Source organism: Undibacterium sp. FW305-107, assembly GCF_058788535.1.
Genome location: NZ_JBYTAV010000001.1, coordinates 173,015 through 229,895 on the forward strand (window position 1 = coordinate 173,015; position 56,881 = coordinate 229,895).

Consider the following 56,881-nt stretch of genomic DNA (forward strand, 5'->3'; position numbering starts at 1 on the left):
CGCTCGCAACAGCATCCATCGCAGTGTCACTGATACTGCTGTTCATGCTATGGCTGAAAAACGAGCGAACCTACCGCTTCGCGTACGTTCTGGCACTAGCTGGCTGTATTTATGGAGCCTTGCTGGTAATAACGAACGGCATACTATTTGGCTTCATGCTTGCTTACGGTGCGGTTTGCATTATTCACCTGTATGCGCCTTACGGTTGGCCTGGCGTGAACAAGATGTTTGCCCATCCTGGCCGTCGTACTGATGGAGATGAAAAATAAGCGTGCCTCACATCGGAATGAAAGAGGCAGATACCTTCACATTGCTGTTATTGAACACAGACAAAAAACTACATGGCCGAGATATTCCACTTTATTAATGCGACTCCCGTAAAACTGGTTTCCAGCAGTATTGCTTATGAACCGAGGCCTGTCATCCATATTGATATCTGCGAAGGTGAGCAGGTCGTAGCTGCTGCCCGTATCATGTATCCTTACCATGGTAGCATGCTCAACAGCAGCACCAGTAAAGCAGAAGAAGAGCTTGAGCTGGCGGTGCTGACGCTGTTCAGCAAAGGTTTGCTGCCATTAACACTGGGGCGCGTGATGGAACTCAGGCAACTGATGCAATCGATAGGGCATCACGAGATCGCACCCATGTACCAGCACCCTGCAGACGTGGATGGCTGAATGGTGCTCCGCCTTTTTACTCCACACCATTCTCAAAATCAGTCACCACCTGATTAAAAAAAGCACGCATGCAAACAGTGGAGCAAAAGTAGGATTCATTGATGCCATCAAATAGCGTGAGCCCTCTACCAGATTTCGTTGCATGATGGCTTAGGAGATGGACAGAGATTTTCACATTTGCAGGTCCAGACGAATCCGTGTCACCAATTTTTTCTGACGCGCTTATTGAAAGACAAACGAAGTTTCCGTTAGTCGGATTGCCGCAAGTGCCACACTTGCCATGTGCAGGGAAGAATCCACCGGCCCTGTGTGTTTTTAATGGATATTTCATACTTTTATAAAGTTCCATGTGTCAGCGAGTACGGAGGTATACCGCTCCGCTCTGAATATTCAAATGCACTGCAAGTTTTATGCAAGACGCGATGGTTTTTATGCAAATGGTTTCGATAAAAGGTACACGATTATTTGTCATCTTGCGAACGGTACGCTGCAACGCAGCCCTGCATACTATCAATTTACCGCACACCACTCTCAAAATCAGTCACCACCTGATTTAAAAAAGCACGCAGGCAAGTAGTGGAACAAAAGAAGGCATCATTGGTGTCATCAAATAGCGTGAATCCCTCATCAACACCGATCTCGCCATGAGGTGCCAGGCTTACAGAGGTAGTCACCTCTGCAAATACAGGCGAAGCCATGTCGTTCATTTTTTCTGAAATGTTTATTGAGAGACAAACAAAGTCTTCATTGGTCGGATTACCGCAAGTGCCGCAGTTACCATGTTCAGGGAAGAATTTGCCGGTCTTGTCAGCTTTTAGTGGATATTTCATGCTTTAATAATTTCATGCTTTTATAATTTCATGTGTCAGAAAATAGTGGTGCGCATGGCGCCCCCTACCAGAGTATGAAGCCACTTTTTGATACTACGCTATTTCAAAGAACCCCAGCATCAAACAAGAACGGCAACAGCCTTGCAATATTGCGCGCATCGTCTATGCCACGATGTGCCGTGCCAGAAAATTCCAGACCTGCATGGCGTATGGCTTGCCCCAAGCCCAGCTTTTTACTGAGATTAAAACGCTCAGACATCAAGGGTTTTAGATTGATGTGCAGTGCACTGATGGGGTTGGGGATGCGGTGAAATGCGCAGTCTTGCTGCAATTGCTTGCGGTCGTAATCGCCCCAGGAACAGAACACGAAGCCCTGGTATTGATACAGCCAGTTTTTAAATCGTGCAGCTACGTCCTTGAACAAGGGGGCGCTATCGACGTCTTGCTGTTGTATGGATGTCAGGCCTGTGCAAAAGCTGGTCAGCACCGGATGTCTGACTGGCCGTACAAAACTCTGGAATTCGCTGACGACTTGAAAGTGACGTGCTTCGACCATGACGACGCCGAATTCTATGATTTCCATTTGTTCACGCGGCACACTGCCCTGGTCGCAGCAGGTGGCTTCAAAGTCGATGACGAGGTAATAGTTTGTTTTCATGATTTTTTTATTGTTGGGCGCAAGGTGTCGATGGCCGAGGCCGTGGGCCATGCGCGTTTTTTATTATTGACTGAAAGAGGTTTCAGTTTTTTATATCGTAAGTTTTTATGATGCGGTACAGAGCTAATCTGTAAGGTCTGAGTAATGGCATCGCGCTGGACATTCCATGTTGTGCCTGGTGTTTTTGTGCTTCTTGTTCTGACCTGGCAAACTTTCCCGGAAGCGGGTGTTGATCACATAAAGTGTATGTGCGGTATTGCTACGATGGGCGGATTGTAGCAAGACTTGTTTGATGAATGAAAGCCTATTTGCGATTGATGTTGTGTGTTTGCTGCATCTGGCCACGCTCTCAAGCCACCCGCAAGAACGCAATCAGCGACTGCAACGCTGCCGTCATGTGTCGCCTGCTGGAATAATACAAATGAAAACCTGCGCGTGTCGTCGCAAAATCTGGCAGCACTTCTTGCAAGCGCCCGCTTTGCAGATAGGGGCGTACATGGTCTTCTGCCAGGGATGCTATGCCTGCACCGCTTAAGGCAGCAGCCAGAGCCAGGCTGGCGTCGTTGACAATGAGGTGACCATTGACGGCAATGTCCAGCGCCTGCCCTTTGTCCGTGAAAGCCCAGGGTATATACACTTCAGTCGTTGGGCGTTTGATGCGTATGCATTCATGCTTTTGCAAATCACGCGGGGTATGCGGCATGCCGTGCCTGGCGACATAGCTTTTTGAAGCCACGCAGACAAAGCGGCGCTCCGGGCCTATCTTGATGGCGATCATGTCTTGCGCCAGCAACTCGCCCTGGCGTATACCTGCATCGAAACGGCCCTTGGCCAGATCGACAGTTTTATCTTCTACCGAAATATCCAGCACGATGTGTGGATATGTTGTGCGGAATTCTGCCAGCCTGGGTGCCAGCAATAATTCTGTCGCTACCCTTGGTGCGGTCAGGCGCACCGTGCCGGATGGCGTATCGCGGAAATCGTTGATGGCTTCTGCCGCCTTGTCCAGCCCTTCGAGCACTGGCCGCAAATGATCCAGCAATTGCTGCCCGGCTTGTGTGAGCGAGACGCTGCGTGTCGTGCGATGCAGGAGGCGCACATCCAGGCGGGTTTCCAGTTGCCGCATGGACTGGCTCAGTGCCGATGGTGTGACTTCAAGGAAGGCGGCAGCTTTGACAAAGCTTTGCCTCTCAGCGATGGCCACAAAGGCCTTGAATTCTGCAAATTCACTGGCGCGCATGCTTACCCACATTCGTATCCATATTAGTTAGTCAAACTACATAGTTTAGTTAATATTTAGTGCATTATTTAATCATAATTCCTACTTATACTAAAGCCCTGATACAAACATAACAAGCGCAACGCGGCGAACAAAAACCTCACCAACGCTTTCAACCAACGACAAGGGTTTATCATGAAAAACAATTTAAAAACGCAGGTCAATCTCATCACCAAAGCAGTCGGCACATTGGCAGCTTCGCTGGCTTTGGCAATTGCCATGACTTCAGGTGTTCAGGCACAGTCATCTGCACAAACCAAAACCCCGGTACCGATGGCAAAGTTCCAGGCACCCGGCTTTTACCGCATGATGCTGGGCAGTTTTGAAATTACTGTACTATCAGATGGCACGGCCACTCGTCATGTTGACGAGATCATGAGCAAGCCGGAAGCAGTCAAGGGGGCCTATGCCCATCATCATGAAGAACTACCGGCTGAACTGTCGATCAATGCCTACCTGATCAACACTGGCAGCAAGCTCCTGCTGGTTGATACCGGTGCTGGCGAACTCTTTGGTGATGCCAATGACGGCAGTGGCAGCAGTAACAGGTTGGTCAGCAGCCTGCGCGCTGCCGGTTACCAGCCTGAGCAAATCGATGCAGTCTTGCTGACGCATATACACGGCGACCACTCAGGCGGCTTGAGCATAGGTGGCAAGCGCGTGTTCCCCAATGCGGATGTGTATGTCGATAAAAACGATGCCAGCTACTGGTTGAGCCTTGCCAACGCCAATGCAGCACCGGCGGCAAAACAACTGACATTTACCCAGTCGCGTGTCACGGTCAATCCGTATGCGGATGCCGGGCGGCTGAAAACTTTCAGCGGTGCGCAAGAGTTGTTCGCCGGTGTCAGCAGCATCCCTTCTTATGGTCATACGCCTGGGCATACGGCTTACCTGATCAGCAGCCAGGGCAAGAACTTGCTGTTGTGGGGCGATGTAATACATGCTGGTGCGGCCCAGTTCAAAGACCCGACGATTACCATCGCCTATGATTTTGACGCTACCGCTGCTGTCAAATCGCGTCAGTATTTATTACAGCAGGCAGCAAGCAAAGGCTATCTGGTTGGCAGTGCGCATATTTCATTTCCTGGCCTGGGGCATATCGGCAGCTCGCCAGCAGGATATGAATGGCTGACTGCGCCTTATCAGATTCAGGGCACGTATTAAATCACCGGAGCTGATGACAAAGGAACAGCCATGCGTGTCCGGCATGTCTGTTCCTTTTTACTTTTGTCTACCTCAGTGAACAAGTTTAAGGGCAATTACCTATGATGTAATAGCCTGCCGCAGTCTGTGCCAGGGTCTTGGTATAGAACAGGTTGTCCAGCCCCATGTTCTGATTGGAACCATTGGCCAGTGCATAGCCACCACTGTCATGCGCCCTCCCGGCCTGCACATGGGCATAGTTGCTGGCGGTGACCGCTGTGCACGTCCAGCTGGACGCGGTGGTGACGCTGAGGGCGGCAGACAGTGCACTCTCACCACTGCTGCCCACAGCCGAAACAGCAAAGCTATAGCTGGTGCTGGCAGTGAGACCGGTGACAGTGTAACTGGTGGCACTGAGCGGGGATGCGGTGATCTTTGTGCCATTGCTATACAGGTTATACCCGCTTACGCCGCTGACTGCATTCCAGCTCAGCGTTACACTGGTGGCGGTGGATGTGCCTGCACTCAAGCCAGTTGGTGCCTGTATCACCGGTGCTGTACCCACGAGGAATTGCGGAATAGTGCAATTGGCTGATACCTGGCCAAGATTGTCGGTGGCATTGACTGTGCCTGTGTAATAACCACTGGAGAGGTTATAGCTTTTGCTAAAACTGCTGCCACTGCCTGCTGCTGCATCGTTGACATTGGTGGGGCCGCTGAGGTTGACCGCATAGCTGGCTATGCTGCCGCTGGCTGAAGCTGTAGCAGCACCATTGATGGTGGCGCTGGTAGCCGTGATACCTGAGCTGGAACAGGCACTCATCACAGGTGCAGGCACGGTGGATGCGCGCAGGTTATTCTTGAACCAGAAATCCATCAAAAACGCCGGGTAGTTGATCTTGGTGCTGTCAACATAATGGCTGTTCTGGCCGCCGCTGCCAGCGGGCCAGGCATGGCTCATGCCACTGATGGTGATCTCATGCGTGCGTACTTTGCCATTGGCATCGGTATAGGGAATATTGGTGCCGCCAGTCGCGATGCTCACGCTGCTGCCCTGGGTAAAACTGCCGCCATAGGCCAGGCGCATGGCTGCCACATCCATGGGACCATAGGCGGGTGCCACCGTATAGTCGCTGGTGCCCCAGGCGGCACCTGCAATTTGGGTGGCAAATTTCGCGGCATTGCTGCCTGCCATGGCCTGGCATTTACTGGCTGCCGTGGCAGCGGTAAAGCCTGAGGGTACGTAACCTATCTGCAAGGTGGTCGTGCCTGGTGGCGGCCCGGCATTGATACCAACACCGGCAAACACATCGGGTGCCAGGCATGCCAGCACCATGGCTTCGCCACCACCGGATGACAAGCCGGTGACGTACACCTGGTTGGGATCAATGGCGTATTGCGGATTGCTGACAAAGCGGTTGACCAGATCCAGCAAGATCGCATCATGCCCCGGCGCGCTGCGGGTGTGGGTGGTATTGGCATAGTCCCAGCAATGATTGCTATAGACATTGCCGGTGGCATTCGGTGCCAGGATGACGGCACCATATTGCTCGGCCATCGCCTTCCAGTTAAAACCCTTGTCACTGGTTTTATCGATCACATCACCAGATGCAGTCTGGGTGCAGCCGTGCAGCACCAGCACCAATGCGCGTTTACCAGCCAGCACGGGTTGTGCTGCAGGCCAGTAAAAATAACCTGTCAGGCTGCCACCGTTGACGGTATCAGCAGCCCAGGTTTGCTGGGTACTCCAGTTGCCTGGCCCGGCAGTCACTGCATGGGCCGTCAGGCTGGCCAGCAATGTGCAGGCAATCAGCATGATGGTCTGCAGCACAATCTTGATATTGTTCATTCATGTCTCCGTTATTTTCTTTATGTGATTTGAAGCAGCTTGTGAGTTATGGCTTTGAAGAAAATCGCTTTACACTTGTGCGAAGATCACGCCTGTTTCAAAGTGATAGCCCACTGGTCGGGCGGCCAGGATGAGGATGAGCAAGCGCCTCTCATTCCTGATAAGGAAAAGCGCATGCGTGCCGACATCGCCTGCCTGGTGAGGCTGGCGAGGTGCAACTTTCACTGTCATACCATCTGTTCATTCCTGGTTTTTTTGGTGACGCGCACGCGTACACCGGCTCAAAAAATGAGTCGCAAAAAATGAAACACTTGAAGTTTTGTCTCCTGATTTTTTTTGGTATTACATCCAGGCAAGCGGGGAGAAAACCAGATGCAGACCTGTACAGGTTGAAATCATGGTAAATCATTTATCTGCGAATACAAGACACATCGCCTGTGCAAATCTGCACATTTGGCTGGCAAAAACACGCATGCTTTTTTAATGCAAGCCTTGATGAGCAGATTCAGATTTCACCAGCCACAAACACTGCATTTGAGACTGCCCGCCTTTGCTAAGTTACAATGCCTTGCACACCGCATAGATTATTTTCCTGAGGACCCGCATGAACACCGTATTCGCCGCCCCCGTCTTTGACACCACCGTGATTTTTGAAGGCAAGGAACTCTTCAAAGGCAAGAGCGCCGCCGAGAACTGGGCAAAAAAACTGGGCGCAGAACTAGAATGCGTCACCACCGTAGAAAAGATAGGTACAGGCTGGGCCATCTGCGGCAATGTCGATGGTGAGGATTGTGTCTGGGCGATTATGGGGCAGAGGTTGAAGAGGATTAATCGGGAGTGATGGGTTGAGAAACAATCTTTTTTTGAGTGCGTTATAACGCATCTTACAAACTGGTTTTTAAAATAAACTCCCTCAAAAAAATGCCACCATGACGACAGAATTGCAGACAACAGTACAAAAACTGGAAGGATATCTGCTGGCCATTTCAGCATTAAAGGCAGATGGCGACAGTTTCCAATGTTATTACCTTGGTCAAGTTCCACTGGAAGATGCATTATCGCCTTTAAGTGGCTTGCTCAGAGTCGAAGAAAATACGCTGAGGCTTTTTCCTGCAGATGAACTAACTTTATCTGGTCTGCCATCTTCGTTTCGTCAATGGTTGGTTACCCGCAGACGATTGTGTGAGCCTGGTGATACTCAGGAAATCGACATCCGATTATTTGATGGATTTGTTGAAGCAATGAATGAAGAGCTTGGACGGCCAGAGCAATGGATACGCGCAGGGGCGGGGCCTGCTTACCAACCAGGGCGGCACTTTTGTGCAATCTGGGACGTCTATGTATTTTCGGCCAAGGGACATGCTTATGCAGTGCATTGTTCCTGGGATTCGTAGTTTTTGCAGTTTGTGTGCGATTGCGCGATGATCATCGCATACAGGGGAGAAATATCTGTGCCGCGCGCGTCGCGCACATGCGGCGCGTTACAATGCACCTCACGTTACGGCTAAGACTGCCCTGCTTCTACCGTCGCTATCTTTTGAATTTGAACTGGCACTTCACCCCACTCACAAAAACTCCACCAGTTGCCCGCTCACGCTGCGCAGGCGCTGGCTCATGAGTTTGGCCAGCCGGGCCAGGATTTGGACTGCCAGCGCTGGCTTTTCCTTGATGATGCGCTGGTAATTGTCCTTGGTCAGCAAGAGCAGGATGCTGGCTTGCGACGCGATGCAGGTGGCCGAACGTTTTTCGCCATCGATGATGGACATCTCACCTATGGTCTTGCCGTGGCCTACCGATACGATGCGGTGCGGCGTGCCGTCAAGATCAGTCTTGAGTATCCCGACTTCGCCCTTGACCAGCAAACCCATGTAGGAACCGGATTCACCTTCCCTGAAAATGGTCGTGCCTGCCGAGACTTCATAGCATTGCAGATACGCCGCCAGGGCCTCGATGTCTTTCCACTCAAGGTCGGCAAACAGTTGTGATTCTGAGACCATGTCGCAGATATCGCGCGACTGGAAGGTCGTGCCAGCGCCAACGAGGCGAAAACCTAGCAAAGCTTGATCTGGATTCATTTTCTCACCCTCCAACATTTTACGCGTGGTAGTGGCTGATAGTTTATCGCAATCAGGGCATCTGTGACAGCAACTGTGATAGTAACAATCACAAGCATTTGCGCTGCAAGCGATATAAAATTTCCAATTATCAGTATGTCATATCCAGACTCGTGCGCAGTGTTCTACTGTAAGACACCCTCACATTGCCATTCGCATACGCCTGATATCGCGCAATGGTGGTTCTCCAAACAGCCTTGTGTACTCCCGGCTGAACTGGGATGCGCTTTCATAGCCCACTCTTAACGCGGCGCTGCTGGCATCGATGTCTTCGACAAGCATGATCTGGCGGGCGTTTTGCAGGCGCAGGTGTTTCAGGTATTGCAAGGGGCTCATGCCCGCCACGGTGCGGAAGTGCAGCCTGAAGGTGGAGGCGCTCATGTGGGCTTTGCTGGCCAGTTCATCAATGGCAACATCCTCAGTGTAATTCTGCTTAAGCCAGGCGATGACGCGGGCAATTTGCTGGCCTGGTGAGCCAGCGGTAACCAGATGGCGCAAGACCGGGCCGTGTTCGCCATTGAGCAGGCGGACGATGATCTCTTGTTGTATCAGCGGCGCCAGCATGGGCACGAGTTGCGGTTCATCCAGCAAGCGCACGAGGCGGGTGATGGCGTCCAACAAGCCCTCCTCCATCGTCACGACGGACATCGCCAGCGAGCTTGTCGCCTTTAGCGGCGCGGCGAATGTCATGCCGGCGGCGCACTGGGTGATGGCCAGGGCATCCAGCATCAGGTACATGCCCAGAAATGGCTGTGCGCTGCTGGCAGAGGTCACATAAGACACCACCGGCAAATCGACCGAGGTGACCAGGGATTGCCCTGGCACATAGTCAAATACCTCTTCCCCCAGATTCACGCGCTTGCTGCCTTGCACGGTCAAACCCAGGCCCAGGCCATAGAAGCAGGGCATGGGGTCGGTGACCTTGCTACGCCTGACCATGATCAGCCCTGGAACCTGGGTGATGCAGTCGCCGTCTGCCTGAATGATGTTGCCGACCATTTCAGCCAAGGAGGGGCTGGATGGTTGATATGCGGCTGTCTGGTGTGAGGTCTGCATGATACGACGCTAGGTTTTTTGAACTGTCGTAGCCTACCATTTTCAGGGTGGAAATTTCAATTTCTGCCGGGCATTCATCGAAATAGGCAAGAAATACGTCGGATCAGGCAAACGCTTTATTGCCTGAAGAGCAGACAATAGCCGTCAATTAAGGTTTTGCAGCGGCTACCTGTACTTGGGCATTGCCGCCACCATTAACCTGGCATCAACCCGGCATCAACAACACTTTGTCACCCCATTTTGGAGGTTTTCATGATCAACTCAACTATTAATGGCAAGAATACCAGCGTCGATGTCGCCCCCGACACGCCCGTGCTATGGGCCCTGCGCGATACGCTGGGCCTGACCGGCACCAAGTTTGGCTGTGGTGCTGCTTTGTGCGGTGCCTGCACCGTGCATTTGAACGGCCAGGCCATACGCTCTTGCGTGACACCTATCTCTGCCGTTGCAGGCCAAAAAATCACTACCATAGAAGCAATGAGCCAGGACAAGGTCGGCAAAGCAGTGCAAGCAGCCTGGATCAAGCATGACGTGGCCCAATGTGGTTACTGCCAGAGTGGCCAGATCATGAGTGCCACCGCCCTGCTCAAAACCAATAAAAAACCCAGCGACGCCGACATCGACAGTGCCATGGCAGGCAATATCTGCCGCTGTGGTACCTATGTGCGCATCCGCGCTGCCATCCACGACGCCGCATCCACCCTGGCCTGATTAGGAGCACACCATGCATTTTGATTCCCGTTTGGCCGAGATGCCAAAGCATTTGCAATCCCTGTTGCAGCAGACGTCTGCAGAAGAAAAGCCGGATGCAGGCGCTGGCAGTCTGAGCCGCCGCAGCTTCTTGAAGATGGCTACAGCCAGTGGCTTTGCCCTGGGTTGCTACCCCATGCTGGCGATAGGCCAGGACGCTGCCGCCAAGGCACCCGCCGGTTTGAAAGCGACTGAGCAGCCCGGCGCCTTTGTCCAGATTGCCAAAGATGGCACAGTCACAGTGACGATTAACCGCCTGGAATTTGGCCAGGGTGTGCAAACCGCCTTGCCCCTGATACTGGCAGAAGAGCTCGATGCCGACTGGTCCAAGGTCAAGTATGCCAATGGTAATAACCACCCTGCCTATGTCGATCCGGCATTTGGCATGCATTTGACGGGTGGCTCGAATTCCATCGCCCATTCTTATACCCAGTACCGTGAACTGGGTGCGCGCACCCGTGCCATGCTGGTACAGGCTGCGGCAACGCAATGGGGTGTCGATCCCTCCGGCCTGCGTACAGAAAAAGGCGTGGTCGTCGGGCCAGGTGGAAAAAAACTGGGGTATGGCGAACTGGCTGAAGCTGCCATGAAATTGCCCGTGCCAGAAAAAGTCGTGTTGAAAGATCCCAAGAGCTTCCGCCTGATCGGCAAACCCACAGGCCGACTTGATGCAAAAGCCAAATCAACTGGCACCCAGGATTTTGGGATTGATATGCACTTGCCCGGCATGCTGACGGCTGTTGTCGCGCGTCCGCCAGTATTTGGTGCCAAGCTCAAGTCTGTCGATGATACGGCTGCCAAAGCCATCAAGGGTGTCAAGGCCGTGGTACGCGTGCCAGTGGATCGCGGTGGCGAAGGCGTGGCCATTATTGCGACTGGCTATTGGCCAGCCAAGCAGGGGCGCGATGTCCTGAAGCTGGAATGGGATCTGGGCAGCGTAGAAAAAGTCGATAGCGTGAAACAACTGGCCAGTTATAAAGAATTGGCCAAGCAGCAAGGCGCATTGAAGTACAACGACGATGTATCAAAAATCGCCACGGCGCCGCACAAATTGAATGCGGAGTTCAGCTTCCCTTACCTGGCCCATACGCCAATGGAGCCTTTGAACTGCACGGTTGCCATCAAAGGTGATAAGGCAGAGTTGTGGATGGGTACGCAAATGCCTGGTCTGGATGGCTTTGCGGCATCCGCTGCGCTGGGCCTGAAACCGGAAAACATCGCTGTCCATACCCAGATGGCCGGTGGCGGCTTTGGTCGTCGCGCAATTGCCACCAGTGATTATGTAGTGGAAGCCTGCCATGTCGCCAAGGCAGCAGTAGCCGCTGGCCTCGATGCACCAGTGCGTACCTTGTGGAGCCGTGAAGATGACGTCAAGGGTGGTTACTACCGCCCCATGCATGTGCACAGGGCAGATATCGGTTTTGATGCGCAGGGCAATATCCTGGGCTGGGACCATGTCATCGTCGGCCAGTCCATCGTCGGTGGCACACCATTCGAAGGCATGATGGTCAAGAATGGTGTCGATGCAACCGCGGTGGAGGGCATGAAAGAGCCATATGAAATGCCTATGCGTCTGTCTGTCCATCACCCAAAAATCAATGTGCCGGTCTTGTGGTGGCGCAGTGTGGGCTCTACCCATACCGCCTTTGTGATGGAAACCCTGCTCGACGAAATTGCAGAAACCACCAAGCAAGACCCGGTGGCTTACCGCCTGAAACTGATGGGTGACAAGCATCCACGTCATAAAGCTGCACTGGAACTGGCGGTAGAAAAATCTGGCTATGGCAAGAAAAAACTGCCAGCAGGCCGCGCCTATGGGGTGGCAGTGCATGAGTCCTTCTCGTCCATTGTTGCCTATGTGGTGGAAGCGTCCATCAAAGATGGTCAGCCCAAATTGCATAAGGTCACGGCTGGCGTGCATTGCAACCTGGCTGTCAATCCCAAAACGGTGGAAGCACAGGTGCAGGGCGCAGCACTGATGGGTTTGTCGATGTGCCTGCCGGGTGCAGCCATCACTCTCAAGGATGGTGTGGTCGAGCAAAGCAACTTCAGTGATTTTGTGGTGCCACGCATTACCGATATGCCACAAGTTGCTGTGCACATCGTGCCCAGTGCAGATGCACCTACCGGCATGGGCGAACCTGGCCTGCCAGCCTTGGCACCAGCATTTGCCAATGCCGTTGCCAGGGCGGGTGGCAAGCGCTGGCGTGAACTGCCTTATAAACAAGTATAGGCCAGCTAAGGCAGAATCGGTTAAGGTCAAAGCAATGGAAAATCTCGATACCCTGGTCCTGCGTACTGCGCTGAGCTGGCACGCGCAGGACTTGCAAGTCATCCTCGTCACGGTGGCGCGCACCTGGGGTTCTTCACCACGCCCGCCGGGGTCGCTGATGGCGATCAATGGGCGCGGTGAAACCGTGGGCTCGGTATCGGGTGGCTGCATAGAAGATGATCTTATCCACCGCATCAGGGAAGAAGGCGTGCAGGCTGTCTGCTCAGGCAACCTGCCGCTGGTGCTGCGCTATGGTATCTCTGCCGACCAGGCGCACCGCTTTGGCCTGCCCTGCGGCGGCACGGTAGAGCTGGTACTGGAACCTGTCTCTGCACACAGCCGTCTGGATGAATTGCTGCTCGCTTGCGAACAGCGCCGCAGCGTAGAGCGCACGCTGGATTTGCAGACCGGCCATGCCCAACTGCAGACAGGCCAGTATGATGGCTTACCCAGGCTGGATCATCACAAGCTGATCACCTACCTTGGTCCACAGGCCCGCATCATCGTCATCGGTGCCAGTGACCTCTCGCGTTACCTGTGCCAGTTTGCACTGAGCCTGGGTTTTGCCGTCATTGTCTGCGACCCGCGCGAAGAATACCGCGCCAGCTGGCAATTGCCGGGCGTTGTCGTCAGCGAAGAAATGCCGGACGACCTGATACTGCGCCTGCAACCAGACAACCGCACTGCCGTCATCGCCCTCACGCATGACCCCAAGCTCGATGACCTGGCCCTCATCGACGCCCTGCAATCAAATGCCTTCTACGTCGGCGCAATCGGCTCGCGCCGCAACAGCCAGCAAAGACGCGAACGCCTGCATACCCATTTCGACATCCCTGAATCTGCCTTGCAAACCCTGCATGGCCCCGCTGGCCTCTACATAGGCAGCAAGACCCCGGCAGAAATCGCCCTGTCCATCATGGCAGAAATTGTCGCGCTGAAAAATGGCATACCGCAGGCAACTAGCACACCTGTCGTGCTTGGCAAGGCGATGTATGAAGGCCAGCCACAACGCGATGTGCACACCTCCTCTTGCGCCATCTGAGTCTGATGAGTTGTATCCTCACTTAATCCTGATTGAGTGTTACTTTGATTTTGCCTGGCCTGCTCCCTCCTGATTCTCTCCTCTGCAACATCTCCAAAGTCAAATCCATACCCTGCCGCAAGCGCATGTCAAAAATAAACAATTGACAATAAATGAATAATATTGCAAGATTTTATAGCAATATTTTTGCATACCTGATCATCTCAAGGAGGACATATGGCATTTGAACGCAAGGACGTATCAAAACTGGGTTCTGGCTGGAGCGACACTTTGATCTGGTATGCAAAAGCAGTAGGCAAGCTTAAGGAAAGGCCGCTGGCATCACGTACCAGCTGGCGGTTTCTGGCGGCCATGCATGGCTTTGATGAAGCGCTGTGGACAATCCAGGGCTATCTGAGCAGTACCGATGCCCTGCCTTCACAAAGTGACCAGGACAGGTTCTGGAAGCAATGCCAGCACCGGTCCTGGTATTTCCTGCCATGGCATCGCGGCTATGTGGCGGCATTTGAAGCCATTGTACGCAGTGTGGTGGTGGATCTGGGTGGCCCGGCTAACTGGGCACTGCCATACTGGAATTATTATGACCCGGCTTCGCGTTCTGTGCCCTATGCTTTCTTGCAAAAAACCATGCCGGATGGTTCGACCAACCACCTGTATGTAGAAGCCCGCTTCGGCCGCAGCGATGGCAGCTTCATCATCAAGCCTGAAGATATCTCTTTCAATGCACTCAAAGACCATGCCTTCATCGGTATCAATTCTGGTGGCAACCCTGGTTTTGGTGGACCGACAACCCCATTTACTCATAACACGGGCACATTCAATGGCCATCTGGAAGCTGATCCGCACAATACCGTGCATGGCCGGGTTGGCGGCAATAAAATTGAGGCGGACAAAACTACCCCTGGCCTGATGTCGAAACCATCGACCGCCGCGCTGGACCCTATCTTCTGGCTGCACCATGCCAACATAGACCGCCTGTGGGAAGTCTGGCGCAAGCGCGACCCGCAAAATCTTGACCCCGACCAGGACAGCTGGCTCAAGGGCCCGGCTGACCGTAAGTTCATCGCACCTGATCCGATCGGCGAAGGCATCAGCTTTAACGCATCCCAGATGCTCGATACCACGGCAGCGCCACTCAATTATAAATACCAGGACATCAGCGACCCGCTGGCTGGCAGCACCCGCAAAAAAATCAGGCTGACAGGCTTGCGCCTGCTCAGCGACGCGCCTATGGTGAGCTTTTTGGATAATCAAACTGCAGGAGGCCAGATGGCGACTGAATTAATCGGTGCCAATGACGACACTGTCAAACTGGCAGGCGACATTTCGCAAACCCGGGTAACCCTGGATAAAAGCAGTGTGGACAAAGTCAACGACAGCTTTGAAGGTGTCAAACTATTCAATGCCAAACCCAGGGAACCAGACCGCGTCTTCCTTAACCTGGAAAACATACGCGGCAAGAATGATGCCGCCATCTTTTACGTGTATGTGAATGTGCCCGCCGGTGAAAAACCGGAAAACCATCCTGGAAACAAGGTCGGTGTCTTGTCACTGTTTGGAGTTTCTGATGCCAGCGAAACAAACGGTGCACATGGTGGGGCCGGTATTACCCAGGTATTTGAAATCACCAGCATCATTGATAACCTGCAACTGGACAACAGCCAACTCGCCGATACCCTGCAAGTACAATTCGTACCACAAAGTACCGTCATACCTGAACACGACATCACGGTAGAACGTGTCAGCGTATTCAGAGAAAGCCCGTAATCGTGTTGCTGCCAGTATTGCGCGCTGCCCTGCTGAGCTGCCCCCGCCCCCTGCTGTTGATCAGCCTGGCGGGCTGGCTGGGTCTGGCTGCGCTGCAATTTGGCGTGCGAGTACCAGAGTACTGCGGCAGCCTCGCCAACATGGACCTGGCTTATCTGGCGAATATCGGTGATCGCCTGGTCTTTGTCTGGCACACCAATTCATCGGGCAACATGATGAGCAACTGGCTACTCATGTTGCTGGCCATGATGTCACCCCTGCTGGCGCAAGAGGTGAGCTACCTGTGGCAACGCAGTCTGGCGCGCCGCCGTTTGCGCGCATTACTCTTGTTTGCCATCGGCTACCTGCTCGTGTGGAGCCTGGCAGGCACACTCATCATGCTGGCCTCACTGGTGTTGCGCCTGGTCGTGGGCGACATGCGCTGGTGCTTTGCCTTGTTGCTGACGCTGGCATTGTTATGGCAAATCAGCCCGGCCAAACAATATTGCCTGAACCGCTGTCACAACCGCCCCCGCCTCGCCGCCTTTGGCTGGCAAGCCGAACGCGACAGCCTGCGCTATGGCCTGCAAGCCGCCCTCTGGTGCGGCGGCACCTGCTGGGCCTGGATGCTGGCCGCCACCGCCGCTGGCCCCGCTCACTTCCCCTTCATGCTGCTATGCTCCGCCTGGCTATTGATAGACCGCCAGGCCCCGGGCTGCGTCCCGGCCTGGCAGTTGCCGTATAGTTTGAAATGGTATCGCCTGGCCTGATGCCAACCGCGTACCCCCGGTGATATCATCCGGTATCACCGAAAAACAAACATGAGCACATAAGCATGAGTACGCCCACATCCCGCAGCCTGAATGGCATCACCCTGGAAGCAATCCTGGAACAACTCGTGGCCTATTATGGCTGGGAGAAAATGGGCAAATTGATAGACATCAACTGCTTCACCACCGACCCCAGCATCAAATCCAGCCTGAAGTTTTTACGCAAGACGCCATGGGCACGGGCCAAGGTGGAGGAATTGTATTTGGGGATGCCGGGGTGAAATCAATGCTTGCAATATTCCCGTTGGGCACATTTCAATGCGACGGATGTGACTTAGCAAACGACTAGAGTATATATTTTCCCATGCATGACATCGCTGATGAAAGCTTCGTTCGTAGAACGCCATCTGCGTTTGCGATTGCCCATGTGGCATGTTACTACCCACTCTACAAACTGGAACTTGGGGTAAAAAATGATTGAAAAAAAATGTTTCAATGAGCGAACAAAGTATCGTAATAAACAATATACCTGAAAGTTTTTCTAAATTAGTAATTGAGCCATGGGCAGAGGAAATTGCGATTGAGCAAAAAGACAAAGTACATGTGGTGGGATTTGGCCCGATTGCAAATGCCCGGTTACAGCTTGAGTTTAAAAATAATTCGTTAATTATTTATGCTTGGCAAGGCTCTACATTAACTATCCGATTGAATGAGAAGACTCTAGAAACGGCATCGAAAGTAATCGAGGCGATTTGATGGGAAAAATACAGCCTGCGTAGGTACGATTAGCGCAGCGTAATCGTACGCATGCAGTGGCGCAAATAACGAAGGGCCTCAAGCAAATTCCATATTCAACGTCTATCCATCTCAACGTGAATTTGATGACTACTTGATCCAATATCATAAAGCGACCGCAATTAGCAATCAGCATAAAGAATTGCTGCTGACCATGCGTACGATTACGCTGCGCTAATCGTACCTACGGCCCTCAAGAAATATCAGGATAATGCATATATGATCCCCACAGAATATCGCTGCAATAGTTGCCTGACAACGTTTCAAACTCCGTTCACCAAAGCTTATTACTATCTTGGTTCCGCAGCAATGGGGCAACAGGTAGAAGACAGCCAGTTGTTAGACATACCGATGCGCCCAGCCTGGTGCAATACCTGTGCAGGTATTTGCGGTGCCGAAGACATACTGCCATTGCGCGATTTTGAAAACGCTTACGGTGCAGCACGAGCGGGTAAAGAGATCGACTATCCTGTAAACTCAGAATATATGCGCGCCAAATCTATAGTCGGCGAGGTTGCCCGTTACCTCAGTTGGAGAATGACACGTCGCCACGTACCAAGAGTACTCTGCTGTGGTGGCACCAACTTTCAATATCTGGACGTCGCGCAACCTCTGATCAAACACGCAGGTTGCGAATTTGGCTTCATACAAGGCTGGTATCGTATTGGTTCAAGCACACCTGGCCCTGGATTTCTTAGCCCAGCCGATATTCGCTTGTATGATACTGAGGGCATACTGATAGGACAACTGACTTGGCGTAGAAGAGCAATTGATGGTTGGGATATTGAGAAGCTCAGTTACCCTACAATTATTGAAGATTAGCAGCATCGTTACTTTTCCTGCATAGGTGTGAATAGTTCCACATATCACGCACAGTTAATTACCGCTACCCGATTTTCTTTATTGCAGAAAACCGCTCAATCAAAGATTGGCATGCGGACGATCCTGTTTTCCGAGCCCAATTTTCTGCTTCAGTAATTTCAGGTTTTAGCCGCTCCAAAGCATTCTTGTCCCAGTACTGTTGCGCAGCGTCTATGGGTAAACTGTCAGTTTCAGTATCAATCGTAAGCATAGTCACAAAATCACGGTCCAAGTCCATCTGGGGTATTTCATGACGCACTGAACTTAATATTCTCGCACCCAGGATGAAGCTGGTTTTACTTTCCAACATATCTCTCGCAGTGCTCACAATTTTCTGATCCACTTTTCCAGATATTAAGCACTTTATTGATTGACCGGCTTGCCGAAAGGGGCACAAGCTTTGATCTATTCTTGCACTCTCACACTACCTCTCGCATAAGCTCGCGCGCAGTAGCAATTACATTTCTCTGCCATAAGATCACATCACATATACAAACTCTTATGATGCAAATAATTGCGGTACACAATCTTGAAATCATCCAGCTTGCGATTATCGTCCTGTATCAATAAATCGCGTACTTCGTATTCATTGCCGTCAATTTTATAGACCCAGAAATCGAGTATCACTTCGGGGTGATCTTGCGATACGATGGAGACGCCTTTGCCACCGCCTATCAAGTTCGAATATTGATAGACCATGAATTTGCCCTTCAAAATCTTTTTGTCTATCTTCAATCCATCAAGAACCTGCGCGGCTCTTTCATCCACTGCTGAAACTTCATCGCGCTTGTCGGCATAGGTATTCAAAAACTTGCGCAGGTGTTTGACTTCAGCAGTTTGATATGACTTACCGTATTTGCTTAGTTGTTCTTTATTGAGTACCAGTTCTTTGGGAGCTTGCGCCTGGCTGACGAGGGGGAGCAAGAGCAGGGATAACAGGAGGATTTTACTGAGTGGCATTATTTCTTTCGGTATTTTTTTGCCATTATAGTATACGGCGGTATGCGATGACCTAATCCGTATGGTGCACCGTGCGCACCGTTTCCATCTAGTGCATACAGCCTGACAAGTACATGGTACGCGCGGCACACCTCACTGCGCAGGCGTTGTCCTCAGTCCTTTCCCACATACAACTCACGCGCCATGACGACGACATCATCGACGCTGAGCTCGCTGAAATTACCGATGTGCAGATGGGGGATGGCTGCCCTTTCCAGCACGGCGCGGGCACCAGATTTAAGGCGGGCAAACATCAGGTGCTTTTTTTGCAGATACAAGGCTGCACAAAAGTCAGCAATGGCTTCTATGCTGGTGCTGTCCAGATCGGGGGATTCTTCGAGGCTGATGACGACTACCTTCGCATCGCTGGTGGCCACATAGTGTTTGGCTTGCGTCAGGGCGCGTTCGGCATTGGCGAAAAACAGGCCTGTCTCTGGCCGCAAGATCAACACGCCGGGGATGACTTTGGCTTCAGGATAATTAACCAGGTTGACGAAATCATGACCGCCATTTAATCGTCCCAGCACAGAAATACTCGACTCTGCCAGTCTGCGCAATAACATCAGCAGGCTGATACCGATAGCGACCAACAAGCCATCCAGCACGCCCAGCATGAGCACGGCGACCACGGCAGCGAGGGCGACGAACCTGTCCCTGTGCAAAGTAAAATACGGGTAAAACATGGATGGCCGCAGCGAATGACTGACCGCATGGATGACGATAGCCGCCAGCACGGGTGAAGGTGTCAGCGCTATCACGGGCAGCAAAGTCAGGACGATGATGAACAAGGCTGCCGCTGCTGACCAACCGGCCACTTTGCTACGCGCGCCATTGCTCTCATTGGCGGCAGTGGCAGAAAACCCTGCGCCCACTGGCAAACCCTGGAACAGGCCCGACATGAAATTGGCCGCCCCCAGCGCCAGCAGGTCACGGTTGGGTGCGACGATATCGCCATGGCGTATCGCAAAATTGCGGATGGAACTATACGACTCGGCGTAAAGTATCATCAGCATGGCGATACTCAATTCACCTATGCGCAGCCACTGTACATAGCTCATGTCGGGCAGGCTGGGTACTTGCAGTTGCAAGCTTATCTGCCCTACCAGCTCTACCCCGCTTTGCGCCAGACCCAGCCATTGTCCGGCCACAATGCCCAACACAATCACCAACAAACCAGCTGGCATATAGGGTAGGCGCGTCAAAGCAAACAAGAGCAATAGCGCCACCACACCTACCACCAGCGACAGCCAGTTCCAGCTTTGTACCTGGCTCAGCAAGGCATAGATAAAACGTGGCATGTCGGTGTAATGCACATGCGCACCTACCACATGGGCAAACTGCTTGATGATGATGACGGCAGACAAGCCAAAGGCAAAACCACGCAACACGGGCCGCGCAATAAAGTCTGAGATGCTACCCAGCTTTGCCACACCAGCAAGCATGAAAAACACGCCCGTCATGATGACCAGGCCCATAGCCACCAGCATGCGCAAACCCGTATCGCCATTCGACATAGCAGCTGAAGCCGATGCCAGCACTGCCGCAGACGAAGACGTGGCAGCCACAATCGCAAAGCGACTGCTACCTATCAGGCCATAGCAAATCAGACCGGCAAACACGGCGACGATGCCTGCCTGCGGTGGCAGGTTGGCGATGCTGGAATAGGCCACGGCTTCCGGCAATAACAGCCCCGCCAGCGACAACCCCGCGATGATGTCAGACCAGGCCCAGGTTTTGTTCATGTAGTTTTAGTGAATGCGTTTGGGTGAATGCGTTTCATGAAAGCGACCATATATTGTCTAAATGATTTATCTTTTTATTTCAACCAGTATACGCCGCGCAGATATGGGAGTGGGAAATCTCAGGCTTGAGCAGGTATTTTAAGAAGATGAACCATGAGGTAGCTCAAAGTGACGCCAGTAAAGCGCACCGCACGCGCCACATGGAGAGCAAATTGCGAAGAGGGATATTTTTAATCGGTAAGCCTGCATGGATTCTATTCAGGGATATGGAACCTTGCTGCTTTATACCTGACATGTGGTGCGCACATAATAAACCCGACACTCCCTGCTGGCTGTTCCTGCCTTTAAATTCAGGCATGCACTTAATCCTCCGGCTCGATCCCGACAAGTTTCAAGGCCAGCACGGCAAGACCCAGCACGATGCCAACAAAGATATCAGTGATCTTGCCCGAATAAGGCAGCAGGAAGATGCTGTACAGGATACAAGCCAGGATGATGACAATACAGGCCCCTACGATCATCGTCCTGATGATCGTCGCTTTGCCTGCGGGAGGTTTGCTCATGTCAATCATGCCTTGCTAAGCCAGACCTGGATTGTGCTACGTACCTTTGTTCCACATTTTACTTCGTATTAGCAAAAAGTATTTCGTACTTCGCAATTTATATTTCCTATCAGCAACAAGTTCGCTTGCCTGCATTAGCTATTGGCGCACTGTCAGATTGCATCCAGCTTTTCCTATCGTTTTCAGTCGCGGGCAACAGATTGCCATCGCACTTGCATGCAAAAACTGCGGAGGCAAATCACACAAGAATTGATGCGAATTGCAACATAACGTTACAAAGCAAAATATCTTGCGTGAAAATCGGCTAACTCCGGCTTTTTTCTTTACCAAAATCAATATAATTTCTATGCGGAAATTCTTCTTATTTGTTATTTTCTTCCATCTCCAGACAAAATGATGACAAATTGACGACAAAATTATACTTGCTAATATATTCCAATCTTTGATACATTGAGTTACATTATTCTGCAGTACGAAACAAATGGTGCAATCGTGAATATTTTGAACTGGCGTGAGCTGTGGGCTGCAGGCAGGGTACCGGAAGCTATCGATACAAAGAAGTTGCATGCCTCGGGCAGTTTCATGGCCAGCCTGCGCTGGGCCTTGCATGTGCGCCTGACGGATGGCAACAGCAATCTCAAAAGCAAATGCCTGTTCCTGTTGCGCAGCAGCTTGCGCCCGCAGGTCAGCTTGCGCTGGTATCACTTTCTGCATCAAACCTATTTACGCAAGGCCGCACCAGACGACATCGCGCTGCTGGATGCCATCCACCGCCCCTTCTTTGACCGTCAGATTTGCTGCGTCTCACGCCTGCGTCTGCTGCGCAATCATTTTCATTTGTCGGCCCAGTTATTTGGCAGGCACCGCGCCCAGGATATGCTGACCGGTGGTGACTTTACCCTGGCAACCCTGCAGGGCAAGGACCAGGAAGACTATCGCATCAGCCTGTTTCGCAGTTGCGCCTTCAAGCGTGAAGGTGGTCTTAGCCTGGGTCTGTTCCAGGGCAACAAGCTGCTGCAATGCATCAGCTTTTCTTTTGACCGTAAAGACCATCAATTGATGATACGCGTAGGCGGGCTGCAATCGTGCAAGCACAATGCGCGTGACACCATGCGCGCCTGCACCAAGAACCTGCATGGCATACAGCCGCGCCTGCTGATCATCGAAGCCTTGCGCAGCCTGGCCCGCGAGCTGCATTGCACGGGCATAGAATGCATTGCCAAAAAGAATCACATCTACCAGTCATGGCGCTATCGCTTCAGCAAGACCATCAAGGCCGAATACGACAGCCTGTGGCAAGCCGCCGGCGCTGCGGCACAGGCGAATGGCAATTACCTGTTGCCACTGGCAAGTGAGGAGGTACCGCTGTCAGAGCGCCCTTCCAACAAACGCAGTGAATACCGGGCACGGGATGGCTTGACGATGAGCATGCGCGAGGGCATCAGACGGAGCCTGGTGGGGGTCTGATGCAGGTTTGATTTGAGCTTGCGATGAGAGCGTTCCCCTGTGAGCCTACCGCAATTACCTTCATCGCCATCACCACCGTAAGGTAACTGTAACGTAGCCGTAACGTGAGGCGCATTGCAATGCGTCGCATGAAATCATCACATCTCCGGGCAAAACATCGTTGCCATATGCAGGGTGCACCACATGCGGCGCAATATATTGCGCCCTACGTCACGGCTGCGTTTCAGCAATGCCGCTTACGCTAGCTTGAAGACATGATTGCTCCAAAAAATAAGACAATTCGATTACGTTGAATCGCTGCCATCCAAACCATCATTGTCAGATTTGGATACACTATCCATTATCAGTTGTGCTGCCCGCCCCCAAATCATGCGACGAACACCACCAACATCAATCGGAGATATTCATGAACAATGAATCAATGACAAATCCTGACGACCTGAGTGCGCAAACGCTTTACCATGGCACGCGGGCTGACTTGAAGGTGGGCGATCTCATCGCACCCGGCTATAACTCCAACTATGGCAAGAAGAAAACAGCAACCTACGTCTACCTGAGCGCGACCCTGGATGCTGCCACCTGGGGTGCGGAGCTGGCAGCAGGTGCCGGCCCCGGCAGGATTTATATCGTTGAACCGGTTGGCGAGATCTTCGACGACCCCAACCTGACGGACAAGAAATTCCCCGGCAATCCGACCAAGTCATACCGTAGCCGTGAGCCATTAAAAGTCATTGGTGAAGTCAGTGATTGGCAAGGACATCCGCCAGAAACGCTCAAGGCCATGAAAGACCATATTGAACAACTGAGGCTACAGGGGATAGAGGCAATCGACGATTGACTTACTTTCATGCATGGACATGTGGTGCCATCATGCCAGATGGGATGGATTGACGAGAGCCACAGCCAGACGCATTCATCTTGCAGCCATCGCAAACTGCATTTTTGAGAGTGCCGTAAGGTAGGGCGCAATATATTGCGCCGCATGTGTACCTGGCACACGGCAAAGATAATTTACTTGAGGATGCAATGATCACAATGATCACAATGATCATGCAGGCGCCTCATGTTAAATCTGCCTCCCTTACTAGCTGCAAAATTTGTATTAGCTGCAGTGCACAAATCGCGCAAGCATCAATAAACCACACCCGCCCGGCCTCAGTCTGCAATTTCCACCAGAAAATCGTGTAAACTTAACCACACTATAGCTTCAACCGGAGAACAAGCTTGATGACAGCCCAGCACGAGCCCACGTCCGCCGCCAGGGTATTGCTACCGGCCTGCCTCTGGTATTTTGTGCTGGCAGTGGCGGGTATGTGGCTGACGCGGGGCGAAAACCAGGTGTCGATTTTGTGGTTTGCCAATGCGCTGGCGATAGCTTATATGTATGGCCAGGGGCGTACGGGGCAATTACAGATACTGGTGCTGACCATGGTGGCCAGCCTGGCGGCAAATCTGCTAACGGGCAATGACCTGGCTGTTTCTACCCTGTTCACGCTGGCCAATGCGCTGGAAATCGTGCTGGTCAGTTATACCATCCGCCATGCGGGGCTGGACCAGAACTTTGAGCAATCCAGCGGCGATATGCTGAAACTGATCTTGCTGGGCTTTTTGCTGCCCTGTGCCTGCAGTGCCACGCTGGCGGCAGCGCTGGCTGCCTGGGTGGGCCTGGGTGAATTTGAGTTGATTTTCACTGGCTGGTATGTATCGGCCTCGCTGGGGCTGATCCTGATTTACCCACTGGTGCGCATGATGCGGCGTGACGCAGCTCCTGCCTGGGCCAGCCGGATCAACTGGAAACGCTTTACCCGCTTTGCCTTGCCCATACTGCTGCTGGTACTGGTCTCGCTACTGTATCTGCCACTGCCCTTCCTGTACATTTTGGTGGCGCTGACTTTTGCCACCCACAAGCTTAATTTTGATGAATCGCATTTGCTGACCGTGCTGGCCATCACCAGCCTGGGGCTGATGTTAAGCCTGGGCAATGTCATGCCTTTGGGTGGCGTGGCACGCTGGCAGTTATTGTTTGTCTACCTGCCTATCCTGATTACCTCAGTGCCGCCTATGCTGATGGCAGCAGCGCGCAATGAAAACCTGATCAAGGAAGCCGAACGCCAGCGTTTTTCTGAAGAGCTGCAAAAGAGCAAGCAGTCGCTGCAATCCACCATCGACCATATGCCAGCCATGATAGGTTACTGGGACCAGCAATTGCACAATCGATTTGCCAATGCTGCCTATAAAAAATGGTTTGGCCTGACACCTGAGCAGATACGCGGCATGCACATACGTGATGTCGTTGGCGCAGAAATATATGCACAGAATTCTGGCCATATGGCGGCCGCACTGGCTGGTGAACCGCAGATATTTGAGCGTTCTATCGTCGACCCCGAAGGTAATCAGCGCTATGCCCTGGCTTATTACACCCCGCATATCGTGGCTGGCCAGGTACAGGGGTTTTATGCCTTCGCCACCGACATCACGCCACTGAAACAGGCACAACTGCAAGAGAACCGCGCCCAGGCCAAGCTGACCAGTGTCATCGAGGCGGCCAGTGAATTTGCCATCATCGCGACCGATATGGAAGGCATCATCACCCTGTTCAGCAAGGGGGCAGAACGTATGCTCGGCTACCAGGCCAGTGAACTGGTCAATCACAAAACACCCACCATTTATCATCTGCAAGAAGAAGTGGTCAGCCGTGGTGCAGAGTTGACTGCTGAACTGGGTTACCCGGTACAAGGCTTTGAAGTCTTTGTCGCCAAGGCACGCCGGGGCCTGCCGCAAAGCCAGCAATGGACATATGTCAGCAAGCAGGGCCAGCACATCCCCGTCAGTCTGATCATCAGCACCATCCATGATGAACATCAGCAAAACATCGGCTTTTTGGGTATCGCCACCGACATCAGCCGCCAAAAACAACTGGAAGCCTCGCTGATTGCCGCCCGCGACCAGGCCGAAATGGCCAGCCGCACCAAATCAGAATTCCTGGCCAATATGAGCCATGAAATCCGCACCCCCATGAATGCGGTGCTGGGCATGAGCTATTTGCTGGGCAAGACCGACCTGACCTCTACCCAGCGTCATTATCTGGAAATGATACGGTCGTCCGGCCAGTCTTTGCTGGGGATTTTGAATGACATCCTCGATATCTCGAAGATAGAAGCAGGCCGCATAGAATTGTCGCCGACTCGTTTTTACCTCAAGGATGTGCTCAGCGCACTGGCCAATATGATGTCGGTCAATGTCGGTGAAAAGCAGCTGGAATTGTCGATAGGCATAGATACTGCCGTGCCCAAGGAATTGATAGGCGACGCCCTGCGCCTGCAACAGGTGCTGATCAACATCATCGGCAATGCCATCAAGTTTACGGCGAATGGCGAGGTGTCGCTGCTGGTACAGAAAGCAGATCCAGCAAACCCGGCAGAAGCGACTGAAGAAAATATCCACGGCGCAGACGATTTGCAAATCCAGTTCATCATCCGCGACACTGGCATAGGCATGTCGGCAGAACAGATCAGCCGCCTCTTCAATGCCTTTGAACAGGCCGATGCCTCGACCTCGCGCCGCTTTGGTGGCACTGGCCTGGGGCTGGCAATCTCAAAACGTTTTGTCGACCTGATGGGCGGTGATATCCGTGTCAATAGCAAGGAAGGTACAGGCACAGAATTCATCGTCAGCGTGCCCATGCAAACCGCACCTGCACTTGAGCAAGACAATGCAGAGAGTAGCAACAGTACTGCAGGCAGCAACCAGGCCAGAAAAATCCTGGTGGTGGATGACAATGCCACCAGCCGCAGCTATATCGCCAAGACCATAGAAGCCTGGGGCTGGCAGGCTGACACCGCCAGCACTGGTGAACAGGCCCTGCAAAAAGTGCGCGACCACCTGGCACGCCTGTCCCATATGCCCGCCGCCGAAGATGAATATTGCGCCATCCTGATCGACTGGCACATGCCCGGCCAGGACGGCCTGGCCACCCTGGCCGCCATCAAGAGCATGCAGGCCAGCCAGCGCATCCCCCTGATTTTAATGAGCAGCGCCTATGACCGCAGCGCCCTGCAAATGGATGGCCAGCCCGGCGCACCCGATGCCGTCTTGCTAAAACCCGTCACCGGCTCCAGCCTGTATGATGTGCTGCAAGAAACCAGCCTGCACCTGCACCATGCCGCAACTGCTGCACTATCTGCTGCAAACCCGCATAATCAAGCAACTATGATCAATAGCAACAACATTAATAGCAATAGCAGCCACAGCAACAGCCCCGTCAAAGTCGGCACTGGCAGTTTCAGTGGCAAAAACATCCTGCTGGTGGAAGATAATTATTTCAACCAGATCGTTGCTACCAAAATCCTGGAACAAACCGGCGCCAGCATCAAGGTCGCCAATAATGGCAGTGAAGCCGTAGAAATTTTTAAAACCGCAGAAGAACAGTTTGACCTTGTCCTCATGGACGTGCAAATGCCCATCATGGATGGCTGGACAGCCACCGAAATCCTGCGCAAGGAACTGGCCCTGCCCATCCCCATCCTGGCCATGACCGCCGGTGTCATGACAGCAGAACGCGAGCAATGCATGGCGGCAGGCATGAATGATGTCATCTCCAAACCCATAGACATAGACCAGATGCTGGGTGTGCTGGCGCGCTACCTGTCGCCAGAACAGCCCTCTGTATCTGTACCTGCATCTACACCCGCATCTGCCCGCGCACCTGCAACCGTAGCCCCCCAGGCACCAGTGCCTGCCCCCTCGCCTCCCCAAAGCACGCCTTTCAGCGCAGAACCAGAAGCACTGCCCATTGCCAGCGCGGTAGCAACACCCCCGGCCAGTGGCGCCTTTGACCCGGCCAAGATCATGGCGCTGGCCAAGGGCAATCCCTCACTTATCAAAACCCTGTCCGGCGTCATACAAAACATGATCAATCACGCCAGAAAAGACTTTGACCAGGCCGTCAGCCATTGGCAGCAGGGTGAACCCCAGCAAGCCGCCCGTACCCTGCACACCATGCGCGGCAGCATAGGCACCCTCGGTGCCAAAGACTTTGCGGGCGCTGCACTGGCACTGGAACACGCCATCGCCCAGCAAGACCAGCAACGCGTCCCCAAATTGCTGGCAGATGCCGACCACCAACTCAGCCTGACCATCTCCAGTGTGCAAGCCTGGTTGCACGAACAGATGGCGAACATCGCTACGCCCGCCCCTACCGCAACTACCGCAATTATCCCAAGCCAGATCAAACCTGCTGAACTGCAAGAATTAAAAAGCCTGCTGCAAGCCCAGAACATGCGAGCCACCGTCCGCTATGAAGAACTGCAGGCCAACCTGAAGCAACACTGGCCTGCCGGGCACCAGCAAGCCATGCAAGATGCCATGCTCAACCTGGACTTTGCCACCGCTTTAAATTTGCTGGATGAGATCATCGTATAAATATTGCAACAAAGCAAAATTCGATTGCGTTCTGCATAACAAATGTTATCCTGAGAACTCGCTGCCACACAATGAACAACGGCAATGAATAAAGGCAATAAATAAAAGCACCATGTAGAGCCATGCCCAACAAAAAATCCCTGGCCAGCCTGATCGACAATCTCGAGTTTTTGGCGCATCGCCCGCGCATACTCGTCGTGGATGATCAAGTCATCAATATTCAGGCCCTGTACCAGATTTTTGCCAAAGACCATGAAGTCTTCATGGCCACCAGCGGCCAGAGCGCCCTGGATTTTTGCAAAAAAACCCCACCCGACCTGGTTTTGCTCGACGTCATGATGCCCGACATGGATGGCCTGGAAGTCTGCGAACGCCTGAAACAGGGTGAATACACAGCCGACATCCCGGTCCTGTTTGTTACCGCCCAGAATGATGCCAGCCAGGAATCACGCGCCCTCATGGCCGGCGGCATGGATTTCATCAGCAAGCCCGTCAACCCCGATGTCGTGCGCGCCCGCGTCCGTACCCATGTCACCCTCAAGCTGCAGCGCGACCTGTTAAAAAAACTGGTCTTCACCGACCCATTGACCGGTCTCGCCAACCGCCGCAGTTTTGACCAGGCCATCGCCAAAGAATGGCGGCATTGCCAGCGCAACGGAAAATCCCTGGCCGTACTGATGATAGACATAGACTGCTTCAAACAATACAACGACACCTATGGCCATCAGCAAGGTGACGCCTGCCTGGCCGCCGTCGCCACTTGCCTGCAAACCAGCCTGGGCCGCCCGCACGATGTCGTGGCCCGCTACGGTGGTGAAGAATTCATCTGCCTCATGCCCGAATGCGAACTCGCCGGTGCCATCACCAAAGCCAGCACCCTGCTACGCGCCATCACAGACAAGACCATCCCCCACAGCACATCCAAAGTCAGCGACATCGTCACCCTCAGCATAGGCGTCGCCGCCATCGTCCCCGATGATAAGAACAGCACCGCCGACCTCATCGCCAAAGCAGACCAGAAATTGTATGAAGCCAAACAGGCTGGGCGGAACCGGGTGGTGGCGTAGAATAGATTTTGCAGGGTGCGTAGTGCGCACCATTTTTTCAAACTCTTGGAAAAGCTGCGTTATGATGCGCAGTCCGTAGGGTGCGTTATAACGCACCGCTTGTATGGGCGCATACATAAAGCAACTACAATACTTCTCAAAAAATAAGTTCCTTTGCCTACGTAGCCCACTATCTTCATCAGACGACGCATTCGGTGCGTTGCAACGCACCCTACTTATCTGCGACCACATGCGGCACATTGCAATGCGCCTCAGGTTACGGCTATATCACGGCGATGCTTGCGGCTAGGATATGCGCAAATCCTGTCCTGTAGGGTGCGCCATGCGCACCGATGTCATCAAAAAAAAACGCGCCACATCTCACAATGGCGCGTTTCTCTTTGCTACTTAATTTACTGCTCAATTTACGGCTTACGCCGCAAACTTATTTCACTGCTGGTGTGACTGTTTTGCTGCTACCTGCTGTTGCCACTTTGCCTGCATCAGTTTTCACTTCCGCTTTTACTTCTGGCTTGACTTCCGTTTTCACTTCAGCCTTTGCCTTGGCATGCTTTTCATGAGCGACATGCTTGGCGTGTTTTTCATGTTTCTCTGCAATTTTTTCTACTGCTGCAGTTTTTCCTTCGACTGCTGGTGTTGCTTGTGCAACTGCTGTCGCAGGCGTCGTTGCTGTCGTTACTGCCTTGCTCACTGGTGCTGTAGCGGTCGTGACTGCTGCGGTTGGTGTTGCTGCCGTCGTTGTCACTGTTGCTGGTGTTACTGTTGTTTTTGCTGATGTAGTTGCAGTTGCGGTTGCAGGTGTTTGTGCAAATGCACTACCCATCAAAACGGTAGAAGCGATCAGGGCGGTAATGAGTTTGTTCATGGTGATAATCCTTAATATGTCTGTGAGCGATTTGCTTGTTTCTTTACCGGCAGCTCGTGCTGCCGGCAGGCTTCAAAAATTTACTGGCTAAAACTTATTTCGATGCTGCGCTGGCTGCGGCAGATGCGCCTGCTGCTTTTGCTTCTTTCTTGGTGTGCTTGGTATGTTTTGCAGCTTTTTCACCTGTATGCATTGCTGGCTTGGCTTCAGGAGCAGATGCTGCTGGAGTTACTGCAGAAGCACTGGCTGATGCAGAAGCAGCTACCACTTTTGCGGCTGGTGCAGATTTCGCTACACTCGCTGCTGCGGCGGCTGTTGCTGGCTTGGATGCAGCAGTTGCAGATGCGCTCGCTGGTGTCTGTGCAAATGCGCTACCCATAACAACTGTGGAAGCGATGATGGCGGTGATCAGTTTGTTCATGATATTTCCCTCTTTATGTTTGGGTTGCTTGCTTGGTTTGTATTTCGTTTTTGCGTTTCGTAGTCACGCTACGTAAGCCAAAAACGCCGCCCGGATACATTGCGTTGACGCAAAAAACCACAGAAGAGGGGGCTTAGTGTTGTTGTTCTAAACGACATGTCACCTGTCAACCGAATGCCATGCTCATGCGTTACGCGCGCAGGAACATAAAAAACGACGCCTGCTTGCAGCATGGCGTCGTTTTGTTTTTTGAAGGGAACACAGCAAACCGCGCACCTTGAACGCAGCCGTAACGTAGGGTGCGTTATAACGCACCACATTAGATGCACAAACAAGGATGGGCGATGGCTGGAACGGTGAGGTAAAAGGGAAAATATTTTTACAATATTGCGGCCACCTTGCCTGTTCATTCGTCCAAGCGGTGCGTTATAACGCACCCTGCAGACCTGACTTTTCGCACGCTCACAAAAAACTCTTGACCTTCCTTACCCCACGCCTGCCCCAGCGTCGTGCTGTCCTTTGCGACTGGCTGACGCGGTCCAGCTGCACGCAACGCAAGTGCGAGCTGATACTCTGGTCTATGTTCCACAAAGCCTGGGTGATGAGCAAATCCATTTCTGTGGTGAACTTGCCTGTCACCGGTGCATTGGTGTTTGTACGCGGCGTATCTGCCATGCTGATGCGCCAGGCGTCTTCCAGAGTGATACCACCAGCAGGTTTGGCGAGGTTCCAGTAAAGGCTGTTTTCTGCTGCAGAGATCAAACCTTCTTCCTGCAGGCGCAGGCAGATTTTGCGGATGGCGTACTTGCTCATGCCGCAGTGTTTCGCCAGTTGATCCAGCCTTACCTCCGCCGGAGCGGCAGCAACAAAATGCTCCAGCACCCTGGCCAGTTTGCGGAACATGCCGTATTGCGAGGCGGGTAAAAATTGTGCTGTGCTCAAACTCATGGCAGGATCTTTCTTTGATACTCTCTTTAATACTCTCTTTGATACTCTCTTTGATACTCGCTTTGATACTTTACCGGCATGGCACATACAGGCGATGTATGTGCCATGCGTATTCACAAAACAATCAGTGGGTCACAGCGATGAGTTCGCGTTTGCCACCTTTGTAAGTGTACAAAGTCAAAGTACCATCACGGATATCACCACGCGCATCAAATGCAATTTCGCCTGTCACGCCCTTGTGTTTGATCCTGGCCAGCTCTGGCAAGTATTTGGCTGGTTCGGCGGAATTGGCTTTCTGCATGGCGGCTACCATGGTCATTACGCCGTCATAGGCATAGGGCGCATTCAGCACGACTTCATGACCATATTTTTTACTGAAGTTAGCTTTGAACTTATCCAGATCTGCCTTCTTGCCCTCTTCTACCCCGCCTGCCTCGGCACAGACCACATTACCTTCACCGATGGCGTCGCCTGCCAGTTGTGCCAGTTCTGTCGAACAGATACCGTCGCCGCCCATGAACTTGACCTTCATTCCCAGTTGCTTGATTTGCTTGAGCATGGGGCCGCCTACCGCATCCATGCCGCCAAAGAAAATCAGATCAGGATTTGCCGCCTTGATGGTGGTCAGGATGGCACTGAAGTCCGTTGCCTTGTCAGTCGTGTATTGACGCGAGACGATCTTGGCGGGGGTGAGTTTGCCCGTCGCGCCCTTGACAAATTCATCTGCCACACCTTGCCCATAAGCTGTGCGGTCATCAATCACGGCGATATTTTTTGCCTTTTGCATTTGCACGGCATAGCGACCCAGCGTGCCACCGAGTTGACCATCATTGGCAACGACGCGGAAAGCTGTCTTGAAGCCCTGCTGCGTGTATTTGGGGTTAGTCGCCGAAGGGGAAATCTCTGGTATGCCCGCATCATTGTAAATTTTGGAAGATGGGATGGTGGTGCCAGAATTCATGTGGCCGATGACGCCATTGACCTTGGCATCGACCAGTTTTTGCGCCACAGTAGTGGCTTGCTTGGGTTCACCCGCATCGTCTTCTGCCAGCAATTCAAATTTTGCTTTCTTGCCGCCTATGGTGACGCCTTTGGCATTGAGTTCATCCACGGCCATGCGTGCACCTTCTTCGGTATCCTTGCCCATGTGTGCAGATGGCCCGGACAAGGGGCTGACATGGCCTATCCTGACGACAAGATCCTGGGCACTGGCATTGCCTGCCAACAGGATGCCTGCAGAAGATGCGGCGACGATGAGTTTGATGGTAGTGGACATACAGATTCCTCTCTAGGTTTAAGTCTTAAGTATTAGAGAACCTCTGATTAAGTTACTGCGCGACGCTATTTTGGGTCTGCGATACTCGCCGTACTATCGTACGACTGCGCTTCTTAACCCAAACTAACGCCGCTCGCTACACATAATTAGAGGTCCTTAGTTTTGGTAATTCGGTTTCGCCTTTCGGTGATGAATGATTGTCTGGCGCATCTCAATGCACAAGGCAATAATTCTAAGGGTATGAATTAGCAAGACTAATGCGTAAAGACAGGCCATGCCCTGTGCGGGTACAATGGACAAGAGGAGAAATATGGATTAGCAGGGGTAATACTATTGCGCTCAATCTGCCGTCGCAGCGAGCCAGAAAATCAGACCAGTCGCGCAATACCTGACAAAATTGCATTGCGCTGTGTTTCAAATTCGCGACACTCTTCCGTCAACCAGTCCTTGAAGATACTCACAGACTTTTTATTACCCACATGCTCATTGATGACTAAAAAATAAGCCGCGCTGGCCTTGACGCAGATAGGTACGGTAGGCGTCAACTGCCCCTGGCTGAGTTCATCGAGTATCAGCGAGGTACGCGCCATCGCCATGCCTTGCCCGTAAGTGGCAGCATTGATGGCCAGGTGCGAGAGATTGTATTGATGCCCGTGGCGCACAAAATCCTGCACCTCGTTATCATTGCATTGGGTGGCAATGCGCATCCACTCACCCCATTCGGCATAGGGCGGCGCATTCTCCCAGGGTGAATCATCATGCAGCAGGATGTGGTCTGTAAAATCAGATGCCTGCGCCAGCGCCGGGTAACGCGTGAGGTAGTCACTGTTGGCCACCGGCAGCAGGTATTCAGACATCAGCCTGCTGGCATGGTGGTTACTCTGGTCTGGCCCCTGGCCGTACAGCACCAGGATGTCGATCGATTCTGCACTCATCTTCAGCGCACTCATGCCAAACAGCTCGCCACGCAAGTGGATTTCTATCTCTGGATACAGCCGTCCAAAGCCACTGAGCCTGGGCATGAGCCACATCATCGAAAATGAGGGGGATGAGCGTATCGCCACGCTCTTGTTGTTCAGGCTCGGTTGTATGGCCTGCAATTGCAGCTCCAGCTCTTGCAGCAGGCGGTTGACCACCCTGTGCAACTCGCTACCCTCACGCGTCAGCCGCAGGCTGCGCGTCATGCGCACGAACAGGCGCGCGCCTATCTGCTCTTCCAGCCCCTTGATCTGCTGGCTGACCGCTCCCTGGGTGACATGCAACTCAGCCGCCGCACGGGTAAAACTCAGATTGCGCGCCGCTGCATCAAAGTATTTGAGTGCATGTAAAACCAGGGGAGTAACAAGCTTTTGGGTGCGCATGGGCGGGCTTTAAAAGTGGGGCTAAGGTGATTATAAGTTTGAAACGTACAAACCGGGCTATGTCGGACATATGTACTCATCCAGGAAACAGAGCGGGCAACTATTCCAAGGCAGCTCTGAAAGTGTCTTTATAGCAAAATTATTAAAATACCTTGCCATAGAATCTATTCGAGAATCCATTCACTAATCTATTCACTAATCTATTCATTTATAGTAGTCTTCTATATGAAATATACCCAATATTATCTATTCACTGAAACACAGTAAAATGTCTAAAAACCAACAACAGGACAAGCTCAGGCATTTGCTCATGCAAGGGCCACAGAAAACCGCTGCCATCCTGGCTGTGCTGGGCATCAGCCAGCCAACGTTTTCGCGCCTGTGGTCTACTATGAACGATGGTTTCGTGACAGGAGCAGCCAGGGCGCGCAGCTATGCCTTGTTGCGTCAGGTTGCCGGAGTGGATGCACCAATACCGGTATTCAGGGTGACTGAGCATGGGCAGATCGAATCCATAGGCAACATCGATCCCCTGCAAGGCGCTTATTACGCGCTCACAGGCAAGTCCAGTCGGCTATTCCAGGGCATGCCATATTTTCTCAGTGACCTGCGCCCGCAAGGGTTTTTAGGCCGCTTGGAGCCAGGCAAAAATCCTGACCTGGATTTGCCAGCGGATATCCTGCGCTGGACGGACGAACACGTCCTCAAATACATTTCACGCCGCAGCGAACATGCTGCGGGCGACCTCATACTGGGGAATGAGTCGTATGCCAGATATCTCGCCGACACAGGCAGGATACATGCATCAGTGACACCAGAATCACAGCGTCAGGCGCTCTACCCTGTCATGGCGGAAAACGCCATGCAGGGTGAACCACCAGGTTCTTCTGCCGGGGGTGAACAACCCAAGTTCACCGCCATCATTCAACGACATGCACAAAACAGCGCAGAAGAAATTGAGCATGTCATCGTCAAGTTTTCACCGCCTGTGGATACGGCAAATGGCCGCCGCTGGGCAGACCTGCTGATCTGCGAGCATCTGGCGCTGAAAACATTGGCGCAGAACCAGATTGCTGCCGCAAAAACCGCACTGCTTGAAGCCGGTGGACGCGTGTTCCTGGAAGTGGTGCGTTTCGACAGAGTGGGTCTTAAAGGACGCCGCCCCATGGCCACCTTTGCCGCCATGGATGGCGACCTTGGCATGCTTGATCAAAAATGGACGGCTGTCGCCCACGAACTTGCACGCATGGGCCAGTTGTCGGCAACAGATGTAGAGACTGTAGAAATCCTGGACCTCTACGGCACATTGATAGGCAATACCGACAAACACCACGGCAATATCGCGCTGGCATGGACATTTGAGCAGCGTCACCATTTGCTGCCAGCCTATGACATGCTGCCTATGTTCTACCGGCCCAACGCACATGGCGAGATCGTGCCACGGGTCTGGGTGGCTGATCTTGCCGCAGGTCTTGAATTACGTCACCTGCCCAGATGCTATGACATGGCACATCAATTCTGGACGGCGGTATTACATGACAGCCGTATTTCCCAGGTATACAAAGATGAAGTGGCCGGGCCTCATTTGAATGTGCTGTGCTCCCTGATTAACATGCGCAACTGACAACCACCGTAACTGCTAAAATGCTTCGGCCCTTAAAAGACAAGCTTGCCATTACAAACTCAATATGAGTTCTACCCTGATTTTTGATATTACCCAAACAGCCTGGATAGACTCAGCAACGCTGATTCCACTTGTCCCCCTGGCCGCCGGTGTCATCATGATAAGCATGAATATCTCGCGCAAGCGAAAAGGTTTACCGGCTCATAGCTGGCGCTCACACTCGGATAAGCCAGCTCCTTTTTTTCCTTACATTGCTCTGGGACTTGGCCTCATCACTAGCTGGATGGTTGTCAAGAACAGCTATTTCGCTTATACAGAATTGCGCTCGGAATATGAGGCAGGAAAATGCGAAGTCATCGAAGGCAAAGTAGAAAATTTCCGCCCGGGTGAAAATAAAAAAGGGGCACCGCCAGAGTCTTTTGATATCAGGCACAAGCACTTTGCTTACCGTGATGGACTTGGCAGACCTGCTTTCCACCATACGACAGCCAATGGCGGCCCCATCAGGGAAAACCAGCACTTACGCATTGCCCACTGCGATGGAGCCATCGTCAGACTGGAAATTCTGAATGATGATGTCGCTCCGCCTAATGATACTGGCAAGCAAACACAATAGCCCCGCTAATAGCCTCGATTAGAAATTATCGTTTGTTGCGCAAAACGGCAGCATCCACAATCGCAGCCATCATGTGCACCCGCTCATGAATACGATTGGGGAAATACCATGCACGTACTTAGCACAACACAGCAGGCAGCCAAGCTGATCATGGCAGCCGCAGCATTCAGTTTATGTAGCAACACAGCAATGGCTGGCGAGACACTGGAGCGTATCAGCCGCAGTGGCAGGATAGTGCTGGCAACCAGGGATGCATCCATCCCTTTCTCATACAAGGACAATAATGGCAAACCCCTTGGTTATACGGTGGACATCTGCCTCAAGCTGGTCGATGCCATCAAGCTGCAACTGAAGCGGCCTGAGCTGCGCATAGACTATATGCAGGTGACGCCGTCCAGTCGTTTCAAGGCTATCACTGAGGGTCAGGCGGATCTGGAATGCGGGCCTACCACCAACACCGCAGAGCGGCGTGCGCTGGTGGGTTTTACGATTGCGAATTTTATTGCCAGCGCCAGGATGCTGGTCAAGAAAGATTCTGGCATACGCAACTGGGCAGACTTGCGCAACAAGACCATCGTCACCACAACGGCCACCACCAATGCCAAATCGATTGCTGAACGCAATGACGTGAGTGCCTTGCGCATCACCCTGCTGGAGGCGAAAGATGACCTGGAATCTTTCCACCAGGTTGAAACCGGCAAGGCCGATGCCTTTGCCATGGATGACGTCTTGCTCTATGGCTTGAAGGCCATGTCACGGCACCCGGCAGACTACCAGGTCGTCGCCAGCCCCTTGACGGTGGAGCCGTATGCCATCATGTTTTCAAAAAACGATGCTGAACTGAAGAAGCTCATGGATGCAGAAATGGCCAGGATCATTTATAACGGCGATGTCGAAAAGCTGTATAAGAAATGGTTCAACAATCCCATCCCGCCGTCTGGTGTGAATCTGGATATGCCCATGAACGCTCTATTGCGCAATTCGTTTCAGTTTCCGTCTGATAAGGTGGCGGATTGAGCTTGTGCTACCTCATACGACACATCACTTCGCCCCCAACTCCAGCCGCACAATCTCAGCAAAATACTGCGCCCCCGTCGCCAGGATTTCATCATTGAAATCATAGCCCGCATTGTGCAGGGGAATGCCGCCCTGGTCGAGGGCGACACCATTGCCGATGAAGCTGAAGTTACCCGGCACGACTTGCAGGAAAGCACCAAAATCTTCAGAGATCATCATGGGCTGCACGTTGGCATCGACCTTGTCTTTGCCCGCGATGTTGGCGGCGGCCCTGGTGGCGACATCGACAAACTCTGCGGAATTAATGGTAGGCGCAAACTCATGGGTATATTCAAACACGCATTCTGCACCGTGCATGTGGCAAATTCCTACGCTGATGTCGCGCATGCGCTGTTCCAGCATCGCTTGCACCTCACGCGAATAACTGCGGGTATCACCCTTGATGATGACATTGGAGGGAATCACGTTCCTGATGCCATCAGTGATGAATTCAGTACAGGAGATAACCGCCTGCAAACCCGGATCAAGATTACGTGAGACGATGGTTTGCAAGGCCAGCACGATTTGCGAGGCGATGACGATCGGGTCTATGCCCATATGCGGCCTCGCTGCATGGGTGCCGCGTGCCTTGATGTGGATGACGAAATTATCTTCCGATGCCATGATGCCGCCTGCGCGCGTGGCAAAAGAGCCCGCGGGCACGCCCGGCATATTGTGCACACCAAAAATCGCATCGACAGGGAAGCGTTCAAACAGGCCATCCTGCATCATGGCCTTGGCACCGCGCCCGTGTTCTTCTGCCGGTTGAAAGATAAAGCGTACCGTGCCGTTGAAGTCTGGCCTGGCAGTCAATAACCTGGCCGCGCCCAGTACCATGGCCATGTGGCCGTCGTGCCCGCAGGCATGCATTTTACCGTGCGTGCATGAGGCATGTGGCCTGCCGGGGGCGTTCTCGGTGATGTGCAGGGCATCCATGTCGGCGCGCAAGCCTATCGCCCGCTCGCCCTTGCCTGCACTCAGGCTGGCCACCAGCCCGGTGCCACCTATGCCGCGATGCACTTCCAGCCCCATGTCCTGCAAGGCTTTGGCGACATAATCAGCGGTTGCAATCTCTTCAAAACCTGTCTCTGGATGCTGGTGCAAATGCTTGCGCCAGGCCAGCAATTCTGTCTGCAATGCCGATTTCAATTCTGATGTCAATGATTCATTCATGATGCCTGTCCTTCCAGGAATTTTGCTGGGCAAGTACCGCTTGTGCCGACATGCCAACCAGATCGTGATACACCGCTGCTGCCGTTGCGCCTTCGGTATTGATGACCAATACCCTTGCGCTGGCATCCAGGCCCACTTGCTTCATGCAGACCTTATTGCTGCAAATACTTAACAAGCCTGCCAGGCCCGCTACACCAGATTCACCAGCAACGATGGGGATATCAGCCTCACTACCCGCCGCCAGCACGCGCATGGCCTGGATGGCGAGTTCATCTTCTATCGTCAAAAAATAATCGACCGCAGGCTGCAAGAAGCGCCAGGCCAGAGGTGAAGTCTCGCCACATGCCAGGCCTGCCATGACAGAGTCGATAGAACCCAGCGCCCTGCTCGCCTTACCATGCAAAGCACTTTGGTAAAGGCAATCTGCCTGCGCAGGTTCTACCACGATGAAGCACGGGCGCTTGGCGCCATACAATTCCCAGAAATAACTGACTATTCCCGCAGCCAATCCACCAACGCCACCCTGTAAAAAGACGTGGGTATAAGCGCTTTGCCCATCATGCCCGGCAACTTGCTCCACCAGCTCGGCAGCGATAGCTCCATAGCCTTGCATGACATCACGCGGGATATCTTGATAGCCTTCATAAGACGTATCTGAAATCACCTGCCAGCCATTGGTGCTTGCCAACTCTGCGGCCACTTCTACCGATTCATCATAATTGCCTTTGATGCGCACTATCCTCGCACCATAGGCCGCAATCGCCGCTTCGCGCTCTGAGCTGACATGCGCATGCAAGACAATCACACACTGGCAGCCTGCAGACTTAGCAGCCGCTGCCAGGCTGCGCCCATGGTTGCCATCGGTAGCGCTGATGACGGTGTAGTCTTGCAGCAGTGTTGCATAGCGGCCTGTCAGCACCTGTTCCGGGACGATATTGTGCCCATGGTAAAGCCGCAAAACCTGCCGCACCAGCGCGACAGGCGCACCCAGTGCCTTGAAGCTGCCCAGCGGTGAGCGAACTGATTCATCCTTGACATAGACACTGCCCACCTGCAATTTGCCGGCCAGATCAGGCAAGGTATACAGCGGCGTTGCAGCGTGGGCCAGCTCTTTCCAGGCTGCCAGCCAGCGCTGGCTTTGCTGTGCACTCTCTATGTTCATGATGGCTGCAAGCTCAGCAGGATAGGGCTGGCGTACAGCGTGTGGATTGGATAACAGCATGCTTGCTCCTGACATTAGGTGTAAGATTGACTGAAATAATATTCCGCAACCAATGGTAAGATTTACGAAAATAATGCAGATAAACGCAAAATCTTTGCATAGATGACCATAACCAAGGATGGCGGAGCCTATATGACTACCCTGGACAATTTTGACCGCCGCCTGTTGGCAGAAATCCAGCAAGACAGCAGCCTGCCACAAAGCACTTTGGGGGAAAGGGTTAACCTCTCCACCGCCGCCGTCAACCGCCGCCTGAAACGCCTCAGTGATGACAAGGTCATAGAACGCTACAGCGCACAACTGCGCCCGGATGCACTGGGCTACCCCCTGACCATCGTCGTCGAAGTGGAAGTAGAAAACGAACGCATGGATTTGCTCGACGCCATGAAAACCGCCTTCCTCGCCTGCCCCCAGGTGCAGCAATGTTATTACGTCGCTGGCGAATGTGATTTTGTTCTGATCTTCATCGTGCGCGACATGGCGCAATACACCGAGCTTACCCGCCAGCTTTTTTTTGAAAGCAATAATGTCAAACGCTTCAAGACTCTTGTAGCGATGAGCAGGATGAAGACGGGGTTGGATGTGCCGGTAGATGAAGTCTGATGTCTGTCACTTAAGCTTCAGATTAAACGCTAACCTATGCATTAGAAAAACTAATGCCTGAACATAGAATTCATGGTTTGCGGTATCTGTTTTGAACAGGGATGATGACAACATCAAACCAATCAAAACAAGACCAATGACCAGCTCTCTACCACCCCGCATAGGCATCACCCCCGACCGCAACGCTGTCGCAAGCGATATCGAAGCCCTGTTCTTTGTACGCCGCAATTATTGCGCGGCAATCAGTGACAACGGTGGCGTACCGCTGGTGCTGCCCTATGACATGGGCGCGGTAGAGACTTATCTCGACCAGATCGATGGTTTGCTCATCACCGGCGGCATGTTCGATGTCAACCCTGCCCTGTACGGCATGCCTGCCCGCTATCCTGAAAAAATGGCACTCAAGGAAGACCGCACCGCATTCGAACAAGCCATGCTGCGTGCTGCCATTGCGCGTGACATGCCCGTGCTGGGCATCTGCGGCGGCATGCAACTGATTGCTGTCGAGATGGGTGCAACGCTGCTGCAGCACATACCTTCTGATATTGCCACCAGCATAGAACACAAACAGGCTGAGGACTGCGATCTGGCCAGCCACGCCATCCACATCCGCCAGGGCAGCAAGCTGCACGCGATTATGGGTGTCGACCGCTGCGAGGTTAACAGCCTGCATCACCAGTCAGTGTTTGGCCCCACGGATCAGGTCAAGATTGCTGCAATCGCCGATGATGGTGTGGTAGAGGCCATAGAAGTACCGTCACTGTCGTTTTGCATGGGCGTACAGTGGCACCCTGAGTATCGTGTCAATGCCAGCGAAAAAAACCTGTTCACTGCCCTGGTTGCAGCAGCAAAGAAAAGCGCTGCACGTCACCTGAGGGCTATCAGCGTTTAATTTATTTTTACTCACTAAGTACTCATTAAGCTCACTATGAAAGTTTGTATCATCGGCGCAGGTGTCATCGGCCTCACCACCGCGTACGCACTGGCAAGACGCGGTCATGATGTCAGCATTGTCGAGGCGCATGATGGTGCCGGTGAAGGTGCCAGCTTTGGCAATGGGGCGCAGCTCAGTTACTCTTATGTTGCGCCGCTGGCGGATGCCTCGGTCTGGGCCAGCATGCCCTCTTATCTGTTGAACCCTGATTCGCCTTTAAGCTGGCGTCCTGCGCTGGAGCTGGCGCAGTGGAAATGGTTATGCAGTTTTTTACTCGCCTGTAACCAGCGCAAATCCAGGCAGACCACGGCTGAACTTTTACGTCTGGCATTCTATAGCCGCGATTGCCTGGCGACTTTGCAAACGCAGTTAGCACTGGATTTTGATCTGCGCCAGGCAGGCAAGCTGGTCATGTATTCATCTGATGCTGCGCTCAAGGCTGCGGCTGCGCAAGTCGCCTATCAGGCGCAACTGGGTTGTGAGCAGCAAGTCTTGTCCACCCAAGCTTGCCTGGACATAGAACCTGCCCTGGCACATGCAGCCGCCCGTTGGGTAGGCGGCGTCTACACGCCGTCTGAAGATGTCGGTGACTGCGCCCTCTTTTGCAGGCAATTGTCGCAGGCATTGATACACAATTATCCTGATGTGAAGTTCTTGTATGGTACCCAGGTCAATGGCATGCTCATACAGGCAGGCAAACTGCAGGCGCTGCAAACCAGCCAGGGCGATATCAGCGCAGATGTCTTTGTACTGGCAAATGGATCGCATGCCGCCACCCTGGCTGCCAGAGCTGGCTTGCATTTGCCCGTCTACCCGCTCAAGGGTTATAGCATCACGCTGGATGCGCCAGCGGCAGACGCCAGCCTGCCCAGCGTCAGCATCACCGACAGCGCCAGGAAGATCGTCTATGCCCGCATCGGTGAGCGCCTGCGCGTGGCAGGACGGGTAGAAATTGTCGGCCACGACATGCAGATCAATACCGCCCGCGCACAGAGCCTGCTAAAAGAAACGCAAGAACTCTTCCCATCAGTCAGTGCAGATGCAAATGCCATACACCCGTGGGTGGGCATGCGGCCAGCAACGCCCACTGGCATCCCCATCATAGGCGCTTCACCGGTCAGCAATCTCTACCTCAATGCAGGTCACGGCGCACTCGGCTGGACACTGGCTTGTGGTAGCGCTGAACTGCTGGCCCAGCAAATCGATGGCGAGCAGAGCACTATCGATTCCACCCCATATCAATACTAAGGACATACCATGCAAGTCATCACCAACGAACAAGTCGCCTCACTGTTGACAGTCAAGGATGCCATCACCGTCATGCGCGAAGCGTTTACGCATTACGCCACAGCAGGTGCCATGCAGGAGCGTGTACGCATAGACAGCGGCAAAACCAAGCTCAGCGCCATGGGTGCCGTCATCCCCGGCCTGAATGCTGCCGGGGCCAAGATTTACTCCACCATCAATGGCAAGTTCACCTTCGTGATTGTCTTGTTTGCTGCTGACGATGGCCGCCTGCTGGCCGTGATGGAAGGCGACACCATGACAGAATTCCGCACCGCTGCCGTCACCGCCGTCGCTGCCGACAAACTGGCACGGCAAGACGCCACAACCCTGGCCATCTTTGGCACTGGCATACAGGCGCGCGCCCATGTCCCGGACCTGCTGGCCGTACGCAACTTCAGCGAAGTGCTGGTGGTCGGCATAGAAGGCCAGGACGCTTTTGCACAGCATATCAGCACGCAATACGGTATCCCCGCCCGCGCCACCACTGCTGCTGAAGCCGCCAGCCAGGCCGATGTCATCCTCACCGCTACACGATCAAGTACGCCACTGTTTGACGGCAATGATGTCAAACCCGGTGCCTTTGTCGCCGCCATAGGCTCCAGCAAACCCGACACCCGCGAAGTGGACGACACCCTGATACGCCGCGCCAGCAAGATCGTGGTTGAATGGAAAAAGCAGGCCGCCTACGAGGCAGGTGATTTGCTCCTGTGCGACAAGAACAGCTTTGCATGGGACGATGTGCTGGAGATGACCGATGTGGTGCAAGGTGCAGGCATACGCAGCAGTGAATCAGACATCATTCTCTACAAGGCCATAGGTGTAGGGCTGGAAGATGTGGCGCTGGCGGAGTTTGTTTATCGCAAATTGGTAGAGTAAATTTTTCTTATAGGGTGCGCCGTGCGCACCCACAAATTGGCGGTCAACCTACCTCAACGGATTTTGCGCCGCATGGCATAAAAGCATACAAAAACAGATCAAGAACCGCGTATTCCAGACTACAATTGCACCTGATCCATCCACACATCACGTGCCATGCTCGCTTTTGCCCTCATCATTCTCTTCTGCATCACCCTGCACTTATTCGGCATTGCTGCAGCAGGCCAGGCCGCAGGTACCAGGGTACTGGAATTAACCATGGGCATGGGACCAGTCTTGTTCAGGTACAAGGCTTTTATCCTGAAACTGATCCCCCTGAATGGCTATGTCAAATTCATCGACACCCGCGAACGCGTAGTCAGTGACGCCGACCTGCCCTTTGCATTTGACCGGCTGAGCCTATGGCGGCAAATCATGGTCACCCTGTCTGGCTGTGCCGTCCTGATGATACTGGCCGCCGTCTTGCTGGGCGCAGGTGCATGGCAAGACTTTATCGCATTGCCAGTACAATATGTGATGGGTGCGCTATCACCTTTTGGGACAGCGCAAACCCTGTTGCTTGAGGCAGCCCGCGTGATCCACACCGCCGCATTGCCAAGTCTGCTGGGCATAGTTGCAGCCAAGCTGGCGGCTTTTAATCTACTGCCGCAGGCAGGTTCCAATGGCAGCTACGTCATCAATGCTGTGGCCCAGCGCCTTGGCCTAGTCAAGCCCTATCCCGGTGCTGTCCACAAGCTTGTTGTCTTCATGACGATTGCTGTGATGATCTCGTGGTGTCTGGCGATAGCGTATGCTGTCTGGGTGCAATTTGGCTTGTAGGGCGTGCCGTGCGCACCCTGCAAATCACCATCTGTCCATGCATTGTCGGACCCTGCCGCAGATGAGATAAAATACACTATCCCCCAACAGCCAAGGACTCCCATGGAAAACTATGCATCCCTCATCGGCATCTGCGCCGCACTCACTGTCGGCGTCGTCAGCCCCGGTCCCAGTTTTGTGATGATAGCCCGCACCGCGATGGCGTCTACCCGTGCTGAAGGTGTCAGTGCAGCGATAGGCATGGGCATGGGTGGCACGCTGTTTGCGCTGGCGGCCCTGCTGGGCTTGCAGGGTATCTTGCTGGCCTTGCCTGTGCTGTTCATTGCGCTCAAGGTATTGGGTGGCCTCTACCTGGCCTGGCTGGGTTTCAAGATCTGGCGTGGTGCACACGAACCTTTGCAGATCAAAGCGGCTGAACAAACAGGTGAACGCAATTTGCGCAAATCATTGCTGCTGGGCTTTACTACCCAGGTCAGCAATCCCAAGACATCCATCGTCTATGCCAGCGTCTTCGCCGCCTTCATGCCGCGCACGCAAAGTCTGGCGTTTGATGCCTTACTGCTGGCGTGTGTCTTCATCATAGAAGCCAGCTGGTATGCGATAGTTGCCGTCGCCCTGTCATCAGAAAAACCACGCACGACTTACCTGCGCTACAAACAATGGCTGGACCGTGTTGCCGGTGGCGTCATGATGGCGCTGGGGATCAAGCTGGTGGCATCAGCACGCTGATACCCGTTTTACTTGTTACGCATAACAAAAGACGCTTCATCGCGAATGATGAAGCGTCTTTTTTTATAACCGGTGCTGCCTGCTGCTAAAACCCCTGCAATTTATTTTGTTGCTGGCGTTGCTGTCTTGCCTGTGCCTGCTGTCGCAACTTTAGCTGTATCAGTTTTGACTTCAGCTTTTACTTCTGGCTTGATTTCTGTTTTCACTTCAGCTTTTGCTTCAGTCTTTGCCTTGGCATGTTTTTCATGGGCGGCATGTTTGACATGCTTTTCATGTTTCTCTGCAGTTTTTTCTACTGCTGCAGTTTTGACTTCTGGCGTTGCTGGTGTAGCTGCAGGCGTAGTGACAGATGTAGCTGCGGCTGTGGTGTTTGTTGCCATTGCCGTCGTCGTTACTGCCTTGCCCGCTGGTGTTGCTGTGCTTGTTGCAACTGTGGTTGCGTTAGCTGGGGTGGCTGCCGTCACTGCTGGTGTTGCCTTTGCTGCAGTAGTTGCAACAGTAGTTGCAGGTGTTTGTGCAAATGCGCTACCCATCAAAACGGTAGAAGCGATCAGGGCGGTAATGAGTTTGTTCATGGTGATAATCCTTAATATGTCTGTGAGCGATTTGTTTTTTGCTTGATTGACCGGCAGCGTCTGGCTGCCGGTATACGTTCTACAACTACTTGCTGAAACTTATTTCGATGCTGCGCTGGCTGCTGCAGATGCGCCTGCTGCTTTCACTTCTTTTTTGCCGTGCTTGACATGTTTTGCAGCTTTGGCTGGCTTGGCTTCTGGTGTAGAAGCTGCTGGCATTGCCGCGCTGGCGCTGGCAGATGCAGAAGCGGCTACTACTTTAGCGGCTGGTGCAGATTTCGCTACACTCGCTGCTGCAGCGGCTGTTGCTGGCTTGGATGCAGCAGTTGCAGATGCGCTCGCTGGTGTCTGTGCAAATGCGCTACCCATAACAACTGTGGAAGCGATGATGGCGGTGATCAGTTTGTTCATGATATTTCCCTCTTTATGTTTGGGTTGCTTGCTTGGTTTGTATTTCGTTTTTGCGTTTCGTAGTCACACTACGTAAGCCAAAAACGCCGCCCGGATACATTGCGTTGACGCAAAAAACCACAGAACATGGGGCTTAGTGTTGTTGTTCTAAACGACATGTCACCTGTCAACCGAATGCCATGCTCATGCGTTACGCGCGTAGGAACATAAAAAAACGACGCCTGCTTGCTGCATGGCGTCGTTTTTTTTGGGCGGTCATAACGCGTAGCGTGCGTTGTAACGCACCATCAGGACAATGGTCATGTAGAGATATAAATATTATATAAATAATTTATACTTTATTTATATAAACCACGATAAAATTTTCTTTGCGGGCTTTTCTGGTGCGTTATAACGCACCCTACTGTATGCAAGCTCCCTACCTCAAGCGGAGTCCTAACATAGGGCGCAATATATTGCGACGCATGTCAACGTCGAACACGAAAAAAATATTCGGCTTGGGAATGCGATAATCATACGCGCTCATCGTTTACCACCACTAAAACGAAGCGATTGCAGAAAATCGCGCCGCCCTGTGACCAGCACATCGCCACCAGCATTGAGCAGGGTATCTTGCGGTACACCGATGCCAGAATAATTCAAGCTTCCATGCTGCATGGTCACCTCCAGTTTCCCGACCTGGATTTGACCATTGAAATCAAGATTGAGTGAGCAATCATTTTCTTTAGCAGGATTTTTACAGCCAGACGCCAGTTTGAGCCGGCTGATCAGCAATTCATTTATCGTGACGCGTGATGCGCTATCCAGGAATTCCACCGTCAACTCTGCTGACAGTGCTGGCAAACTTCCAGAAATCCGAACATTACTCACGCCAAAAAATTCTACTTTACTGACTGTAGCAGGCAGGCGGATTTCGGTTTTACCTCGTGGATAACCCCCTCGTGTTGCCACGCCCTTACCGATGGTAATATTGAAAACACCGTCGATAAACTGCGCACTGGCCCCAAGCTGCATATTCTCATTACTGATCGTTGCCTGCGTAGCTGCGGGGTCGAAAATGAGATCAATCTCTACGCCACGCGCATCAGTATCCTGTGTACGAATCACCGCCCTGTTATTACTGCCGATATCTGCTTGCTGCTTGGTGACATGGATGCTTTGAGCATGGGATAGCTGCTCTTTCTTTACATTGTTCAGCAAGAAATTGCCTGCCAGATACCAGGCCACTGTCAGCATGAAAAGCCAGACCCCGATTTTTGAAAAATAACGTGACATCATGCGACCTCACGTTCTTTGATGTGGAAGAACAGCACTATCCACAGCAACAGCGGCACACCCAGCCACAGCCCCAGTGAAAGCCCATATTCCATGGTGCTGTACTGTATTACACCTTCGCCATAATACCGGGTGAAAATACCTAATTGCGGGGCGCTGCCTATCCAGATCGACAAGACGAACAGCAAAAAGGAAAACAGTACCGTGCGTAATACGGGTGAGCGTTTGAAGAATGCCGTTCCTCCGGCAATAAGCGCTTGCGCGCCCGATAGCAGCATGAAGAAAAATAACTGGGACTTCAAAAAAAATTCCGCATCATTTGTGCTTTTTTCCGCTAATTCTGCCGTCAGAAAAGGGATGTAGAGTCGAAAATCCCTGGCACAAGTTTCGCAACCTGATAATGAGCCTGACATCACCCTGGCCAACTGAACAGCAGGATAGTTGAACAGGATATACAGCAGGCTATAGGCCAGGGGATAAAAAATACTGATGACCAGAAAAGCCATCAGCCATTTTTCAAACACTGACGCCGGGCGCATCAGTGCGATCAGGCTGGCGCCAGGATTAAGCAGGTATTTGAAATACCTGCCCGCAAAAATCACTCCCGACAAGGACAAACCCGTCATATACCATATGAGCTGCCCCTGAAATTGGAATTGCCAGATCATGCTGCCAGATGTAGTGCTGAAAGAAATCACAATAGCGATCAGATCCAGCATCACCAGCGCACCGGCAAACCAGGCATATTCGCGCCAGCTCTCGGCCCAGTGCGCACGCAGCAGGCGGCCAAAACGCTGCATATCAAAAAAGTCCGTCATTGCGTATTCCCCGCCATGTTTGTTGCATCTGCTGAATTTGCTGCGTTTTTTGCACCCAGATAGCTCGCCACCGCATCGAGCACGCCTTGCTTGTTGATGCTCAGCGCCTTGTACAGCAATTCAAGATTAACGACACCTGGCGCAGTACCCGCATTGCGGCTTACATAAGCCCATTGGTGACCATAAGCTTCCTGGTAAATACTGCCAGCAGTGTCAGCCTGGTTATCGGCCACACCCAGGTGCAAAGCACGCTGCAGCGTCTCCATGCTGGCTGACAGGGCAAGCTTGCCGCTATCGACGAACAACACATGGTTCATCAGACTCTCCAGGTCATGTGCCTGGTGGGTGCTGATGATCACCGTGCGGTTCGCATGCTCCTTGCCGCCCAGGATGGTCTTGAATTGTGAGCGCCCGACGATGTCGAGGCCATTGGTTGGTTCATCCATCAGCAGCAAGGGCGTGTGCGTTGCCAGGGCAAAGGCGATGACAGCCTTCTTTTTTTGCCCCAGGCTCATGGCGGCAAAACCCTTGTCACGCGGGATTTCAAAAATCTCGGCATACTTTAAAAAATCACTGCCAGAAAAGTGCGGATAAAACGGTGCATGGGTTTTATACAGAACCACCAGGCTGATATCGGGCAGATGAAATTCTTCCGGCACGACATACACCTGCTCCAAAAAGGTCGGCAAGCGTGCCGCTGGCTTGTAACCCAGCACATCCACTTCGCCACCATGTGGGAACAGCAAACCCGACAATATCTTCAACAGCGTTGATTTGCCACTGCCATTGCGGCCGAACAGACCATACACGCCGGGCTTGTTCAGCGTCAGCGAAAAGTCGTCATAGACGCGCTTCTTCCCATAATCAAATTGTAGTTGCGTGACTTTGATCATTACATTCCTTAAGGCATTTTTATGTGCAGCATGGCGTATTCAGTGCGTGAGGCTGGCAGCAAACAATGGGATGAGCGTCATCATCCCTGCTGATAAAAGTGTGAGTATCAAAGGCAGGAGTGTATTACTATTTTGAAAAGAAAGGGAAATTCTTGGCAGCAGACAAGGTCATTGAAGGGACATTGCAATGCGCCCTGCTCCACAACATGACGGCTACATCACGGAAATTGCGGCCCGAAGAAAAACCTATCCCCGCACCACGACCCTGCCATGGCATACCGCCCGCACCGGCCCCGTCATCATCACTTCAAATTCTGGTGAAATAAGTATCTGGATATCCCCACCCCGCATATGCACCGTCAGGTTTGCATCAACCAGGCCCAGCTTGTGCGCCACGGCTGCGGCGGCGCAACTGCTGCTGCCGGATGCGTGGGTGTAACCTGCACCACGCTCCCAGATTTCTATCTGTATGTTCTGGCGGTCCAGCACCCGCAAGAACTGCACGTTGCTGCGATTGGGGAAAAGTGGATGCTGTTCCAGCGAGGGGCCCAGTTCTCTTGCCACCGCTTCAGTAGCTTCCTTTGTCAGTACCACGCAATGGGGATTACCTATGGTGGCGCAAGACACCTGCACGGTGCGCTCGCCAAGAGCGATCTCTTCGAGCAAGACTTCGCGTGCTGGCCCGAGCACCGGTATCTGTTCTGCCTGAAAATTGACCTGCCCCATCGACACTTCCACCAATTGCTGTTCAGGAAAAACCCTGGCCTGCACAATGCCACCAATAGTCTTGACGCTGAAAGCCTGTGTGCCAACCAGCCCCTGGTCATGCAGGTACTGACAAAAGATACGCAAGCCGTTACCACTTTTCTCGGCCTCACTGCCATCTGGATTGATGATGCGCAAACCAAAATCCGCGTCATCCGGATAGCTGGGGCCAAACAACACACCATCACTGCCTATGCCGGTACGGAAATCGCACAGGCGCTTGATTTCATCCACGCCCATATCTATCGCCGCAGCATCAACGACCAGATAGGCATTACCCAAAGCCTGATATTTTGCGAAACTGATTTCCATGCAGGTATCCACCATTTGCATCGTTTGTACAGACAACAAAGATACGGCAAACAATTAGCTTGTTCAAGAAGATTTGTACATGTGCTGGGGCGGGATACCGCTTATGCCGCTGCCCAAGTCCTTAAGATGGTCGCGTCAAAGCTGCCGCTATCACCAACCAGCGTCGCTGAGATCCATCTGCGTAATATTCAATTGCCTGATGATGAGCATGATATCGGCGCCAGGCGCAATCTGGCCACACAAATGCATATCCTTGACGCCACTGTAGCAGCAGGATAATATCGCGCAAAATTTTATCCTGCAGGATAGATAAAAAATCCAGTACCCTACCCACATCAAGGCCAGCCCGTGACATCCCTATCTCCATACGCAAGACCTCTCGCCTGGGCATGTTGCCTGATCAGCTCGCTGCTGGTGAGCATCATCAACACCCTGGTCTGGCGTGGTACCGGCCTGAATCTTTTTTCATTTTCTTATCTGGTGTTCCTGCCGATAGGTGCGATCCTCATGGGGTTTTGTGCCCTGAGCGGGTTTTACCTGGTCGCACACCATTTCAAGTTTCCAGCCCGCCGCATTGATTTTGCCTTTTTGCTGCTGGCCGCCGTGGCTTTCGTCTTGCAGATTTTTTTGGGCATTTACCTGTCTTTCTACTTCATGGGCACTGTCTCACATCCATCAGCCGCTTCGTTCATGGAATTCATTTCCCTCTACGTGACCAGGGTCAAGCACGCCATGCGCCTCAATAGCCATACCCAGGACGCAGTCGCCGCCGGTGAAGCGGGATGGTATCTGTTAATGGTGCAAGTCATGGCGCTGTGCGCCGTTGCACGTACCATTTATGGCGCGACGGACAGAAGCGGCAATGCGCAATGGGAATCGAAGTTTTAAACCGGAGGGCAGGCGCGCTGCGTCGCATCATATAGCACTACGCCGCGCCACCCCATCTACGTTTCTTTTAGCGCCTTGAAGATCAGCGAGCAATCCATGCTCAAGGCGACAGCCGCCCTGGCCCTCGATGAATAAACGTCGCTTCTTTAATCCCCGGCAAGCCCAGGAATAAAGCTGTCAAACGTGCCAGGCCCAGGCCAAAGCCGCCGTGCGGTGGTGCCGCCAGTTTGAATGACTCCAGATAGAATTCCAGGCCCTTGCCTGTCAGCCCCTTTTCTGCCAGTTGCGCCATCAGGATATCGTACCGGTGCTCGCGTATGGCACCCGTGGTAATTTCAACACCGCGATACAGCAGCTCAAAACTCCGTGTCAGGCTCTCACCTTCGCGCATATGGTAGAACGGCCTTTGCTTCCATGGTACGCGGGTCAACGCCACCAGCTCATGGCCCTGCTCTTGCATCATTGCACCGAGTTTTCGCTCTTCCTCGGCGCTGAGAGATTCGTCGCCGGACACGCCCAACAAGGCCTGCGCTTCTGCAAATTCGAGGATATGGCAGGCCGCTGGCACTGTCGCTTTAGGGTAGTGCAAGGCCAGCTCTGGCCCCATCCTGGCAAACACCTGCTGCAAGGCGGCGGTGATCATCGCACACTCAAGCTCTATGATCTCGACTTCGCTTTTGACTCCTTCCAGCTCAACGTCAAAGGAGATGAACTCGGTCGCGTGGCGCGATGAAAAACTGGGCTCTGCCCTGAACACAGGGCCAACTTCATAAATCTTGCCCAGGCCAGCCATGATGGCAATTTGCTTGTATATCTGCGGTGACTGGGCCAGATAAGCACGTTCGCCAAAATACTTTACTTCAAACACTTCTGAGCCTGATTCAGACGGCGCCCCCATGAGCTTGGGCGAATGGATACCAATGAAGCCCTGGCTCCTCAGATAGCCAGTCATTTCCATCTCAATTTCGCTTTGCACTATCAGCGCCAAAGCCTCTTTGCGCTCGCGAAAACGCGCTGCCGGCCATGCCAGCTTTGTGCCAATTTCACTATCGCTGGATATTGGCCACTGCACCGTCGGTGACAGCAATTCGATTGACTCTGCCTGTATCTCAAAACCGCCTGGTGCCTGCGCCGACGCGACTACGGTACCTTCGACCGCAGCATACGCCTGTTGCATCAATGCCTTCGCCTGCTCACGTGCCGCGCCAGATGCCACGACCTGCACTTTGCTCGCGCCAGACTGCAAAATGACGAATGCCATTTTGCTTTGTATGCGGGTGGTTGCCACGAAAGCCTCCACTCTTACTTTCTTTCCTGCTTGTACGGCGATTTCCTCGAATGTAAACATGTCCTTCTCCTTGATTGCGGGTTGATAAAAATGCCGCCTTCGGATTCCGGAAATGAAAAAGCCCGGAATCTCCGGGCTTTTTTGAATCGTGGTTTTCGCTATTTATTTAATCTGATACAGCGCAGATACAGCGAAACGACTCCAGCCCGAGTTCGAGTTGGAATCATTATTATTAATGCGGGCAACCAGCAGCAAACCACTGCTCGCGCAGGCGAAGCTACGCATGGAGCGTGGCTCCGGCGTACTTGCTATGCGTGGATACAAAGTAGTTTGCATGATTGTTGTCAAAAATGGTTGGGTGTCTGCATGACACCGAGCAACTAGGCTATATCAAGATGATCCTGGCTGTCAATAGCCCAGCTGTCAGCAGGGTACATTGCAACGCATCCTGCTCACTGCCCCCTGCTCATCAGGATAAGCAGGGGCAGCTTGCTAAACATAGTTCAAATTTCAGTACAAATCAACAGCTGGTGCATTTCAAATTAGCCGCACAGAGGTAATGGACCATGTCTTATTTCGGCGTATGGTTGGCAAACCAGTCCAGGATAATTTGCGTGCGCTGAATCGACAAATCCCGGATGACCGGCATATGCAAGGCATCATCCATTGGTTTTGCAAGCACCGTGCGGATAGGCTCGGCATATTGAACCACAGTCGCATAGTCGTCCAGCTTGAAACGGCCCATGATGGGATACAGCTTGGCATATTGCGGCAGAATGAACTGGATGCAGTTATCCCAGGTCGGACAATCGGGGAAGTTTTGCTGGCTAAACAGCAGGATACTAATCAAATCGTCAGGATGCTGGGTATAGCTTTTTGCGATAGCCTGATCGGCGAAATTGTAGCGGACAAAGTAGATTTGCCCATCGACGTTTTGACTGGCACGCGGAAAACCAGGGTCAGTGCCGACGATTTTCAATTCGACCATGCCTTGCGCATTGGTCATCAAAGGCGCAGTGTTGAAGGACAAGGCATTTTGCGGTACCGCGATGTTTTTCAATCCAGAAGTGCCGCCAGTACCCATGGTATTGCTAGTGTATTTCACGGAATCTTCCGGCGACATCAGCGTTGCCTGGAGGCCGATATTGGCCGCAGGTTGACCAAACCTGGTGGCATATAAACGAACCAGCGCCGTTTCGCCGTTAGCTCCCGATGGAATGCCGGGGTTCATCCTGAAGACAAACTGATCGGCCCGCAAATTATAGCCATTGATATTTTCTGCCAGCCAGATAATTTGAAAAAATGCATTTTTTCCCACTAGGCCCAGGGGCATCGTCAGTACCCCTTGTTCCGCCTGCTGCACAGTCAAGCCAGGTGGCAGTAAGGCAGGATTGACTTTCACCGTCAGAATGCCACCGCTCACTGTCATCAACTCTGCCATCTGGGCCGGGTCGTTTGGCAAAGCGGCGATAGTCACCGCGTTGTTCAAGCTAATGCCCGCCCCTTGGCTTTGATCAAAATAAACCAAAAACAGATCGCCCAACGCATACAAGGCAACCCCGAACCTTTGCGCCGGATCGTTATAACCGGGCTTGTCGGTGGCGAGCGAGTTGCCCAGATTAACGGTGATCAATACTTCCTTGCTATCCTTGCTATCGCTAAGCACCTGCGTGCAGAACGGGGCAAAATTGCATTGGGTATTGCTATTGGGCAGCGCAATCGGCGCCATCATGCGTGATGGCGTATAAAACACAGGGGTCGCCGTAGCCTGCGGCCCTATCGTGCCAGTTAACAAGCCGGTTGGAAACGTAGTATTGATGTTCGGCGGTGGCACTGGCGACGGTGGCGGTGCCAGGGTCGTTGCCAGGATAGTGGTGCGATAGGTATCGGCGTCGGCTTGCCCTAACAAAATAGTGAGCTGATTATTGACATACGATTCAGTCGGAACCTGGCCCAGCTTGGCAGGTAAGCCATTACTACCGAGGTTCATGAAATATCGGGTCATGGGCAGTAATTTGTCAACGATATTGGCGGGGACGCCTTTTTTCACCAATGCCTGCAAGGTATCCGTATTGAACAAATAGATCACTGGCGCATTGTTATGTGCATTCACCACAAAATTGACGCTCAATTGGTTTGGGGATTGTTGCTGGAGCAGACTGAGAAATTTAGACTGCGGTTTTGTCGCAGTCGTCCAGCTCAGGTTGGTCAGGCTTGATTGATATACCCCGCAACCACTGCCCGAGCTACGTGGGCCGTTGATGGCCTGGGCCCACACCGCGTTATACGAGCCAGCGACGTAATCACCACGGACAAAATCGCTGATCGATGCCGGGTTGGCGCTAACGCCCGCCACTTGCAGGCTCAGCCCCCATATTTCGCTGGTATTTTGCTGATCCGGGTCAAGGTCAACCAATTTGGGTGCTGCCATCGCATACGCGGCAATGACTGGTTGGCCAATCACAGGATCAACAGCGGGGTCGGTGGTTTCATCGCCGGGCCCATAGACGACCTTGGTGACAAGACAGTTTTGAAAATCAAAAATACCGGTGCCGTTCGGATTCCAGTAAAGCTGCAACTTTGCGATGTCATCATTCGCATCGGTATAGTTGTCCGGTGTATTGTTCACCGTGCTTGGATCAGCCAGAAAGCCACCGCTAAAGTGCAATCTTGGATAGGTCAAATAGCTCATGTCAATTCCTCTTTTTTTGAAAACGGTTTTTATTTTTTAGGGCCACCGTTGGCGGCGCACATTGCGTTGCTTGGCAGCACGCCTGTGCTGCAACCTTTGGTTTTCAGATTCAGTAAATTGAAGATGTGGGAAAGCCCGGCTGGCGGCAACTGGACTTTGATTGCATCACTCAGTGACTGGCCTTTACTCTTGCCATCCTGGTTATGGCAACTGAAGCAATTGTAGGGATTTTGAATATTGGAGACGCCATTTTGCACATAGGTTTCCATGCTATTGTTTGCGCCCGACAAGGACCCGACCTGTACCTGCATTGAGGGCGGCAAGGTCCCCCTGGCTGTCCAGACATTGCCGACCAGTGAATAGTTGGCCCACAGTTTATTGGCGTCGCCCGCAGGCAATGCGGCCAGCATTTTTTGCACTGATAAATCCAATGCCTGCAAATTGGCGGTGCTGGGCTGTATGACGAATTTTTGGGTATCCGGGTCACAGATATAGCCAGGTGGCGGGGTGGAGCTACAATTCAAATTGTTGGGCATGGTACCAAGGGTCGGATCGCCCCAGGGGTGCATGGTGCAAACCTGGGTGGCTTTGCCTTCGGCATAATGATTGGGGGTGCAGTTGCCGCCAGTGCAGTTGGGATTATAAAAAGTCCAGTTTCCACCCAGAGGGGGTTTGGCATCGGTCGAGGAGCAATACGGCGCGTTATTACGGTGTTCAAAAGTACCCCAGATAAATTCCGGCTGGGTCGGTGTCTTGCTCACGATGTGCATGCCCACCAGCCCCAGGTCCACATTCTCCATACAGTTTTTGTCGGGTGCCTGAACCGAGCCTTTAGTGCTATAAAAGGTCTTGCCCGCCAGTTCATCGGGCGTCAAAATCTTCCATGCAGTTTTCAATTGCATGGCACCAGTGGGGAACTCCAGATTCGGGTACAAGCCTGGAATGTCCACCACCTTGTAGCCAACCGGATCAACCAGATCGGGCGCGAGAGTCAAACTGCACTGCGCCTGGTACAAGCCGCAACCGGTGATGAAGTCATAGCTCGGTTTATTCACCGATACGCCGTAAAAAACCCGGTTCAGCGATTTGTCGATCAAGGGTTGCCCAACGCCCGCCTGCAAGGTCAGGTTGGAAAAAACATAGTTCTGTTTCAGATTCTGTTTTAAGCTGGATGGCCCTTTGCAATACGCCGGTTTGGGTACTTTCCCCCATGGGGTCGGGGTCTTGCCAGGATCGACAAAAATGCCATAGCTAGGCATATAGGTTTCAAATTGCAGAACCTTGCTGCCCTTTGCTACCGGCTGCACCAAGTACAGCATGGCCTGCCACATATACTGCTGGAAACTGCAATTGTCGGTATTCTGCACATCGCCTGGCAAAGACGGGTTGCTGACCCATGTGGAGCTGGCGTTGCAGCTTACGGTACTTTGAACCGGGGCCTGTTGTGCCAGAGCGATTGAGGGAAGTGCCGTGATCATGCCGATGGCAGCAATGACATTGACAGCAGCCGAGCTGATCGAGCTTATTAAGAAACGGCGCTGAGGGGCGATTTTTTTCATGAGCATTCCATTCTTTGTGATAAAGAAGCTTGTTGGCACTTCTGACGGAAGACGACTTTCTGCATAACTAATTGCGCAAAAAAAAAACAGCAAAAAAACCATCAAAAACAGCATCCATAGACTGCATATCCAACCTGACTTGAGACGGTGCAGCAAGGCCTGCAGCAGCGATCAAACTGCCGCTTTTTGATCATTCAGGAAAGAGCCAAACATAGTGACGCACCGTCCCTCGCGTTGATGCCGGGGGAAGTGCAGTGCGCACTTTGGACAACACGGGTAAGCTGGTACTGGACATGGGGACATGGCTTCTCAAGTTCTATCGTGCGTCAAATAGGGAACGAAACGTTTAATGTCAGTTTTCTTGAAGCTATTACTGGAACCCGGGGGGATGAAGGCTCCACTCCTACTGAGGTGCAAATCCTATTAATGCGATATGTGGCCGGACTCAACGGGAATTGCTTGGTAGTTAATAAATTATAATGCAAAATATA

General features: G+C 52.7%; 56 protein-coding genes (1 of these 56 only partly in view). 28 read left to right on the forward strand and 28 right to left on the reverse strand.

What is annotated here, in order from left to right; all coding sequences use genetic code 11:
- Together AC3WQT_RS00785 and AC3WQT_RS00790 are read left to right on the forward strand one after the other, a co-directional pair.
- Positions 1-269, forward strand: partial view of a hypothetical protein gene (locus AC3WQT_RS00785; protein WP_492701287.1) — the 3' portion only. It extends 64 nt beyond the left edge of the window; the window shows 269 of its 333 coding nt (coding positions 65-333); its start codon lies beyond the left edge, outside the window; the stop codon is at positions 267-269.
- A 72-nt stretch (positions 270-341) separates the two neighbouring features.
- Entirely contained in the window at positions 342-677 is a 336-nt protein-coding gene (locus tag AC3WQT_RS00790; protein WP_492701289.1) for a hypothetical protein, read from the forward strand.
- Between the two features lie 515 nt (positions 678-1,192).
- On the opposite strand, the gene AC3WQT_RS00795 is transcribed toward AC3WQT_RS00790, so the two are convergent.
- The 3 genes from AC3WQT_RS00795 to AC3WQT_RS00805 all read right to left on the reverse strand — a co-directional run bounded on the left by AC3WQT_RS00795 (position 1,193) and on the right by AC3WQT_RS00805 (position 3,417).
- Positions 1,193-1,507 (reverse strand): hypothetical protein, encoded by a 315-nt coding sequence (locus tag AC3WQT_RS00795; RefSeq protein ID WP_492701291.1) that lies wholly within the window; start codon positions 1,505-1,507, stop codon positions 1,193-1,195.
- Positions 1,508-1,610: 103 nt separating this feature from the next.
- Positions 1,611-2,165: a 3'-5' exonuclease gene (locus AC3WQT_RS00800; RefSeq protein WP_492701293.1), complete on the reverse strand. Its 555-nt coding sequence runs from the start codon at positions 2,163-2,165 to the stop codon at positions 1,611-1,613.
- A 349-nt stretch (positions 2,166-2,514) separates the two neighbouring features.
- Positions 2,515-3,417 carry a LysR family transcriptional regulator gene (locus tag AC3WQT_RS00805; protein ID WP_492701295.1) on the reverse strand — a complete coding sequence of 301 codons (903 nt, stop codon included), beginning with the start codon at positions 3,415-3,417 and terminating at the stop codon, positions 2,515-2,517.
- 162 nt (positions 3,418-3,579) lie between these two features.
- Between AC3WQT_RS00805 and AC3WQT_RS00810 the strand changes: the two genes are divergently transcribed.
- Complete coding sequence (locus AC3WQT_RS00810) at positions 3,580-4,611, forward strand: MBL fold metallo-hydrolase (RefSeq protein WP_492701297.1); 1,032 nt, start codon at positions 3,580-3,582, stop codon at positions 4,609-4,611.
- Positions 4,612-4,696: 85 nt separating this feature from the next.
- On the opposite strand, the gene AC3WQT_RS00815 is transcribed toward AC3WQT_RS00810, so the two are convergent.
- Positions 4,697-6,439 carry an extracellular catalytic domain type 1 short-chain-length polyhydroxyalkanoate depolymerase gene (locus AC3WQT_RS00815; protein WP_492701299.1) on the reverse strand — a complete coding sequence of 581 codons (1,743 nt, stop codon included), beginning with the start codon at positions 6,437-6,439 and terminating at the stop codon, positions 4,697-4,699.
- Between the two features lie 69 nt (positions 6,440-6,508).
- Entirely contained in the window at positions 6,509-6,670 is a 162-nt protein-coding gene (locus tag AC3WQT_RS00820) for a hypothetical protein (RefSeq protein ID WP_492701301.1), read from the reverse strand.
- Positions 6,671-7,043: 373 nt separating this feature from the next.
- Between AC3WQT_RS00820 and AC3WQT_RS00825 the strand changes: the two genes are divergently transcribed.
- Together AC3WQT_RS00825 and AC3WQT_RS00830 are read left to right on the forward strand one after the other, a co-directional pair.
- The gene (locus AC3WQT_RS00825; RefSeq protein WP_492701303.1) at positions 7,044-7,280 is read left to right on the forward strand and encodes a hypothetical protein; all 237 of its coding nucleotides are present in this window, start codon (positions 7,044-7,046) and stop codon (positions 7,278-7,280) included.
- 88 nt (positions 7,281-7,368) lie between these two features.
- Positions 7,369-7,833: a hypothetical protein gene (locus AC3WQT_RS00830; RefSeq protein WP_492701305.1), complete on the forward strand. Its 465-nt coding sequence runs from the start codon at positions 7,369-7,371 to the stop codon at positions 7,831-7,833.
- Positions 7,834-8,004: 171 nt separating this feature from the next.
- On the opposite strand, the gene AC3WQT_RS00835 is transcribed toward AC3WQT_RS00830, so the two are convergent.
- Both AC3WQT_RS00835 and AC3WQT_RS00840 read right to left on the reverse strand, forming a co-directional pair.
- Positions 8,005-8,514 (reverse strand): Crp/Fnr family transcriptional regulator, encoded by a 510-nt coding sequence (locus tag AC3WQT_RS00835; protein ID WP_492701307.1) that lies wholly within the window; start codon positions 8,512-8,514, stop codon positions 8,005-8,007.
- Between the two features lie 180 nt (positions 8,515-8,694).
- A complete protein-coding gene (locus AC3WQT_RS00840) occupies positions 8,695-9,609 on the reverse strand; it encodes an AraC family transcriptional regulator (RefSeq protein WP_492701309.1) in 915 nt (304 codons plus the stop codon).
- 252 nt (positions 9,610-9,861) lie between these two features.
- On the opposite strand from AC3WQT_RS00840, the gene AC3WQT_RS00845 reads away from it, so the two are divergent.
- The 8 genes from AC3WQT_RS00845 (at position 9,862) to AC3WQT_RS00880 (ending at position 17,806) form a co-directional block, all read left to right on the forward strand.
- A complete protein-coding gene (locus AC3WQT_RS00845) occupies positions 9,862-10,320 on the forward strand; it encodes a (2Fe-2S)-binding protein (protein WP_492701311.1) in 459 nt (152 codons plus the stop codon).
- Between the two features lie 13 nt (positions 10,321-10,333).
- Positions 10,334-12,592 (forward strand): xanthine dehydrogenase family protein molybdopterin-binding subunit, encoded by a 2,259-nt coding sequence (locus tag AC3WQT_RS00850; protein WP_492701313.1) that lies wholly within the window; start codon positions 10,334-10,336, stop codon positions 12,590-12,592.
- Positions 12,593-12,626: 34 nt separating this feature from the next.
- Positions 12,627-13,673, forward strand: coding sequence for an XdhC family protein (locus tag AC3WQT_RS00855; RefSeq protein WP_492701315.1), 1,047 nt, complete (start codon positions 12,627-12,629; stop codon positions 13,671-13,673).
- A 216-nt stretch (positions 13,674-13,889) separates the two neighbouring features.
- Positions 13,890-15,440: a tyrosinase family protein gene (locus AC3WQT_RS00860; protein ID WP_492701317.1), complete on the forward strand. Its 1,551-nt coding sequence runs from the start codon at positions 13,890-13,892 to the stop codon at positions 15,438-15,440.
- 2 nt (positions 15,441-15,442) lie between these two features.
- Positions 15,443-16,189 carry a copper chaperone gene (locus AC3WQT_RS00865; RefSeq protein WP_492701319.1) on the forward strand — a complete coding sequence of 249 codons (747 nt, stop codon included), beginning with the start codon at positions 15,443-15,445 and terminating at the stop codon, positions 16,187-16,189.
- 65 nt (positions 16,190-16,254) lie between these two features.
- The gene (locus AC3WQT_RS00870) at positions 16,255-16,470 is read left to right on the forward strand and encodes a VF530 family protein (RefSeq protein WP_492701321.1); all 216 of its coding nucleotides are present in this window, start codon (positions 16,255-16,257) and stop codon (positions 16,468-16,470) included.
- A 214-nt stretch (positions 16,471-16,684) separates the two neighbouring features.
- Complete coding sequence (locus AC3WQT_RS00875; protein ID WP_492701323.1) at positions 16,685-16,945, forward strand: hypothetical protein; 261 nt, start codon at positions 16,685-16,687, stop codon at positions 16,943-16,945.
- Positions 16,946-17,203: 258 nt separating this feature from the next.
- A complete protein-coding gene (locus tag AC3WQT_RS00880) occupies positions 17,204-17,806 on the forward strand; it encodes a hypothetical protein (RefSeq protein ID WP_492701325.1) in 603 nt (200 codons plus the stop codon).
- A 64-nt stretch (positions 17,807-17,870) separates the two neighbouring features.
- Here the strand turns inward: AC3WQT_RS00880 and AC3WQT_RS00885 are convergent, their stop codons facing one another.
- From AC3WQT_RS00885 to AC3WQT_RS00900, 4 genes are all read right to left on the reverse strand, one after another.
- Complete coding sequence (locus tag AC3WQT_RS00885; protein ID WP_492701327.1) at positions 17,871-18,188, reverse strand: hypothetical protein; 318 nt, start codon at positions 18,186-18,188, stop codon at positions 17,871-17,873.
- 140 nt (positions 18,189-18,328) lie between these two features.
- A complete protein-coding gene (locus AC3WQT_RS00890) occupies positions 18,329-18,805 on the reverse strand; it encodes a hypothetical protein (RefSeq protein WP_492701329.1) in 477 nt (158 codons plus the stop codon).
- Positions 18,806-18,957: 152 nt separating this feature from the next.
- Positions 18,958-20,586 carry a SulP family inorganic anion transporter gene (locus tag AC3WQT_RS00895; RefSeq protein WP_492701331.1) on the reverse strand — a complete coding sequence of 543 codons (1,629 nt, stop codon included), beginning with the start codon at positions 20,584-20,586 and terminating at the stop codon, positions 18,958-18,960.
- Positions 20,587-20,948: 362 nt separating this feature from the next.
- Positions 20,949-21,149 (reverse strand): hypothetical protein, encoded by a 201-nt coding sequence (locus AC3WQT_RS00900; RefSeq protein ID WP_492701333.1) that lies wholly within the window; start codon positions 21,147-21,149, stop codon positions 20,949-20,951.
- Positions 21,150-21,641: 492 nt separating this feature from the next.
- Between AC3WQT_RS00900 and AC3WQT_RS00905 the strand changes: the two genes are divergently transcribed.
- The 4 genes from AC3WQT_RS00905 (at position 21,642) to AC3WQT_RS00920 (ending at position 29,104) form a co-directional block, all read left to right on the forward strand.
- Positions 21,642-22,616 (forward strand): DUF535 family protein, encoded by a 975-nt coding sequence (locus AC3WQT_RS00905; RefSeq protein ID WP_492701335.1) that lies wholly within the window; start codon positions 21,642-21,644, stop codon positions 22,614-22,616.
- A gap of 421 nt (positions 22,617-23,037) precedes the next feature.
- The gene (gene arr / locus AC3WQT_RS00910) at positions 23,038-23,454 is read left to right on the forward strand and encodes an NAD(+)--rifampin ADP-ribosyltransferase (RefSeq protein WP_492702507.1); all 417 of its coding nucleotides are present in this window, start codon (positions 23,038-23,040) and stop codon (positions 23,452-23,454) included.
- Between the two features lie 389 nt (positions 23,455-23,843).
- Complete coding sequence (locus AC3WQT_RS00915) at positions 23,844-28,037, forward strand: response regulator (protein WP_492702509.1); 4,194 nt, start codon at positions 23,844-23,846, stop codon at positions 28,035-28,037.
- Between the two features lie 122 nt (positions 28,038-28,159).
- Complete coding sequence (locus tag AC3WQT_RS00920) at positions 28,160-29,104, forward strand: GGDEF domain-containing response regulator (RefSeq protein ID WP_492701337.1); 945 nt, start codon at positions 28,160-28,162, stop codon at positions 29,102-29,104.
- Positions 29,105-29,528: 424 nt separating this feature from the next.
- Here the strand turns inward: AC3WQT_RS00920 and AC3WQT_RS00925 are convergent, their stop codons facing one another.
- From AC3WQT_RS00925 to AC3WQT_RS00945, 5 genes are all read right to left on the reverse strand, one after another.
- Positions 29,529-29,969: a hypothetical protein gene (locus tag AC3WQT_RS00925; RefSeq protein ID WP_492701339.1), complete on the reverse strand. Its 441-nt coding sequence runs from the start codon at positions 29,967-29,969 to the stop codon at positions 29,529-29,531.
- 94 nt (positions 29,970-30,063) lie between these two features.
- On the reverse strand, positions 30,064-30,390 hold the full coding sequence (locus tag AC3WQT_RS00930; protein ID WP_492701341.1) for a hypothetical protein: 327 nt from the start codon (positions 30,388-30,390) through the stop codon (positions 30,064-30,066).
- A gap of 462 nt (positions 30,391-30,852) precedes the next feature.
- A complete protein-coding gene (locus AC3WQT_RS00935; protein WP_492701343.1) occupies positions 30,853-31,338 on the reverse strand; it encodes a hypothetical protein in 486 nt (161 codons plus the stop codon).
- 124 nt (positions 31,339-31,462) lie between these two features.
- Positions 31,463-32,614, reverse strand: coding sequence for a branched-chain amino acid ABC transporter substrate-binding protein (locus tag AC3WQT_RS00940; RefSeq protein WP_492701345.1), 1,152 nt, complete (start codon positions 32,612-32,614; stop codon positions 31,463-31,465).
- 368 nt (positions 32,615-32,982) lie between these two features.
- On the reverse strand, positions 32,983-33,975 hold the full coding sequence (locus AC3WQT_RS00945; protein ID WP_492701347.1) for a LysR family transcriptional regulator: 993 nt from the start codon (positions 33,973-33,975) through the stop codon (positions 32,983-32,985).
- A gap of 268 nt (positions 33,976-34,243) precedes the next feature.
- Between AC3WQT_RS00945 and yjjJ the strand changes: the two genes are divergently transcribed.
- The 3 genes from yjjJ (at position 34,244) to AC3WQT_RS00960 (ending at position 37,232) form a co-directional block, all read left to right on the forward strand.
- On the forward strand, positions 34,244-35,599 hold the full coding sequence (gene yjjJ, locus AC3WQT_RS00950; protein ID WP_492701349.1) for a type II toxin-antitoxin system HipA family toxin YjjJ: 1,356 nt from the start codon (positions 34,244-34,246) through the stop codon (positions 35,597-35,599).
- Between the two features lie 64 nt (positions 35,600-35,663).
- Positions 35,664-36,215, forward strand: a complete 552-nt coding sequence (locus tag AC3WQT_RS00955) for a hypothetical protein (protein ID WP_492701350.1) — start codon at positions 35,664-35,666, stop codon at positions 36,213-36,215.
- Between the two features lie 108 nt (positions 36,216-36,323).
- Entirely contained in the window at positions 36,324-37,232 is a 909-nt protein-coding gene (locus AC3WQT_RS00960) for an amino acid ABC transporter substrate-binding protein (RefSeq protein WP_492701351.1), read from the forward strand.
- A 24-nt stretch (positions 37,233-37,256) separates the two neighbouring features.
- On the opposite strand, the gene AC3WQT_RS00965 is transcribed toward AC3WQT_RS00960, so the two are convergent.
- A complete protein-coding gene (locus tag AC3WQT_RS00965; protein ID WP_492701353.1) occupies positions 37,257-38,444 on the reverse strand; it encodes a M20 aminoacylase family protein in 1,188 nt (395 codons plus the stop codon).
- On the reverse strand, positions 38,437-39,666 hold the full coding sequence (locus tag AC3WQT_RS00970) for a diaminopropionate ammonia-lyase (protein ID WP_492701355.1): 1,230 nt from the start codon (positions 39,664-39,666) through the stop codon (positions 38,437-38,439). The genes AC3WQT_RS00965 and AC3WQT_RS00970 overlap by 8 nt, the downstream gene beginning before the upstream one ends.
- 132 nt (positions 39,667-39,798) lie before the next feature.
- Between AC3WQT_RS00970 and AC3WQT_RS00975 the strand changes: the two genes are divergently transcribed.
- The 6 genes from AC3WQT_RS00975 to AC3WQT_RS01000 all read left to right on the forward strand — a co-directional run bounded on the left by AC3WQT_RS00975 (position 39,799) and on the right by AC3WQT_RS01000 (position 44,914).
- Positions 39,799-40,269: an Lrp/AsnC family transcriptional regulator gene (locus tag AC3WQT_RS00975; protein WP_492701357.1), complete on the forward strand. Its 471-nt coding sequence runs from the start codon at positions 39,799-39,801 to the stop codon at positions 40,267-40,269.
- A 136-nt stretch (positions 40,270-40,405) separates the two neighbouring features.
- Complete coding sequence (locus tag AC3WQT_RS00980) at positions 40,406-41,161, forward strand: gamma-glutamyl-gamma-aminobutyrate hydrolase family protein (protein ID WP_492701359.1); 756 nt, start codon at positions 40,406-40,408, stop codon at positions 41,159-41,161.
- A gap of 36 nt (positions 41,162-41,197) precedes the next feature.
- Positions 41,198-42,451: a D-amino acid dehydrogenase gene (locus tag AC3WQT_RS00985; protein WP_492701361.1), complete on the forward strand. Its 1,254-nt coding sequence runs from the start codon at positions 41,198-41,200 to the stop codon at positions 42,449-42,451.
- 9 nt (positions 42,452-42,460) lie between these two features.
- A complete protein-coding gene (locus tag AC3WQT_RS00990) occupies positions 42,461-43,366 on the forward strand; it encodes an ornithine cyclodeaminase family protein (protein ID WP_492701363.1) in 906 nt (301 codons plus the stop codon).
- A 156-nt stretch (positions 43,367-43,522) separates the two neighbouring features.
- Positions 43,523-44,185, forward strand: a complete 663-nt coding sequence (locus AC3WQT_RS00995) for a site-2 protease family protein (protein WP_492701365.1) — start codon at positions 43,523-43,525, stop codon at positions 44,183-44,185.
- Positions 44,186-44,287: 102 nt separating this feature from the next.
- Positions 44,288-44,914: a LysE family translocator gene (locus AC3WQT_RS01000; protein WP_492701367.1), complete on the forward strand. Its 627-nt coding sequence runs from the start codon at positions 44,288-44,290 to the stop codon at positions 44,912-44,914.
- Between the two features lie 101 nt (positions 44,915-45,015).
- Here AC3WQT_RS01000 and AC3WQT_RS01005 read toward each other — a convergent pair whose 3' ends face one another.
- The 6 genes from AC3WQT_RS01005 to dapF all read right to left on the reverse strand — a co-directional run bounded on the left by AC3WQT_RS01005 (position 45,016) and on the right by dapF (position 49,963).
- Positions 45,016-45,489: a hypothetical protein gene (locus tag AC3WQT_RS01005; protein WP_492701369.1), complete on the reverse strand. Its 474-nt coding sequence runs from the start codon at positions 45,487-45,489 to the stop codon at positions 45,016-45,018.
- A gap of 99 nt (positions 45,490-45,588) precedes the next feature.
- A complete protein-coding gene (locus AC3WQT_RS01010) occupies positions 45,589-45,900 on the reverse strand; it encodes a hypothetical protein (protein ID WP_492701371.1) in 312 nt (103 codons plus the stop codon).
- A gap of 522 nt (positions 45,901-46,422) precedes the next feature.
- Positions 46,423-47,178, reverse strand: coding sequence for a hypothetical protein (locus AC3WQT_RS01015; protein ID WP_492701373.1), 756 nt, complete (start codon positions 47,176-47,178; stop codon positions 46,423-46,425).
- Complete coding sequence (locus AC3WQT_RS01020) at positions 47,175-47,993, reverse strand: hypothetical protein (protein WP_492701375.1); 819 nt, start codon at positions 47,991-47,993, stop codon at positions 47,175-47,177. The genes AC3WQT_RS01015 and AC3WQT_RS01020 overlap by 4 nt, the downstream gene beginning before the upstream one ends.
- Positions 47,990-48,886 (reverse strand): ATP-binding cassette domain-containing protein, encoded by an 897-nt coding sequence (locus AC3WQT_RS01025; protein WP_492701377.1) that lies wholly within the window; start codon positions 48,884-48,886, stop codon positions 47,990-47,992. The genes AC3WQT_RS01020 and AC3WQT_RS01025 overlap by 4 nt, the downstream gene beginning before the upstream one ends.
- Positions 48,887-49,132: 246 nt before the next feature.
- Entirely contained in the window at positions 49,133-49,963 is an 831-nt protein-coding gene (gene dapF, locus AC3WQT_RS01030) for a diaminopimelate epimerase (RefSeq protein WP_492701379.1), read from the reverse strand.
- A 15-nt stretch (positions 49,964-49,978) separates the two neighbouring features.
- Here dapF and AC3WQT_RS01035 point away from each other — a divergent pair, with 15 nt between their 5' ends.
- Together AC3WQT_RS01035 and AC3WQT_RS01040 are read left to right on the forward strand one after the other, a co-directional pair.
- Positions 49,979-50,242: a hypothetical protein gene (locus AC3WQT_RS01035; RefSeq protein ID WP_492701381.1), complete on the forward strand. Its 264-nt coding sequence runs from the start codon at positions 49,979-49,981 to the stop codon at positions 50,240-50,242.
- A gap of 69 nt (positions 50,243-50,311) precedes the next feature.
- Positions 50,312-50,851 carry a hypothetical protein gene (locus tag AC3WQT_RS01040; RefSeq protein ID WP_492701383.1) on the forward strand — a complete coding sequence of 180 codons (540 nt, stop codon included), beginning with the start codon at positions 50,312-50,314 and terminating at the stop codon, positions 50,849-50,851.
- Positions 50,852-50,951: 100 nt separating this feature from the next.
- Here AC3WQT_RS01040 and AC3WQT_RS01045 read toward each other — a convergent pair whose 3' ends face one another.
- The 4 genes from AC3WQT_RS01045 to AC3WQT_RS01060 form a co-directional block, all read right to left on the reverse strand.
- Complete coding sequence (locus AC3WQT_RS01045; protein ID WP_492701385.1) at positions 50,952-52,199, reverse strand: amino acid--tRNA ligase-related protein; 1,248 nt, start codon at positions 52,197-52,199, stop codon at positions 50,952-50,954.
- A 102-nt stretch (positions 52,200-52,301) separates the two neighbouring features.
- Positions 52,302-52,475, reverse strand: a complete 174-nt coding sequence (locus AC3WQT_RS01050) for a hypothetical protein (RefSeq protein ID WP_492701387.1) — start codon at positions 52,473-52,475, stop codon at positions 52,302-52,304.
- A 235-nt stretch (positions 52,476-52,710) separates the two neighbouring features.
- The gene (locus AC3WQT_RS01055; RefSeq protein WP_492701389.1) at positions 52,711-54,831 is read right to left on the reverse strand and encodes a hypothetical protein; all 2,121 of its coding nucleotides are present in this window, start codon (positions 54,829-54,831) and stop codon (positions 52,711-52,713) included.
- Between the two features lie 29 nt (positions 54,832-54,860).
- On the reverse strand, positions 54,861-56,390 hold the full coding sequence (locus AC3WQT_RS01060) for a hypothetical protein (protein WP_492701391.1): 1,530 nt from the start codon (positions 56,388-56,390) through the stop codon (positions 54,861-54,863).
- Positions 56,391-56,881: the final 491 nt, after the last annotated feature.

What these genes read in the sequence shown, in the direction of transcription:
- AC3WQT_RS00790 (WP_492701289.1), top strand. Translation starts at nt 342, where the DNA reads ATGGCCGAGATATTCCACTTTATTAATGCGACTCCCGTAAAACTGGTT.
- AC3WQT_RS00795 (WP_492701291.1), bottom strand. Translation starts at nt 1,507, where the DNA reads ATGAAATATCCACTAAAAGCTGACAAGACCGGCAAATTCTTCCCTGAA.
- AC3WQT_RS00800 (WP_492701293.1), bottom strand. Translation starts at nt 2,165, where the DNA reads ATGAAAACAAACTATTACCTCGTCATCGACTTTGAAGCCACCTGCTGC.
- AC3WQT_RS00805 (WP_492701295.1), bottom strand. Translation starts at nt 3,417, where the DNA reads ATGTGGGTAAGCATGCGCGCCAGTGAATTTGCAGAATTCAAGGCCTTT.
- AC3WQT_RS00810 (WP_492701297.1), top strand. Translation starts at nt 3,580, where the DNA reads ATGAAAAACAATTTAAAAACGCAGGTCAATCTCATCACCAAAGCAGTC.
- AC3WQT_RS00815 (WP_492701299.1), bottom strand. Translation starts at nt 6,439, where the DNA reads ATGAACAATATCAAGATTGTGCTGCAGACCATCATGCTGATTGCCTGC.
- AC3WQT_RS00820 (WP_492701301.1), bottom strand. Translation starts at nt 6,670, where the DNA reads ATGACAGTGAAAGTTGCACCTCGCCAGCCTCACCAGGCAGGCGATGTC.
- AC3WQT_RS00825 (WP_492701303.1), top strand. Translation starts at nt 7,044, where the DNA reads ATGAACACCGTATTCGCCGCCCCCGTCTTTGACACCACCGTGATTTTT.
- AC3WQT_RS00830 (WP_492701305.1), top strand. Translation starts at nt 7,369, where the DNA reads ATGACGACAGAATTGCAGACAACAGTACAAAAACTGGAAGGATATCTG.
- AC3WQT_RS00835 (WP_492701307.1), bottom strand. Translation starts at nt 8,514, where the DNA reads ATGAATCCAGATCAAGCTTTGCTAGGTTTTCGCCTCGTTGGCGCTGGC.
- AC3WQT_RS00840 (WP_492701309.1), bottom strand. Translation starts at nt 9,609, where the DNA reads ATGCAGACCTCACACCAGACAGCCGCATATCAACCATCCAGCCCCTCC.
- AC3WQT_RS00845 (WP_492701311.1), top strand. Translation starts at nt 9,862, where the DNA reads ATGATCAACTCAACTATTAATGGCAAGAATACCAGCGTCGATGTCGCC.
- AC3WQT_RS00850 (WP_492701313.1), top strand. Translation starts at nt 10,334, where the DNA reads ATGCATTTTGATTCCCGTTTGGCCGAGATGCCAAAGCATTTGCAATCC.
- AC3WQT_RS00855 (WP_492701315.1), top strand. Translation starts at nt 12,627, where the DNA reads ATGGAAAATCTCGATACCCTGGTCCTGCGTACTGCGCTGAGCTGGCAC.
- AC3WQT_RS00860 (WP_492701317.1), top strand. Translation starts at nt 13,890, where the DNA reads ATGGCATTTGAACGCAAGGACGTATCAAAACTGGGTTCTGGCTGGAGC.
- AC3WQT_RS00870 (WP_492701321.1), top strand. Translation starts at nt 16,255, where the DNA reads ATGAGTACGCCCACATCCCGCAGCCTGAATGGCATCACCCTGGAAGCA.
- AC3WQT_RS00875 (WP_492701323.1), top strand. Translation starts at nt 16,685, where the DNA reads ATGAGCGAACAAAGTATCGTAATAAACAATATACCTGAAAGTTTTTCT.
- AC3WQT_RS00880 (WP_492701325.1), top strand. Translation starts at nt 17,204, where the DNA reads ATGATCCCCACAGAATATCGCTGCAATAGTTGCCTGACAACGTTTCAA.
- AC3WQT_RS00890 (WP_492701329.1), bottom strand. Translation starts at nt 18,805, where the DNA reads ATGCCACTCAGTAAAATCCTCCTGTTATCCCTGCTCTTGCTCCCCCTC.
- AC3WQT_RS00895 (WP_492701331.1), bottom strand. Translation starts at nt 20,586, where the DNA reads ATGAACAAAACCTGGGCCTGGTCTGACATCATCGCGGGGTTGTCGCTG.
- AC3WQT_RS00900 (WP_492701333.1), bottom strand. Translation starts at nt 21,149, where the DNA reads ATGAGCAAACCTCCCGCAGGCAAAGCGACGATCATCAGGACGATGATC.
- arr (WP_492702507.1), top strand. Translation starts at nt 23,038, where the DNA reads ATGACAAATCCTGACGACCTGAGTGCGCAAACGCTTTACCATGGCACG.
- AC3WQT_RS00915 (WP_492702509.1), top strand. Translation starts at nt 23,844, where the DNA reads ATGACAGCCCAGCACGAGCCCACGTCCGCCGCCAGGGTATTGCTACCG.
- AC3WQT_RS00920 (WP_492701337.1), top strand. Translation starts at nt 28,160, where the DNA reads ATGCCCAACAAAAAATCCCTGGCCAGCCTGATCGACAATCTCGAGTTT.
- AC3WQT_RS00925 (WP_492701339.1), bottom strand. Translation starts at nt 29,969, where the DNA reads ATGAACAAACTCATTACCGCCCTGATCGCTTCTACCGTTTTGATGGGT.
- AC3WQT_RS00930 (WP_492701341.1), bottom strand. Translation starts at nt 30,390, where the DNA reads ATGAACAAACTGATCACCGCCATCATCGCTTCCACAGTTGTTATGGGT.
- AC3WQT_RS00935 (WP_492701343.1), bottom strand. Translation starts at nt 31,338, where the DNA reads ATGAGTTTGAGCACAGCACAATTTTTACCCGCCTCGCAATACGGCATG.
- AC3WQT_RS00940 (WP_492701345.1), bottom strand. Translation starts at nt 32,614, where the DNA reads ATGTCCACTACCATCAAACTCATCGTCGCCGCATCTTCTGCAGGCATC.
- AC3WQT_RS00945 (WP_492701347.1), bottom strand. Translation starts at nt 33,975, where the DNA reads ATGCGCACCCAAAAGCTTGTTACTCCCCTGGTTTTACATGCACTCAAA.
- yjjJ (WP_492701349.1), top strand. Translation starts at nt 34,244, where the DNA reads ATGTCTAAAAACCAACAACAGGACAAGCTCAGGCATTTGCTCATGCAA.
- AC3WQT_RS00955 (WP_492701350.1), top strand. Translation starts at nt 35,664, where the DNA reads ATGAGTTCTACCCTGATTTTTGATATTACCCAAACAGCCTGGATAGAC.
- AC3WQT_RS00960 (WP_492701351.1), top strand. Translation starts at nt 36,324, where the DNA reads ATGCACGTACTTAGCACAACACAGCAGGCAGCCAAGCTGATCATGGCA.
- AC3WQT_RS00965 (WP_492701353.1), bottom strand. Translation starts at nt 38,444, where the DNA reads ATGAATGAATCATTGACATCAGAATTGAAATCGGCATTGCAGACAGAA.
- AC3WQT_RS00970 (WP_492701355.1), bottom strand. Translation starts at nt 39,666, where the DNA reads ATGCTGTTATCCAATCCACACGCTGTACGCCAGCCCTATCCTGCTGAG.
- AC3WQT_RS00975 (WP_492701357.1), top strand. Translation starts at nt 39,799, where the DNA reads ATGACTACCCTGGACAATTTTGACCGCCGCCTGTTGGCAGAAATCCAG.
- AC3WQT_RS00980 (WP_492701359.1), top strand. Translation starts at nt 40,406, where the DNA reads ATGACCAGCTCTCTACCACCCCGCATAGGCATCACCCCCGACCGCAAC.
- AC3WQT_RS00985 (WP_492701361.1), top strand. Translation starts at nt 41,198, where the DNA reads ATGAAAGTTTGTATCATCGGCGCAGGTGTCATCGGCCTCACCACCGCG.
- AC3WQT_RS00990 (WP_492701363.1), top strand. Translation starts at nt 42,461, where the DNA reads ATGCAAGTCATCACCAACGAACAAGTCGCCTCACTGTTGACAGTCAAG.
- AC3WQT_RS00995 (WP_492701365.1), top strand. Translation starts at nt 43,523, where the DNA reads ATGCTCGCTTTTGCCCTCATCATTCTCTTCTGCATCACCCTGCACTTA.
- AC3WQT_RS01000 (WP_492701367.1), top strand. Translation starts at nt 44,288, where the DNA reads ATGGAAAACTATGCATCCCTCATCGGCATCTGCGCCGCACTCACTGTC.
- AC3WQT_RS01005 (WP_492701369.1), bottom strand. Translation starts at nt 45,489, where the DNA reads ATGAACAAACTCATTACCGCCCTGATCGCTTCTACCGTTTTGATGGGT.
- AC3WQT_RS01010 (WP_492701371.1), bottom strand. Translation starts at nt 45,900, where the DNA reads ATGAACAAACTGATCACCGCCATCATCGCTTCCACAGTTGTTATGGGT.
- AC3WQT_RS01015 (WP_492701373.1), bottom strand. Translation starts at nt 47,178, where the DNA reads ATGATGTCACGTTATTTTTCAAAAATCGGGGTCTGGCTTTTCATGCTG.
- AC3WQT_RS01020 (WP_492701375.1), bottom strand. Translation starts at nt 47,993, where the DNA reads ATGACGGACTTTTTTGATATGCAGCGTTTTGGCCGCCTGCTGCGTGCG.
- AC3WQT_RS01025 (WP_492701377.1), bottom strand. Translation starts at nt 48,886, where the DNA reads ATGATCAAAGTCACGCAACTACAATTTGATTATGGGAAGAAGCGCGTC.
- dapF (WP_492701379.1), bottom strand. Translation starts at nt 49,963, where the DNA reads ATGGAAATCAGTTTCGCAAAATATCAGGCTTTGGGTAATGCCTATCTG.
- AC3WQT_RS01045 (WP_492701385.1), bottom strand. Translation starts at nt 52,199, where the DNA reads ATGTTTACATTCGAGGAAATCGCCGTACAAGCAGGAAAGAAAGTAAGA.
- AC3WQT_RS01050 (WP_492701387.1), bottom strand. Translation starts at nt 52,475, where the DNA reads ATGCAAACTACTTTGTATCCACGCATAGCAAGTACGCCGGAGCCACGC.
- AC3WQT_RS01055 (WP_492701389.1), bottom strand. Translation starts at nt 54,831, where the DNA reads ATGAGCTATTTGACCTATCCAAGATTGCACTTTAGCGGTGGCTTTCTG.
- AC3WQT_RS01060 (WP_492701391.1), bottom strand. Translation starts at nt 56,390, where the DNA reads ATGAAAAAAATCGCCCCTCAGCGCCGTTTCTTAATAAGCTCGATCAGC.